General features: G+C 71.0%; 55 protein-coding genes, 2 tRNA genes and 4 pseudogenes (1 of these 61 running past the window's edge). 27 read left to right on the top strand and 34 right to left on the bottom strand.

Going from position 1 to position 53438, the window contains the following annotated elements; translation table 11 throughout:
* On the top strand, positions 1–1084 hold the 3' portion of the coding sequence (locus ACFVH0_RS09870; RefSeq protein WP_385819075.1) for a GNAT family N-acetyltransferase. The gene continues 323 nt to the left of window position 1, outside the view; only the last 1084 of its 1407 coding nucleotides appear in the window; its start codon lies off the left edge, out of view; its stop codon occupies positions 1082–1084.
* Here the strand turns inward: ACFVH0_RS09870 and ACFVH0_RS09865 are convergent.
* Positions 1052–2365, bottom strand: a complete 1314-nt coding sequence (locus tag ACFVH0_RS09865) for a trans-sulfuration enzyme family protein (RefSeq protein WP_385819074.1) — start codon at positions 2363–2365, stop codon at positions 1052–1054. The two genes, ACFVH0_RS09870 and ACFVH0_RS09865, sit on opposite strands and share 33 nt — an antisense overlap.
* 59 nt (positions 2366–2424) lie before the next feature.
* Between ACFVH0_RS09865 and ACFVH0_RS09860 the strand changes: the two genes are divergently transcribed.
* Positions 2425–2922, top strand: a complete 498-nt coding sequence (locus tag ACFVH0_RS09860; RefSeq protein ID WP_385819073.1) for an Lrp/AsnC family transcriptional regulator — start codon at positions 2425–2427, stop codon at positions 2920–2922.
* A gap of 47 nt (positions 2923–2969) precedes the next feature.
* The gene (locus ACFVH0_RS09855; protein ID WP_385819072.1) at positions 2970–4655 is read left to right on the top strand and encodes a DUF885 domain-containing protein; all 1686 of its coding nucleotides are present in this window, start codon (positions 2970–2972) and stop codon (positions 4653–4655) included.
* A gap of 99 nt (positions 4656–4754) precedes the next feature.
* On the opposite strand, the gene ACFVH0_RS09850 is transcribed toward ACFVH0_RS09855, so the two are convergent.
* Positions 4755–5243, bottom strand: a complete 489-nt coding sequence (locus ACFVH0_RS09850) for a rhodanese-like domain-containing protein (RefSeq protein WP_385819071.1) — start codon at positions 5241–5243, stop codon at positions 4755–4757.
* Positions 5244–5337: 94 nt separating this feature from the next.
* On the opposite strand from ACFVH0_RS09850, the gene ACFVH0_RS09845 reads away from it, so the two are divergent.
* Positions 5338–5784, top strand: coding sequence for an Lrp/AsnC family transcriptional regulator (locus tag ACFVH0_RS09845; RefSeq protein ID WP_385819070.1), 447 nt, complete (start codon positions 5338–5340; stop codon positions 5782–5784).
* Here the strand turns inward: ACFVH0_RS09845 and ACFVH0_RS09840 are convergent.
* The 3 genes from ACFVH0_RS09840 to ACFVH0_RS09830 all read right to left on the bottom strand — a co-directional run bounded on the left by ACFVH0_RS09840 (position 5774) and on the right by ACFVH0_RS09830 (position 10890).
* Positions 5774–8938, bottom strand: coding sequence for an AAA family ATPase (locus tag ACFVH0_RS09840; protein ID WP_385819069.1), 3165 nt, complete (start codon positions 8936–8938; stop codon positions 5774–5776). The genes ACFVH0_RS09845 and ACFVH0_RS09840 overlap by 11 nt on opposite strands.
* The gene (locus ACFVH0_RS09835; protein ID WP_385819068.1) at positions 8935–10101 is read right to left on the bottom strand and encodes an exonuclease SbcCD subunit D; all 1167 of its coding nucleotides are present in this window, start codon (positions 10099–10101) and stop codon (positions 8935–8937) included. The genes ACFVH0_RS09840 and ACFVH0_RS09835 overlap by 4 nt, the downstream gene beginning before the upstream one ends.
* Positions 10102–10263: 162 nt before the next feature.
* Complete coding sequence (locus ACFVH0_RS09830; protein WP_385819067.1) at positions 10264–10890, bottom strand: YigZ family protein; 627 nt, start codon at positions 10888–10890, stop codon at positions 10264–10266.
* Between the two features lie 58 nt (positions 10891–10948).
* Here ACFVH0_RS09830 and ACFVH0_RS09825 point away from each other — a divergent pair, with 58 nt between their 5' ends.
* Entirely contained in the window at positions 10949–11356 is a 408-nt protein-coding gene (locus tag ACFVH0_RS09825) for a CoA-binding protein (RefSeq protein WP_385819066.1), read from the top strand.
* Between the two features lie 224 nt (positions 11357–11580).
* Here ACFVH0_RS09825 and ACFVH0_RS09820 read toward each other — a convergent pair whose 3' ends face one another.
* The 3 genes from ACFVH0_RS09820 to ACFVH0_RS09810 all read right to left on the bottom strand — a co-directional run bounded on the left by ACFVH0_RS09820 (position 11581) and on the right by ACFVH0_RS09810 (position 13197).
* Entirely contained in the window at positions 11581–11718 is a 138-nt protein-coding gene (locus tag ACFVH0_RS09820) for a hypothetical protein (protein ID WP_385819065.1), read from the bottom strand.
* Position 11719: 1 nt separating this feature from the next.
* Positions 11720–11890: a hypothetical protein gene (locus ACFVH0_RS09815; RefSeq protein ID WP_385819064.1), complete on the bottom strand. Its 171-nt coding sequence runs from the start codon at positions 11888–11890 to the stop codon at positions 11720–11722.
* 530 nt (positions 11891–12420) lie between these two features.
* Complete coding sequence (locus ACFVH0_RS09810; RefSeq protein ID WP_385819199.1) at positions 12421–13197, bottom strand: DUF5753 domain-containing protein; 777 nt, start codon at positions 13195–13197, stop codon at positions 12421–12423.
* Positions 13198–13389: 192 nt separating this feature from the next.
* Between ACFVH0_RS09810 and ACFVH0_RS09805 the strand changes: the two genes are divergently transcribed.
* Positions 13390–13935 (top strand): hypothetical protein, encoded by a 546-nt coding sequence (locus ACFVH0_RS09805; protein WP_385819063.1) that lies wholly within the window; start codon positions 13390–13392, stop codon positions 13933–13935.
* 1664 nt (positions 13936–15599) lie between these two features.
* Entirely contained in the window at positions 15600–15893 is a 294-nt protein-coding gene (locus ACFVH0_RS09800; protein WP_385819062.1) for a hypothetical protein, read from the top strand.
* A gap of 194 nt (positions 15894–16087) precedes the next feature.
* Here ACFVH0_RS09800 and ACFVH0_RS09795 read toward each other — a convergent pair.
* Both ACFVH0_RS09795 and ACFVH0_RS09790 read right to left on the bottom strand, forming a co-directional pair.
* Positions 16088–16158, bottom strand: a tRNA-Arg gene (locus ACFVH0_RS09795).
* Between the two features lie 47 nt (positions 16159–16205).
* Positions 16206–16278, bottom strand: a tRNA-Asp gene (locus tag ACFVH0_RS09790).
* Positions 16279–16422: 144 nt separating this feature from the next.
* On the opposite strand from ACFVH0_RS09790, the pseudogene ACFVH0_RS09785 reads away from it, so the two are divergent.
* The 3 pseudogenes from ACFVH0_RS09785 to ACFVH0_RS09775 form a co-directional block, all read left to right on the top strand.
* Positions 16423–16950: pseudogene (locus ACFVH0_RS09785) on the top strand (winged helix-turn-helix domain-containing protein); the annotation flags it as partial.
* A pseudogene (locus ACFVH0_RS09780) lies at positions 16898–17242 on the top strand (transposase); the annotation flags it as partial. The pseudogenes ACFVH0_RS09785 and ACFVH0_RS09780, both read left to right, overlap by 53 nt.
* A pseudogene (locus ACFVH0_RS09775) lies at positions 17242–17748 on the top strand (PP2C family protein-serine/threonine phosphatase); the annotation flags it as partial. The pseudogenes ACFVH0_RS09780 and ACFVH0_RS09775, both read left to right, overlap by 1 nt.
* 68 nt (positions 17749–17816) lie before the next feature.
* Here ACFVH0_RS09775 and ACFVH0_RS09770 read toward each other — a convergent pair.
* Positions 17817–18623: a hypothetical protein gene (locus ACFVH0_RS09770; protein ID WP_385819061.1), complete on the bottom strand. Its 807-nt coding sequence runs from the start codon at positions 18621–18623 to the stop codon at positions 17817–17819.
* Positions 18624–18831: 208 nt separating this feature from the next.
* Between ACFVH0_RS09770 and ACFVH0_RS09765 the strand changes: the two genes are divergently transcribed.
* The 4 genes and pseudogenes from ACFVH0_RS09765 to ACFVH0_RS09750 all read left to right on the top strand — a co-directional run bounded on the left by ACFVH0_RS09765 (position 18832) and on the right by ACFVH0_RS09750 (position 21383).
* On the top strand, positions 18832–19161 hold the full coding sequence (locus ACFVH0_RS09765; RefSeq protein ID WP_385819060.1) for a helix-turn-helix domain-containing protein: 330 nt from the start codon (positions 18832–18834) through the stop codon (positions 19159–19161).
* A pseudogene (locus ACFVH0_RS09760) lies at positions 19140–19247 on the top strand (winged helix-turn-helix domain-containing protein); the annotation flags it as partial. The gene ACFVH0_RS09765 and the pseudogene ACFVH0_RS09760, both read left to right, overlap by 22 nt.
* A gap of 47 nt (positions 19248–19294) precedes the next feature.
* Positions 19295–19849 (top strand): transposase, encoded by a 555-nt coding sequence (locus tag ACFVH0_RS09755; RefSeq protein WP_385819059.1) that lies wholly within the window; start codon positions 19295–19297, stop codon positions 19847–19849.
* Positions 19850–20534: 685 nt separating this feature from the next.
* Positions 20535–21383: an aminoglycoside N(3)-acetyltransferase gene (locus ACFVH0_RS09750; RefSeq protein WP_385819058.1), complete on the top strand. Its 849-nt coding sequence runs from the start codon at positions 20535–20537 to the stop codon at positions 21381–21383.
* Between the two features lie 22 nt (positions 21384–21405).
* On the opposite strand, the gene ACFVH0_RS09745 is transcribed toward ACFVH0_RS09750, so the two are convergent.
* Together ACFVH0_RS09745 and ACFVH0_RS09740 are read right to left on the bottom strand one after the other, a co-directional pair.
* Positions 21406–21966, bottom strand: a complete 561-nt coding sequence (locus ACFVH0_RS09745) for a YbaK/EbsC family protein (protein WP_385819057.1) — start codon at positions 21964–21966, stop codon at positions 21406–21408.
* Positions 21967–22010: 44 nt separating this feature from the next.
* The gene (locus ACFVH0_RS09740; RefSeq protein ID WP_385819056.1) at positions 22011–22583 is read right to left on the bottom strand and encodes a helix-turn-helix domain-containing protein; all 573 of its coding nucleotides are present in this window, start codon (positions 22581–22583) and stop codon (positions 22011–22013) included.
* Positions 22584–22676: 93 nt separating this feature from the next.
* Here ACFVH0_RS09740 and ACFVH0_RS09735 point away from each other — a divergent pair, with 93 nt between their 5' ends.
* Positions 22677–23543, top strand: coding sequence for an EamA family transporter (locus ACFVH0_RS09735; protein ID WP_385819055.1), 867 nt, complete (start codon positions 22677–22679; stop codon positions 23541–23543).
* Positions 23544–23549: 6 nt separating this feature from the next.
* Here ACFVH0_RS09735 and ACFVH0_RS09730 read toward each other — a convergent pair whose 3' ends face one another.
* A complete protein-coding gene (locus tag ACFVH0_RS09730; RefSeq protein WP_385819054.1) occupies positions 23550–24305 on the bottom strand; it encodes an acyltransferase in 756 nt (251 codons plus the stop codon).
* Positions 24306–24487: 182 nt separating this feature from the next.
* Here ACFVH0_RS09730 and ACFVH0_RS09725 point away from each other — a divergent pair, with 182 nt between their 5' ends.
* Positions 24488–25018, top strand: a complete 531-nt coding sequence (locus ACFVH0_RS09725) for a gamma carbonic anhydrase family protein (RefSeq protein WP_385819053.1) — start codon at positions 24488–24490, stop codon at positions 25016–25018.
* A 55-nt stretch (positions 25019–25073) separates the two neighbouring features.
* On the opposite strand, the gene ACFVH0_RS09720 is transcribed toward ACFVH0_RS09725, so the two are convergent.
* Both ACFVH0_RS09720 and ACFVH0_RS09715 read right to left on the bottom strand, forming a co-directional pair.
* Positions 25074–25727: a DedA family protein gene (locus tag ACFVH0_RS09720; protein WP_385819052.1), complete on the bottom strand. Its 654-nt coding sequence runs from the start codon at positions 25725–25727 to the stop codon at positions 25074–25076.
* Between the two features lie 159 nt (positions 25728–25886).
* Positions 25887–26324: a DUF4442 domain-containing protein gene (locus tag ACFVH0_RS09715; RefSeq protein ID WP_385819198.1), complete on the bottom strand. Its 438-nt coding sequence runs from the start codon at positions 26322–26324 to the stop codon at positions 25887–25889.
* Between the two features lie 152 nt (positions 26325–26476).
* Between ACFVH0_RS09715 and ACFVH0_RS09710 the strand changes: the two genes are divergently transcribed.
* Positions 26477–27541 (top strand): hypothetical protein, encoded by a 1065-nt coding sequence (locus ACFVH0_RS09710; protein ID WP_385819051.1) that lies wholly within the window; start codon positions 26477–26479, stop codon positions 27539–27541.
* Between the two features lie 61 nt (positions 27542–27602).
* Positions 27603–28904, top strand: coding sequence for an MFS transporter (locus ACFVH0_RS09705; protein ID WP_385819050.1), 1302 nt, complete (start codon positions 27603–27605; stop codon positions 28902–28904).
* Here ACFVH0_RS09705 and ACFVH0_RS09700 read toward each other — a convergent pair.
* The 3 genes from ACFVH0_RS09700 to tuf all read right to left on the bottom strand — a co-directional run bounded on the left by ACFVH0_RS09700 (position 28866) and on the right by tuf (position 31841).
* Positions 28866–29711 carry a spermidine synthase gene (locus ACFVH0_RS09700; protein WP_385819049.1) on the bottom strand — a complete coding sequence of 282 codons (846 nt, stop codon included), beginning with the start codon at positions 29709–29711 and terminating at the stop codon, positions 28866–28868. The genes ACFVH0_RS09705 and ACFVH0_RS09700 overlap by 39 nt on opposite strands.
* A 22-nt stretch (positions 29712–29733) precedes the next feature.
* Positions 29734–30579 carry a patatin-like phospholipase family protein gene (locus tag ACFVH0_RS09695; protein ID WP_385819048.1) on the bottom strand — a complete coding sequence of 282 codons (846 nt, stop codon included), beginning with the start codon at positions 30577–30579 and terminating at the stop codon, positions 29734–29736.
* A gap of 74 nt (positions 30580–30653) precedes the next feature.
* The gene (gene tuf, locus ACFVH0_RS09690) at positions 30654–31841 is read right to left on the bottom strand and encodes an elongation factor Tu (protein ID WP_385819047.1); all 1188 of its coding nucleotides are present in this window, start codon (positions 31839–31841) and stop codon (positions 30654–30656) included.
* Positions 31842–32250: 409 nt separating this feature from the next.
* On the opposite strand from tuf, the gene ACFVH0_RS09685 reads away from it, so the two are divergent.
* On the top strand, positions 32251–32964 hold the full coding sequence (locus tag ACFVH0_RS09685) for a TVP38/TMEM64 family protein (protein WP_385819046.1): 714 nt from the start codon (positions 32251–32253) through the stop codon (positions 32962–32964).
* A gap of 218 nt (positions 32965–33182) precedes the next feature.
* Positions 33183–34055, top strand: a complete 873-nt coding sequence (locus ACFVH0_RS09680; RefSeq protein WP_259934572.1) for an undecaprenyl-diphosphate phosphatase — start codon at positions 33183–33185, stop codon at positions 34053–34055.
* Positions 34056–34085: 30 nt separating this feature from the next.
* On the opposite strand, the gene ACFVH0_RS09675 is transcribed toward ACFVH0_RS09680, so the two are convergent.
* Together ACFVH0_RS09675 and ACFVH0_RS09670 are read right to left on the bottom strand one after the other, a co-directional pair.
* On the bottom strand, positions 34086–34340 hold the full coding sequence (locus ACFVH0_RS09675) for a LapA family protein (RefSeq protein ID WP_385819045.1): 255 nt from the start codon (positions 34338–34340) through the stop codon (positions 34086–34088).
* 128 nt (positions 34341–34468) lie between these two features.
* A complete protein-coding gene (locus tag ACFVH0_RS09670; protein ID WP_385819044.1) occupies positions 34469–34738 on the bottom strand; it encodes a hypothetical protein in 270 nt (89 codons plus the stop codon).
* Between the two features lie 250 nt (positions 34739–34988).
* Here ACFVH0_RS09670 and ACFVH0_RS09665 point away from each other — a divergent pair, with 250 nt between their 5' ends.
* The 3 genes from ACFVH0_RS09665 (at position 34989) to lnt (ending at position 38125) form a co-directional block, all read left to right on the top strand.
* Entirely contained in the window at positions 34989–35849 is an 861-nt protein-coding gene (locus ACFVH0_RS09665; RefSeq protein ID WP_385819043.1) for a universal stress protein, read from the top strand.
* A 67-nt stretch (positions 35850–35916) separates the two neighbouring features.
* Positions 35917–36405, top strand: coding sequence for a nuclear transport factor 2 family protein (locus ACFVH0_RS09660; protein ID WP_385819042.1), 489 nt, complete (start codon positions 35917–35919; stop codon positions 36403–36405).
* 133 nt (positions 36406–36538) lie between these two features.
* Positions 36539–38125, top strand: coding sequence for an apolipoprotein N-acyltransferase (lnt, locus tag ACFVH0_RS09655; protein ID WP_385819197.1), 1587 nt, complete (start codon positions 36539–36541; stop codon positions 38123–38125).
* A 48-nt stretch (positions 38126–38173) separates the two neighbouring features.
* On the opposite strand, the gene ACFVH0_RS09650 is transcribed toward lnt, so the two are convergent.
* The 3 genes from ACFVH0_RS09650 to ACFVH0_RS09640 form a co-directional block, all read right to left on the bottom strand.
* Complete coding sequence (locus ACFVH0_RS09650) at positions 38174–38521, bottom strand: hypothetical protein (RefSeq protein ID WP_385819041.1); 348 nt, start codon at positions 38519–38521, stop codon at positions 38174–38176.
* An 85-nt stretch (positions 38522–38606) separates the two neighbouring features.
* Positions 38607–39506, bottom strand: coding sequence for a Gfo/Idh/MocA family protein (locus ACFVH0_RS09645; RefSeq protein ID WP_385819040.1), 900 nt, complete (start codon positions 39504–39506; stop codon positions 38607–38609).
* Positions 39507–39519: 13 nt separating this feature from the next.
* Positions 39520–40740, bottom strand: coding sequence for an FAD-dependent monooxygenase (locus ACFVH0_RS09640; protein ID WP_385819039.1), 1221 nt, complete (start codon positions 40738–40740; stop codon positions 39520–39522).
* A 140-nt stretch (positions 40741–40880) separates the two neighbouring features.
* Between ACFVH0_RS09640 and ACFVH0_RS09635 the strand changes: the two genes are divergently transcribed.
* Together ACFVH0_RS09635 and ACFVH0_RS09630 are read left to right on the top strand one after the other, a co-directional pair.
* Positions 40881–41486, top strand: coding sequence for a TetR/AcrR family transcriptional regulator (locus ACFVH0_RS09635; protein ID WP_385819038.1), 606 nt, complete (start codon positions 40881–40883; stop codon positions 41484–41486).
* A 211-nt stretch (positions 41487–41697) separates the two neighbouring features.
* Positions 41698–42150 carry a hypothetical protein gene (locus tag ACFVH0_RS09630; protein ID WP_385819037.1) on the top strand — a complete coding sequence of 151 codons (453 nt, stop codon included), beginning with the start codon at positions 41698–41700 and terminating at the stop codon, positions 42148–42150.
* A gap of 51 nt (positions 42151–42201) precedes the next feature.
* Here the strand turns inward: ACFVH0_RS09630 and ACFVH0_RS09625 are convergent, their stop codons facing one another.
* From ACFVH0_RS09625 to ACFVH0_RS09595, 7 genes are all read right to left on the bottom strand, one after another.
* Positions 42202–42687 carry a hypothetical protein gene (locus ACFVH0_RS09625; RefSeq protein WP_385819036.1) on the bottom strand — a complete coding sequence of 162 codons (486 nt, stop codon included), beginning with the start codon at positions 42685–42687 and terminating at the stop codon, positions 42202–42204.
* Between the two features lie 147 nt (positions 42688–42834).
* Positions 42835–43518: a uracil-DNA glycosylase gene (gene ung / locus ACFVH0_RS09620; protein ID WP_356935815.1), complete on the bottom strand. Its 684-nt coding sequence runs from the start codon at positions 43516–43518 to the stop codon at positions 42835–42837.
* A gap of 87 nt (positions 43519–43605) precedes the next feature.
* A complete protein-coding gene (locus tag ACFVH0_RS09615; RefSeq protein ID WP_385819035.1) occupies positions 43606–45186 on the bottom strand; it encodes an ABC transporter substrate-binding protein in 1581 nt (526 codons plus the stop codon).
* Between the two features lie 118 nt (positions 45187–45304).
* Positions 45305–46060, bottom strand: a complete 756-nt coding sequence (locus ACFVH0_RS09610) for an SDR family oxidoreductase (protein ID WP_385819034.1) — start codon at positions 46058–46060, stop codon at positions 45305–45307.
* A 20-nt stretch (positions 46061–46080) separates the two neighbouring features.
* Entirely contained in the window at positions 46081–46842 is a 762-nt protein-coding gene (gene fabG, locus ACFVH0_RS09605) for a 3-oxoacyl-ACP reductase FabG (RefSeq protein WP_385819033.1), read from the bottom strand.
* A 235-nt stretch (positions 46843–47077) separates the two neighbouring features.
* Positions 47078–47461, bottom strand: a complete 384-nt coding sequence (locus ACFVH0_RS09600; protein ID WP_385819032.1) for a DUF3037 domain-containing protein — start codon at positions 47459–47461, stop codon at positions 47078–47080.
* Positions 47458–48312: a HipA family kinase gene (locus ACFVH0_RS09595; protein WP_385819031.1), complete on the bottom strand. Its 855-nt coding sequence runs from the start codon at positions 48310–48312 to the stop codon at positions 47458–47460. Before ACFVH0_RS09595 ends, ACFVH0_RS09600 begins: the two co-directional genes overlap by 4 nt.
* A gap of 222 nt (positions 48313–48534) precedes the next feature.
* Here ACFVH0_RS09595 and ACFVH0_RS09590 point away from each other — a divergent pair, with 222 nt between their 5' ends.
* The gene (locus ACFVH0_RS09590) at positions 48535–49356 is read left to right on the top strand and encodes a DUF6796 family protein (protein ID WP_385819030.1); all 822 of its coding nucleotides are present in this window, start codon (positions 48535–48537) and stop codon (positions 49354–49356) included.
* A 173-nt stretch (positions 49357–49529) separates the two neighbouring features.
* On the opposite strand, the gene ACFVH0_RS09585 is transcribed toward ACFVH0_RS09590, so the two are convergent.
* Positions 49530–50243: a class I SAM-dependent methyltransferase gene (locus tag ACFVH0_RS09585; protein WP_385819029.1), complete on the bottom strand. Its 714-nt coding sequence runs from the start codon at positions 50241–50243 to the stop codon at positions 49530–49532.
* The gene (locus ACFVH0_RS09580; RefSeq protein ID WP_385819028.1) at positions 50240–51169 is read right to left on the bottom strand and encodes a LysR family transcriptional regulator; all 930 of its coding nucleotides are present in this window, start codon (positions 51167–51169) and stop codon (positions 50240–50242) included. Before ACFVH0_RS09580 ends, ACFVH0_RS09585 begins: the two co-directional genes overlap by 4 nt.
* 165 nt (positions 51170–51334) lie before the next feature.
* On the opposite strand from ACFVH0_RS09580, the gene ACFVH0_RS09575 reads away from it, so the two are divergent.
* Positions 51335–52162, top strand: a complete 828-nt coding sequence (locus ACFVH0_RS09575) for a DMT family transporter (protein ID WP_385819027.1) — start codon at positions 51335–51337, stop codon at positions 52160–52162.
* A gap of 159 nt (positions 52163–52321) precedes the next feature.
* Here ACFVH0_RS09575 and ACFVH0_RS09570 read toward each other — a convergent pair whose 3' ends face one another.
* Positions 52322–53149: a PhzF family phenazine biosynthesis protein gene (locus ACFVH0_RS09570; RefSeq protein WP_385819026.1), complete on the bottom strand. Its 828-nt coding sequence runs from the start codon at positions 53147–53149 to the stop codon at positions 52322–52324.
* Positions 53150–53438: the final 289 nt, after the last annotated feature.

The raw sequence follows: 53438 nt of genomic DNA, 5'->3' as shown, positions 1-53438 counted from the left end.
GCTGTGGCGGATGCGGACCACGGTGCGGGACACCCCCGGCAGCCTGGCGGCGCTGTGCGGTGCCCTCGCCCGGCACCGGGTCGACATCCTCACCCTGCAGACGCACCCGCTGGCCCGGGGCACGGTCGACGAGTTCCTGCTGCGCGCGCCCGCTCAGCTCCAGGCGCAGCAGCTGAGCCGGGCGATCTCCGCCGCCGGGGGAAGTTCGACCTGGATCGAGCGGGCCGACACTCATGATCTGGTCGACGCCCCGACCCGCGTCCTGGGCCTCGCCACCCGTACCGCACTGGACGCGGCCGAGCTGCCCCTCGCACTGCGGCAGCTGCTCGGCCGTTGCACCATCCATTCGCTGCCCGCCGTCTCGATCACGGGCCGGGCGACCGGTGCGAGCGCACCGGTCGAAGGAGTGCTGGAGGAGACGGTGATGCGGCTGCGCGACCCGTCCGGAGGTGCCATCACCATCGAACGGCCCTATCTTCCCTTCACCCCGACCGAGTTCGCCCGGGCCCGTGCCCTGGTCGAGCTCGATGCCCGGCTCGGCCCCCGCGTCCCGCGCAGCCGGCACGTGCTCACCCTGCCCGAGGGCAACGAGATCACCGTGCGCCGCGCGGACCGCGATGACCTCGAAGCAGCACGTGCGATGCACGACCGCTGCTCCGACCGGACGCTGCGACTGCGCTACCACGGGCCGGTCCACGACGCCGACCGCTACCTGGACCACCTGCTCAGCCCCCGCTTCGGCCGCACGCTCGCCGTGCGGACGGCCTCGGGCCGGCTGGTCGCGCTCGGGCACCTCCTCTGGGACGGCGACGAGACCGAAGTCGCCCTCCTCGTCGAGGACGACTGGCAGCGCCGCGGCATCGGCTCCGAGCTCCTGAGCCGCCTGGTGGCACTCGCCATCGAGGCGGGCTGCGAGAGCGTCTACGCCGTCACCCAGTCGTCCAACACCGGCATGGTCGCGGCGATGCGCGCCCTGTCCCTGCCGCTGGACTACCAGATCGAGGAGGGCACCCTGGTCATCACCGCCCGCCTGGACGCGACGCCGGTCCGGTCACTGCCCCCGTACGAGCAGGCCGGTCGCTGACCCCTCGGCCACGGCCGCCCTCCGGACAACGGACGCCTTCTCCGCCTCGAAGGGCTCCTCGGCCACGGCGGACCTCCCGGCCACGGCGGACCTCCCGGCCGGGGAGGACTTCCGTCCGGCCTCCTGGGAGCTCAGCGCCTGGCACAGATCGGCCCACAGGTCCTCGACGTCCTCCAGGCCGACCGACATCCGCAACAACCGGTCCCCGACGCCCGCGGCCTGCCGGTCCCCCTCATCCACGATGCGGTGGCTGATGGAGGCCGGATGCTGGATCAGGGTGTCCACACTGCCGAGACTCACCGCGGGCGTGATGAGCCGTACGGCCGAGATCACCCGGTGCGGATCCCCGTACACCTCGAACGAGACCATCGCGCCGCCCAGCTTCGGATAGTGGACCCTGGCGATACGCGGGTCGGCGGTCAGTCTGCGGGACAGTTCGGCGGCGCTCGCGGACGCCGCCCGTACCCGTACCGGAAGCGTGGCCAGGCCGCGCAGCAGCAGATAACCGGCCATCGGGTGCAACACCCCGCCGGTGGCGAAGCGCACCTGCCGCAGCCGGGCCGCGAACTCCTCGTCGCAGGCGACGACCCCGCCCATCACATCGCCGTGGCCGCCCAGGTACTTGGTGGCGCTGTGCAGCACGATCCGGGCACCGTGCTCGACGGGCCGTTGCAGTACCGGGGTGGCGAAGGTGCTGTCGACCAGCAGCGGCACCGAGCCGCAGGAGTGCGCGATCGCGCGGATATCGACCTCGGCGAGCGTCGGGTTGGCGGGGGTCTCCACCATCACCAGCCCGGTGTCCGGGCGGATCGCGTCGGCGATGCCCGCCGGATCGGTCCAGGTCACCTCCGTACCCAGCAGCCCGGCTCCGAGCAGATGGTCGCTGCAACCGTAGAGCGGCCGGACGGCGACGACATGGCGCAGTCCCATGCTCGCCCGGACCAGCAGCACGGCGGTGAGCGCCGCCATGCCGCTGGCGAACGCCACGGCGCTCTCGGTCCCTTCGAGCCGGGCGAGTGCGGTTTCGAAGCGGGCGGTCGTCGGGTTGTCCAGCCGGGCGTAGACCGGCGGCCCTTCGAGCCTCGCACCGGTCGCGGCGAAGGTGTCGATCCGCTCCGCCTCGCCCCGGGAGTCGTACGAGGGGTAGGTGGTGGACAGGTCGATCGGCGGGGCGTGCAGTCCGAGGGCCGCGAGGTCGTCGCGGCCGGCGTGCACGGCATCGGTGGCCAGCGCCCTGGACCGGGTTGTGGTCGGGGGCGCCATCGAGGATTCGGTGTCCATGCCACCACTCTGAACATCCACCGGAATTCGGTGACGATCCCCCGTGCTACGTTCGCCCAATGGCCGATTCTGTAGCTCTTGATCCGGTGGATCTGCACATTCTGCGACTTCTGCAGAACGATGCCCGGACCACTTACCGCGAGTTGGCCGCCGAGGTCGGCGTCGCACCGTCGACCTGCCTGGACCGGGTGACCAGGCTGCGCCGCTCCGGCGTGATTCTCGGCCACCAGCTGCGGCTGGACCCGGCAAGGCTCGGCCGGGGCCTGGAAGCGCTGCTCTCCGTGCAGGTCCGGCCGCACCGCAGGGAGCTCATCGGCCCGTTCGTGGAACGCATCAGGACATTGCCGGAGTCGCGTGCGCTCTTCCATCTCACCGGCCCGGACGACTATCTGGTCCATGTAGCGGTAACGGACACGGCCGATCTGCAACGCCTGGTGCTGGACGAATTCACCTCGCGCCGCGAAGTGGCCCGGGTCGAGACAAGGCTGATATTCCAGCAGTGGGAGTGCGGGCCGCTGTTGCCGCCCTCCGCAGAATCGACGGAGTCCGGCCCCTGAGACCGAATGATGATGACTCGGAGCCCCCGCCGTACGAGGATGTCCGCATGTCAGACACTTCCAGCAGCGCGCTCCCCCGTCAGGTCGCCGACGCCTACGTCGACGCTTTCATCGAACTCGACCCGATCTCCGGCACGTATCTCGGTGTCGCGGAGAGCTCGCGGCGCCTTCCCGACTTCTCCCCCGCAGGTCAGGAAGCGCTTGCCGAGCTGGCCCGCACCACTCTGGTGAAGCTCGACGCCGCCGAACGGCTGCCCGGCGCGGACAGCGACTCCGAGCGCCGCTGCGGCCGCCTGCTGCGCGAGCGCCTCATGGCGGAACTCGCCGTTCACGAGGCCGAAGAGGGATTGCGTACGGTCTCCAATCTCTCCTCCCCGGCGCACAGCGTCCGTGGGGTGTTCACCGTGACGCCGACCGAGACCGATGAGGACTGGGCGGCGGTCGTGGACCGGCTGCACGCGGTGCCCGCCGCGTTCGAGGGCTACCGCGAGTCACTGGCGCTCGGCCTGGAGCGCAAGCTCCACGGCGGTCCGCGCGCCACCGCCACCTTCATCGGCCAGCTCGACGAGTGGGCGGGGGAGGACGGTCCGGGCTTCTTCCAGGAGTTCGCGTCCGCCGGCCCCGCGTCGCTCCGTGCCGAGCTGGACGAAGGCGCCCGGGTGGCCACCGAGTCGGTCGTGGCGCTGCGCGACTGGATGCGCGATGTGTACGCCCCCGCGATCGAGGGCGCGCCGGACACTGTGGGCCGCGAGCGGTACGCGCGCTGGTCGCGCTACTTCAACGGCACCGATCTCGACCTGGACGAGGCGTACGCGTACGGCTGGTCCGAGTACCACCGGCTGATCGCCGAGATGCGGACCGAGGCGGACAAGGTGCTGCCCGGCGCCGGCCCGTGGGAGGCGCTGGCCCATCTCGATGTGCACGGCAAGCACATCGAGGGGGTCGACGAGGTCCAGGCCTGGCTGCAGAGTCTGATGGACGAGGCCATCGAGGCGCTCGACGGTACGCACTTCGAACTCGCCGAACGCGTACGGAAGGTGGAATCCTGCATCGCCCCGCCCGGCAGCGCCGCGGCCCCGTATTACACCGGCCCTTCCGAGGACTTCTCGCGCCCCGGCCGCACCTGGCTGCCCACGATGGGCGAGACCCGGTTCCCGGTGTACGACCTGGTGTCCACCTGGTACCACGAGGGTGTGCCGGGACACCACCTCCAGATCGCGCAGTGGACGCATGTCGCCGACAGCCTGTCCCGCTACCAGGCCTCGATCGGCGGGATCAGCGCCAACTGGGAGGGCTGGGCCCTGTACGCGGAACGCCTCATGGACGAGCTGGGCTTCCTGCCCGACGCCGAGCGCCGCCTCGGCTATCTGGACGCGCAGATGATGCGCGCCTGCCGGGTGATCGTGGACATCGGCATGCACGCGGAGATGGAGATCCCGGCGGACTCCCCGTTCCACCCGGGCGAGCGGTGGACCCCGGAGCTGGCTCAGGAGTTCTTCGGCAATCACAGCGGCCGTCCCGCGGACTTCGTGGAGAGCGAGCTGACCCGCTACCTCTCGATGCCGGGGCAGGCCATCGGGTACAAGCTGGGCGAGCGCGCCTGGCTGCTCGGCCGGGACAACGCCCGCAAGGCCCACGGCGACGCGTTCGACGCCAAGGCCTGGCACATGGCCGCCCTGTCGCAGGGGCCGCTCGGTCTCGACGATCTCGTCGACGAGCTGTCCAAGCTCTGACGCGACAGCCCGGCGGCCGGGCCCGGTGCGCCCTGTGGGCCCGGCCGCCGAGCACCCCCGCAGCCCGAGCACCCGGACCGTTCGGGACAGTCGGGCCGCTCAGCAGCCGCAGTCGTCGGAGCCGGCCGGTGCGGTGAGCGGGTCCGCGTCGCGCCGCTCCCGCCCCTGCCAGGTCTCGAACTCGAAGCCCTCGCGTACCCAGTACTCGAATCCGCCGAGCATTTCCTTGACCCGGTAGCCGAGTTCGGCGAGGGCGAGCGCGGCACGCGTGGCGCCGTTGCAGCCGGGGCCCCAGCAGTACGTGACCACGGGAACCGCCGGGTCCAGCAGTTGGTGGGCCTGCTCGGCGATGAGCGCGGTCGGCAGATGAACCGCGCCGGGAACGTGCCCCTGGTTCCAGGATTCGGTGGAGCGCGAGTCCAGGAGCACGAAGCCCGGATCGCCGTCGGCCGCGAGCGCGGCGGCGACATCGGAGACGTCCGCGTGGAAGGCGAGCGAGGCACCGAAGTAGGCGGCGGCCGTTGCCGGGGAGGCCGGTGGGACGCGCAGGACGGGATGGGCCGCGAGGGCGGTGAGCCGGGAGGTCATGCCCAGAAATCTACGGCCGGTGATCCGTCCCCGGAAGATGAGATCCCCGGCACAACGCTTGCTCTGCCGGGGATTTCCCTGTTGTCTCCGGTACATGACCGACTATTCCCCGGACGCCACCGACTGGCGCATCCTCGATGTCCTGCAGCGCGACGGGCGCGCGTCGTTCGCCGAGCTGGCGCGAGCGGTGGCGATGTCCCCGAGCGCCGTGACCGAGCGGGTGCGCAGGATGGAGGAGTCCGGGGTGATCAGCGGTTACGCCGCGGTGGTCGACCCGGAGCGGCTGGGGCTGCCGATTCTCGCCCTGGTGCGGCTGCGCTACCCGAACGGCCATTACAAGCCGTTCCACGAACTGCTCGACACCACTCCGGAGATCGTGGAGGCCCACCATGTCACCGGTGACGACTGTTTCGTACTGAAGGTCACCGCCCGCTCGATGAGTCATCTGGAGGAGGTCGCGGGCAGGATCGGCGCCCTCGGTTCGGTGACCACGAGCGTCGTCTACTCCTCGCCGCTCCCCCGCCGCGCCATCAGCCGCTGACCTCGCCGGTGGTGCGGTGCCGCACCTCCGAGCCGTGCCGTTCCTTCACCACTTCGAGCTGTGCGGGAATGCGGCGGCGCAGATCGGCGACATGGCTGACGATGCCCACGCTGCGGTCCCGCTCGCGCAGCGAGTCCAGCACGTCGAGCACTTCGTCGAGGGTCTGGTCGTCCAGGCTGCCGAAGCCCTCGTCGATGAAGAGGGTGTCCAGCCGTACCCCGCCCGCCTCGTCGGTGACGACATCGGCGAGGCCGAGCGCGAGGGCGAGCGAGGCGAAGAACGTCTCACCGCCCGAGAGTGTGGCCGTGTCGCGCTCGCGGCCGGTCCAGGCATCGACGACGTGCAGTCCGAGGCCCGATCTGCGGCCTCCGGTGCGGGCGTCGGAGTGGACGAGTGTGTAGCGGCCGGACGACATGCGCTGGAGCCGGGCGGTGGCCGCGGCGGCGACCTGTTCGAGCCGGGCGGCGAGCACGTAGGACTCCAGCCGCATCTTGCGCTCGTTGTCCGCGGAGGTGCCGGCGGTGAGTCCGGCGAGCCGCGCCACCCGGTCGTACTCCTCGCGCAGCGGGCCGAGTCCGCGCACCTCGTCCGCGGCGCGGCGGGAAAGCCTGCCGAGTTCGGCGCAGCGCTCGCGTGCGGCTGCCAGCGCGGCGGAGGCTTCGCGCAGGAGCCGTTCGGCCGTGTCGTACGCGGTCCGCGCGGCGTCCACCGCGGCCGGCGGGCGTTCGGCGGCGGCCCGGGTCTCCGTCTCGGCCAGGCGGTCGGCCACCGCCGCCGCCTCGGACTGCCAGGCGTCGACGAGCCGCTGGAGCTCGCGCTGCCCGGCATCGGGGAGCAGGTTCTCGGCCGCGGCCTGCGGGGTGTCGAACCCGGCCCGGAACGCGGCGTCCGCGAGCCGGTCGTCGGCCTCCTTGCGGCGCTGTGCGGCCGCCTCCTCCTCACGTACGGCCCCGGCTGCCGCGGCGAGCAGCCCGACCCGGCGCTCCAGCAGCGCGGCGTGCTCGGCCACACTGGCCAGCTCGCCGCGGGCGGTCGCCAACTCGGCCTCCAGCGCGGCCTGTTCGCGGTCCAGCCCTTCGCGCAGGGAGGTTCGGGCCGCGGCCCGGCGTTCGGCGAGCTGCCGGACTTCGAGGCGTTCGGCCTGTTCCCGCTCGGCGCGTGCGAGGGCCTCGCGTGCGGCGTGCATGCCCGTCGCGGTGCGGTACGCCTCGGCATGCATGCCGGTCAACCGGTCGACGAGCGCGCCGAGTTCGGCGACGGTGGGGTCGGCGTCGGGCCCGGTGCCGACCGGGCCCTCGGGGTTCGAACCGGTCCCGGACCGTGCCGCCGGTCGGGCCGAACCGGCGGCGGCGCTCCCGGTCACCCGTGCCGAGGCTGCCGGGTCGGTGGCATCGGCCCCGTCCCTCGGCTGCGGCACCGCCGACTGCGCGGCCGCGCGGGCGGCGGCGTGCTGTTCGCGTACGACGCCCAGCTCCCGGTCCGCGTGCGTACGTGCCTGATCGGCCCGGCGGTGGGCGTCGAGCGCCCGCTCCTCGGTGGCCCGGTCGACGTGCCCGTCGGCCGCGCGGGCGGGGTTGGGGTGGTCGGCCGAACCGCACACCTTGCACTCCTCGCCGTCCACCAGCCCGGCCGCCAGCTCCGCCGCGATGTCGCGCAGTCGCCGTTCGCGGAGCTCCAGCCACGACTCGTGGGCCGCGGCGGCGTGCTCGCGGGCGGCGGCCAGCCGCTCGGCCGCGGCCGTCACCCGTTCGGCCAGCGTGTCGCGGCGGCGGGCCGCGTCCAGCCGGGCACGGGCGGGCTCCAGCCGGCCGGCCAGCTGTTCTGCGTGGGTGGCGGCCTCCTGGGCCGCCTCGGTACGGGCCCGCAGTCCGTCGCGGGTGGCCTCCCAGCCGGCCAGCCAGACTTCCGCGTCCCGGATCAGCTCGTCGTCGGCCCTGGCCTGGCGTTCCAGTCCGGCCCGCTCGGTGTCGATCGCCGCGCTGCGCAGCTCGGCCCGCTTCGCCGCTTCGAGCCCGCCGAGCTCCTGCCGGAGCCGTCGTTCCAGCTCCGCGAGCTGTTCCGCGCCGGCGTCGGCGAGAGAGCCTGGCAGCACCGCGCGGGCCCGGTCCCGGGCCTGACAGGACACGCGGTAGGCGCGCTCGGCCTCGTCCCGCAGGTCCAGAGCGGGTGCGACGAGGTCCGCCTTGCGGGCCCGTGCGAGTCGTTCGTGGTGGCGGTCGTGGTCGGGGCGGCGTTCTTCGAGCACGGCGGCACGGCGGCGCGTCTCCTCGTAGCGCTGCTGAAGTGCGGCCAGTTCGCGTTCGCTGTCGAGGGCCCGGCGGGCGGCCGACTGCCGGCCTTCGGCCATCGCGAGGACGCAGGCGGCGATGTCGAGCCGTTCGCGGGCGCCGCTGCGGGCCGTGGCGGCCCACTCCAGCACGCCCTCGGCGAGGCCCGGTTCGCCGGGCTGGACGTCGGGGAGCGGCGCCTCGCGGCCTGCGGGGCCGGCGGCCTGGGCGATCCGCTGGGCGACCGCGAGGACCCGTTCGTCCCCGGCCCTGACCCTGGTCTCGGCGTTGCGGCGCAGTTCGCCCAGGCGCTCCTCGACGGCGGCGAAACGGCGGGTGTCGAAGAGCCTGCCGAGGAGTTTGCCGCGTGCCTCGGCGTCGGCGCGCAGGAAGCGCGCGAAGTCGCCCTGCGGCAGTAGCACGACCTGGCAGAACTGTTCCCGGCTCATCCCGATGAGCTGGGTGATCTCCTCACCGATCTCCTGGTGCGAGCGGCTGAGCGGCCGCCAGCCGTCGTCGGGGTCGTACTCCCGCAGCCGGCTCTGCGCCTTCTCGGTGGTGAAGCCGCTGCCCTTCTTCTTGGGACGGGGCTGTGCGGGGCTCCGGGTGATTTCGAGGCGGCGGCCGCCCACGGTCAGTTCCAGTTCGACCTCGGTGGCGAGTTCCGCCGGGGCGTGGTCGCTGCGCAGGGAGGTGCCGGGGCTCTGGCGGGCGCCGGGCACCGCGCCGTAGAGGGCGTAGCAGACCGCGTCGAGGACGGAGGTCTTCCCGGCGCCGGTCGGCCCGTGCAGCAGGAAGAGACCGGCCGACGAGAGCGCGTCGAAGTCGACGGTCTGGGTGGTGCCGAACGGCCCGAAGGCGGTGATGGTGAGCCGGTGGAGTCTCAACGGTTCACCTCGCGCACACCGTCGTCCACCCGGACGTGGTCGAAGGCGCCGCGCAGCACCGTTCGCTCCTGTTCGTCGGCCGCGAAGCCGCCCCGCACATGTGCCACGAAGTCCTCGGCGATCTGCTGGTCGTCGCGCCCCTTGAGGCGCCGGGCGTACGAGGCGTGCGGGTCGTCGGGGGCCCGGTCGGGTTCGAAGACCAGGCTGAGGGTGTGCGGGAACCGCTCGACGAGCCGGGCCATCGGCTCGGCCGGGCGCACGGGGTCGGTGAGGGTGGCCTCTGCCCAGGACTCCCGGTGCTGCTCCAGCGCGGGGTCGTCGATGAGGTCGTCGAGGCGGCCGCGGAGTCTGGCGAGGGGGCGGGGCACCGGGCAGTCGAGGCGCTCGGCGGTGATGGTGCCGGAGCCGCCGAGGTCGATCAGCCACATGGTCTTGCGGTGGTCGGCCTCGGAGAAGGAGTACGCGAGCGGCGAGCCCGAGTAGCGGACGCGTTCGGTGACGGTCTGGCAGCCGTGCAGATGGCCGAGCGCCACGTAGTCGACGCCGTCGAACACTCCCGCGGGCACGGCGGCCACCCCGCCGACGGTGATGTCACGCTCGCTGTCGCTGGGCTCTCCGCCCGCGACGAAGGCGTGGGCGAGCACGACGGAGCGGGTGCCGTCGGGGCGTTCCGCCAGATCCGTACGTACCCGTTCCATGGCCGCGGTCAGCACCGCTTCGTGCCCGGCGCGCTCCGCCTTGAGGACGTCCTTCACCAGCGCCGGTTCCAGGTAGGGCAGCCCGTAGAACGCCACGTCGCCGTGCGCGTCCGGCAGGACGACGGGGGTGGCGCAGCCCGCGGGGTCGGTCCGCAGGTGGATGCCGGCCCGCCCGATCAGTCCGGCGCCGACGCCGAGCCTGCGTGCCGAGTCGTGGTTGCCGGAGATCATCACGGTGGGCACTCCGGCGGCGGCGAGCCGGTGCAGCGCGTCGTCGAAGAGCTCGACGGCGGCCAGTGGCGGTACGGCCCTGTCGTACACATCACCCGCGACGAGGACCACGTCCACCTCGTGCTCGCGCACGGTGGCCACCAGGTGGTCCAGGTAGGCGGCCTGGGCTTCGAGCAGGGAGACCCGGTGGAACGAGCGCCCCAGGTGCCAGTCCGACGTGTGCAGAATTCTCAAGAGCCGGCTCCGACCTGCATCGTTCTCTTCCTCCGCCCCCGGGGCCGCTGAGTCCCTCTCGTCCCGCCCACCACAGTCTCGCATCACCGTCGGCCCCGTCCCGGCCATCGCCCCGGAGTGCCGGCCGGTGCGGGGAGGGTGCGGCGCGGACGCCGGTTCGGGTCAGGCGTCCCCGTACGCCTCGCCGCCGAGTTCCAGCCCGGCCTCGCCCGCGGTCGCGTCGGCCAGCCAGCCGCGGAAGGCCTCGACGTCGGCGTCCGGCAGCCCGATCTCGATGATGACGGCCTCCGCGTAGCGCACCTCGCGCACGGTGCGGCCGGTGGCGCGCAGGTCGTTCTCCAGCTTGCCCGCGCGCTGGTGGCCGACGGTGATCGTGGCGAGGCGGTACCGCCGGCGGGTGATGGTGCCCAGCTCGTCGAGGGCCTCGCCGACCACTCCCCCGTAGGCCCTGATCAGTCCGCCGGCGCCGAGCTTGACCCCGCCGTAGTAGCGGGTGACGACGGCGACGACGTAGCGCATCTCACGGCGCGTCAGCATCTGGAGCATGGGTACGCCGGCGGTGCCGCCGGGTTCCCCGTCGTCGCTCGCCTTCTGTACGGAGGCGTCGGCGCCGATCACATAGGCGAAGCAGTTGTGGCTGGCGGTCGGGTGTTCTCTGCGGATGCGTGCGACGAAGTCCTGTGCCTCCTGCTCGGTGGCGGCGGGGGCGAGCGCGCAGATGAAGCGCGACCGGTTGATCTCGGTCTCGTGCACGCCCGCTCGGGCGACTGTCCGGTACTGCTCCTGCATCCGGCCACCCTATGTCCCGTACGGGAATGGTCCGGGGCCCCGGCCCGTTGTGCGGATCATGTACGCAGACGAAGAGACGATCCGCAGGATTCTCCTGGACAGCGGCGACACCTGGGCCGTGGTGGGCCTGTCGAACAACCGGTCGCGCGCGGCCTACGGCGTCGCCGAGGTGCTCCAGCGCTTCGGCAAGCGGGTGGTCCCGGTGCATCCGAAGGCGGAGCGGGTGCACGGCGAGGACGGCTACGCCTCGCTGGCCGACATCCCGTTCCCGGTCGATGTGGTGGACGTCTTCGTCAACAGCGAGCAGGCGGGTGCGGTGGCCGACCAGGCGGTCGCGGCGGGCGCGGGGGCCGTCTGGTTCCAGCTCGGAGTGGTCGACCCGGAGGCGTACGCCCGCACGCGTGAGGCCGGGCTCGACATGGTCATGGACCGGTGCCCCGCGATAGAGCTTGACTCCCTGGGCTAGCGCACGGACGGAGCCAAGACGAAACCCCGCCTCTCACCTGGAGAGACGGGGCTCATGGACGAGCGGGAGCCGGCTGTCGACCTCACGAGGAGGACCGGCCCCCGCCGCCCACCGCACGTCAGGGGTGACGCCCCGCGTGCGGGTCTATGTGGATCCGCCCGACCGACTCCGACGGACCTTGACAGGGGCGAGTGTCCTCCCGAGCCTCGCCGGTCATGAGCCGGTCATGAGCCGGTCATGAGCCGGTCAAGAAGAGCCTGGTGCCGCTCCTCCGCTACGGCCGAGACGAAGTCGGCGGCCTTCTGATTCAGGAGCGCTTGCGCCTCGGCGAGCACGGGCGGCAGAGGTTCGGAAGCTGACACGTCAGCCCTCTTCCTGCTTGTGCTCGCCGCTCAGTCGCGCTTGGATCACCTCGGGTGTGTGCGCAGCCATGTCCCGCACGAACTGGGGTAAACCCTCGTTCTGCGAGGCTGCTTCCAATTTCCCCACGTTGGCAGCGTCGGTGAAAACCTCGCCGTCGTCGGACCGTGACATGGAACTCTCTTCCTCTGTAATCGAATTGCAGTTGCCCCACCGGTTCCCGGACCGTCGACGGCCACAGGACCGGACGGGGCACCACGGCCCGCGCACGGCTGGCCGGCGCGATCACAACTGTCCGGGGACGGCGGGGCGGTCCAGCTGCACGCCATGCACGCGGCCTTGAACGTCATCCCCAAGTCGGTGTGGTGGACGATGCGATGCATAACGCCGCGGATCACGGCGCGGGGGCTCACCGGGTCGCCTTCTTCGGGTGCGGGTGGCGGCTGATCTCAACGGCGATATCCGTTGCCCGGGACCGGCTGAACTCCGCCCGTCGCCGGTCAGTGGCGTCTACGTACTGCTGCCATAAGGCACGGCATACCGCACAGCCATTCGCGGGTTTGGGGGTCGTCGGCACGCTGGTTGCCAGGAACACGGGGCCGGACATCCCGGTGCGTTGCATCTCACGCCTCCGCCTTGTCGTCTGGGGGTGAGACGAAGGCATGTAGCGGAGGCTGGTCGGTTCCACGGAGGTCTACAGATTTCTACGCGGACTCGCCCAATGCGTCGATGGCCGACGTAACGAGCGCCCGCGCCTGCGCCCCGTGGACGGCCAGAGCTGCGTACTCACGGAAGGCGCTCAGGTACTGCGCCACTTCTCGCGGCTCCGTGACGCTCACTGCGGCCGTCAGCAGCTCCACATAGGCCCGGTCCTCGTCGAAGACGCTGAAGGTCTCGACCGTCCACATCTGACGCGGTGTACCTGCCGGCACGACGCCGATTGACACCGCGGGGTAGGCCATGGCGGCAAGGATGTGCCCCAGCTGGCCCGCCATCGTTGCAGCGTCACCGACAACGTGGCGGAGTACCGACTCCTCAATTACGAGAGCGAAGGTGCGCCCCGCTTCATGGAGGATCTGAGACCGGGCCGGCCGCGCCTTCACAGCCGCGTCAACATCGTTCGGCGTGCCGTGAAACTGCGTGATGGACGTCAGCAGCGCCGTAGCGTACTCCGCGGCCTGAAGAAGTCCGGGAACCACTGACGACGAGTACACACGCTGCGTCGTGGTCTGCCGGTGAACGGCCGTGCGGGACTCTTGAAGCTGCCGCAGCCCGGTCTCCTGGACGCGTCGCCATTGGACATTCATCTGTTCTGCGATCCGGGACGCTGCGATGAGATCCGGCGCTTGCTCCGGCGCCTGGCACGCGGCGCACCAGGCTTTGACGTCGTCATCGGACGGCGGAGTCTTGGCGTTCTCCAGCCGGCTGACCTTCGACGGTTGCCGGCCCGTCCGCGCGGCTACGTTCGTGTTGACGCCGATTGACGCCGAGCACGCCCTCCGGCAGCTCAGGGCCGCGGAGTTCGTCGTCAGGGACGATCACGGTCTCCGGCTCGGAGGCGTTGCGCCGACGGCGCTTGGATGGGTCTCTGGGGGCTGGACCTCGTCCGGCCATGCCGCCTCCCTTCGGGGTGATTGGGCCGGTTGCCTCAGATGTGCGCCACAATCTCCGCTATGGATGCAGGGTTGGCGGCAGTCGTAGCCGGTGGCGTTGGAGCAGCTGGGGCCACTGCGGCAGCGTGGGCAGGTGGTTGGTGGACTTCCAGGAGCGCTTCCCAGCAGCTGCAATCTCAAGAACGGCAGGCGCTGCGCCAGCAGAGCTTTGAGCACGCAAGGGAGCGTCGCGCCACCAGACAGGCCGCGTACACAGCATTGATCACGGCGTCGCAAACGCTTGTGGAGCAGATCAGGGCGCGAGACGAGGACGTACAGTCCTCATGCAACGAGATCGACAGCCTCGCGACTCGCGTCAGCCTGGAAGGTCCCGCCGGGTTGCTTGGCCCGCTTGAAGAGCTGCGCCGCAACATGCGCCTATACGAATTGGGAGGCGTCTCACGTGCTGCGCGGCGGTACCTGGAGACCGAAGACGCGGCTCAGGCCATAGAACAGCGCTCACAGGCCGCCCGGTCCTTCGAGAAAGCGCTGAAGGCCTTCACCGAGGCCGCACGCCAGGCGCTCGACGATTCAGGGGCTGAGGTACCCACAGAAGACGAGCAATGAGCCGCGTCAAGTCTGTGAGCACTGCTGGGGTGTCGCCATGTCGGCGCCCCGTCATCGCGGATGTGCCGGCCGGTCCCGTAGATCTCTACGGCCGTACCGTCGGGACGTCGGATGCGGCGTCCGTGTCGGACGTCAGCGCGGCCCCAGATGTGCAGTCCATCGCCGGACGGGGACACCTCTACGCAGGTGGCGCCCGCGTCGCGGAGAATGGCTGCGGCCCACGGGGCGAGTCGCCCGGTGAGCGGGTTCAAGCAGTGGTCCAGGTCGAGACAGACGATGTCGTCGACGTCCGAGAGGACGAAGCCCAGACCGGCGCCGACCGTCGAAGCGGCGGCGTCCTTGTAGCTGCTCCACGTCCGCGGGTCCGTCGATGAGGCCGCCATGCCGGCGACCGTGAGCGGGACCTTCGTCGCGGACCGTCGGACCCACCTGTCGCGGGTCGTCAGCTCCGTGGGGAGCGCGTTCTTCTTCGCTGCGCGATGGAGCGCCACACGGCAGCGAGTGGAGCACGTCCGTGCGTGCGACCTGGCAGCAAGAGGCATGCCGCCTCCACACCAGTCGCACACTCGGTTGGCTCTCATCATGACTCCAGTGCAGCAGCGACATGTAACACTTTCAGATGTTTGACCTGCGGGAATCGTCGGACTAACAGGAATCGGCGCGTAACGCTTTCCGCCTCCTGCGCCTCTCAGATGCCCCTAGGAAGCCCTGTACGGGCGCCTGACGGCCTCCCGGGACGGGTCGGCTCCCGCAAGTCCGATTTCCAAAGCCCCAGACCCGTACAGGGCGCGAGACCCAGCACTCCTACGGTCTCCAAGGTGGCCGGCAGGGGATCCCCCCGGGGTCAGGGCTAGTCGATCTTCGCCGTGAAGCCGGCGCGAGGCGCTCGACGCTCGCCGTCGGCCAGCTCCCCGCGTACCTCCGAGCGAGCCGGCACAAGCGTCAGGGTGATCGTGGTCAGCGTTCGTCCCGACGCTGATCTTCGGAGCCTTCGCAAGTCGTCCAACATCGACACCGTTGACGCTCACGCGAGTCACCATGAGTCCATCCTCGCCCGTGCCGTCGGCCTCCTCCAGCACCACATGGGCACCGCTCATGGGTCAGTCCTCCAGTGCCGGATGGATGCGAGGCGGACGATGCACACTCACGCGCGTCTGCGCGGCTGCCGTCCCACCTTCCGTGGATGACTTGCGCTGATGATGCCACGTGCACAGCAGTTGCAAGTTCTCGCCCCTGTGGTCGTCACCGGGCCGTACGTGGTCAACGTCGGTACCAGGCAGCTCACACCGTCGCCCAGTGCTGTACCGAGCCGTGCAGACACCTCCGTCACGCCGGATGATGCGGCGCCTGATAGCGGGCCAGTTGCGCGGTAGGCGGCTCCTGCGGGTACTTCCGTCCCACGCCCTTCCGGACCGTGAGGCCCGGGTGTCGCCGTGGCGTCCCCGCCAACCCACGGTCAGCCAGGGCACCATTCACGGCCCTGGCGAATCCCGACGCCGCGCCACGGTGAAAGCACCGAGGCCACGCCGCCTCTGTCCGTCAAGCAGACACGCAGGCCCACACGTCAGGGTGACCTTCCTGACACTCGCTGCCACCCGTGGCGATCATGGGTGGCGAGGGGTCACAGATGGTGACCCCGTACGCACAGGAAGGCACCCCCCCACATGCGCCGTACCCTGATCACCGTCGGCAGTCTTGCCGCCGCCGGGATGCTCGCCCTTGGCCTTTCTCAGTCGGCATACGCAGCAGAAGGCGTGCTGATCGTCAACGGACAGGCATTCGAAAACCCCGCTGCTGGCTGCTACGCCACAGACGAAGCGGACGCCCAGGTCGACAACCAGACCAACACGGATCTGGAGGTCTACGCGGATTCGGAATGCAGCGCAGGTCCTGTGGGAGACATCCCCGCAGGCAGCTCCGGAGAAGTAGCCCCTGGCGGAAGTGTCAGGATCCGCTAGCTCCTCGTTCAGCGGGTCAGCTTGTTCGGCACCACATAGGTGACGACGTGGCTCGTGGAGAGTGAGCGGTCTGCTGTTGCGACTGCCAGGGTTCCGGCAGTCGCAACAGCGTCGGGGAGTCTTGATGTCCTCACGCCCGGTCAGATCTGCTCTAAGGCCACGCGCCAGCTGGTCCAGCGCGGGGCGGCCCTCTGCACAGGTGGAGGGAATCGAACCCCCGTAGGCGGCCTCGGAGACCGCTGCTCTACCTCTGAGCTACACCCGTTCGACGCCGTCCCGACGCAAACGGGGACTCACACAGGACAACGCCAGCGCTCCCGACCGGACTCGAACCGGCGCCCCTCCGCTCGACAGGCGGACGCTCTAACCACTGAGCTACGGAAGCAGCGCGGTTCACCTGAGCACCGCAAGGTTCCTCCGGATGTCTCTACTGACTTCGGCACGTCAGGGTGAACTTTGCTGGTCTGCCTGATGGGCTTGCCGTGATGGTTGTATCCGGTGGTGTGTGAGGTACCCAGATGGGGGCGGGCTGACCGAAGCCGGACGGCTGCGCCGGGAGGCGGTACGGATGCAAGTGGCCGGTCTGTTCGAGCAGGGGGTGAGACCGTCGGAGGTGGCTCGGCGTCTGCGGGTGAGCCCCAAGTCGTCTTACTTGTGGCACCGGTTCTGGCGCGAGGGGGGATCCGAGGCCTTGGTCTCACGGGGTCCGGGTGGTTCGCGGTGCCGTCTGTCGCCGTGGTGCCTGGAGAAGCTCGCCGCGTTCCTGGAGCAGGGCCCGGCCGCGCACGGGTGGGTGGAGGACCAGGTGTGGACCGCGGCGAGGGTGGCCATGCTGATCGGGCGGAAGTTTCACGTCCCGTACAGCGTCTCGGGTGCCACGAGGCTGATGCACTGGCTCGGCTTCAGCCCGCAGGTCCCCGCGCGGCGTGTGGCCGAGCGCGACGAGCAGGCCGTGACCGCGTGGTAGGAGGCGACCTGGGCGGAGGTAAAAGAGCGCGGGCGGCCTGCGGGGGCTACATCTGCTTCGAGGACGAGGCAGGCTTCACCCGCCGACCGCACATGGCATCGCACTGATCGACGGCGTCCACCAGCTCGTCAAGGCACCGATCGTGCTGGTCTGGGACCGTCTCATCACCCACGTCTCCCACGCCATGCGCGAGTTGATCGCCGAGCGGGCCTGGCTGACGGTGTTCTCGCTCCCCGCCTACTCGCCCGACCTCAACCCCGTGGAATGGGTCTGGGCACACGTCAGGCGCAGTCTCGCCAACCTCGCCGTGGTCGCCCTCGACCGCCTGGAGACCCTGGTCCGCAACCGGCTCAAACGCCTGCAGTACCGGCCCGACACCCTCTCATGGGGCAGCTGCGCAGCGCGCTCAGTGCCGCCTCCCGCTCCTGCGGCGGCGGCCCGGCCCGCGCTCTGGAGATCCTGGAGCTGTACGCCGACTCCGTCGTGGGGGCCGAGAACACGACGGTGGCCAGCGCGGTCGTCGACTGGGACGCTCACCACATCACGTACAGCGTCGCCGGTCACCTGCCGCCGGCCCTGCTGCGGGGCGACGGCACCGTGGAGTTCCTGGACCGGGCCACCGATCCGCCGCTCGGCGCCCGCTGCGACCCGGGGCCCTGGCCGCAGGCGGCGGTGCCCTTCACCGAGGGCGCGTTCCTCGTGCTGTACACCGACGGCCTGATCGATCGCCGGAACGAGGACATCGACACCGGGCTCGACCGGCTCGCCGCCGCCCTCACCCGCCACCACGGGGCCGGGGCCGAAGTGCTCGCCGACGCGCTGCTGGCGGATCTGCTGCCGCCGACGGGCGCCGACGACGACACGGCCCTCGTCATCGTCCCGCTGTAGGCACCCGGCCGTGCGCGCCCCGCGCCCCGGAGCCGTCCGCCGGCCCCGGAACGCGGAGCGCGAGAGGTCTACTCGGGCGCCTCGATCGTCACCGGCTTGCCCAGGTCGTAGAAGTGCTGCGTGGTCGTGCTCATCACGCCGGCCGTCCGGGACTCGGCCTGCCCGCCGTAGGGCGTGAAGTCGTCCCCGAACCAGAGGATGTGCTCGCGCACGGCCGCGCCCATGAACGTGTACGGATTCTTGTTCACGATCCGCCACGCCGTGACGTCCTCCCCGTTCTCCAGGGAGAGCACGGGCCGCTCCTGCTCGACGGTCCACTCCGGCGCCGACGCGATCATCTGGGCCGTCATCTCCGGATCGGCGAGCGCGCGGTAGAGCTTCCCCGTGGCGGCCACGATCTGCTCCTGCGGGTCACTGCTGTTCTTGTCCCCCTTGACCCACTTGCCGAGCCCCGGCGTCTTGATCCACTCGTCCTCGCCCTTGAAGACGTACGCCTTCTCCCCCTCCGGCCCCGTCATCGACCCGGCCAGCGCGGGCTCGTCCCCGAAGAGGAACCGCGAGGTCCCCGACTCGTCCCCCGACTGCACGGCCTCCGTCCCCGATCCGTACGCCTTCAGGGCGGCCACCAGGCACTTCGACAGGGCCGAACCGGCGAGGGTCGTACCGCCCTTGAGCTGGAGGCCGTCGCACTCGGACGGGGTGGCGAAGGCCGGGGACGACGCCTTAGGGCTCTCGTCCCCGGGCGCGGGCCGGTCGGACGACGATTCCGAACGCGTCGGCTCGGCCGACCCGTCCGACGAGGAGCAGCCGGCCAGGAGGCCGACGGCGAGGAGGGTTCCTATGCACGCGTAGGGGCGCGGACGTACAGGTCTCATGTTGTTCGAACTCCACTGGTCACGGACAGCCCGCGACCGCGGACCGTCTTATGGGCTCTCGCAAGCGAATCCATAGCCCCGCACCACCGGTCGTGAAGGTGTTCGCTTCACGGGCCGCGGATGCGGGCCTTTGGATCCTACTGACCTCGGCTCGTTGGGGTGAAACTGCGCGAAGTTCCTGAAGGGCCTGGAGTGGTGGCTGTATCCCGTGGTGTGTGAGGTATGCGGATGGGGGCGGGCTGACCGCCGCGGGACGTCGGCGCCGGGAGACGGTGCGTATGCAGGCAGCCGAGCTGTTCGAGCAGAGGATCAAGCCGCGGAGGCCGCGCGGCGGCTGCGGGTGAGCCTGAAATCGGCCTACCAGTGGCACCAACGATGGCGGGAGGGCGGTGTTCAGGCTCTGGCCTCCCGTGGTCCGAGCGGGTCGCGGTGCCGCCTGTCCCCGCGCTGCTTGGAGAAGCCGGCCGTGTATCTCCAGCAGGGGCCGGCCGCGCACGGCTGGGTGGAGGACCAGGTGTGTGGACGGCCGCTCGGGTGACCACGCTGATCGGCAGGAAGTTCCATGTCTCCTACAGCGTCTCGGGTGCCACCCGGCTGATGCACCGGCTCGGGTTCTCCCCGCAGGTCCCCGCCCGGCGGGTCGCCGAGCGCGGCGAGCAGGCCGTCACCGTGTGGAAGGAGGCGACCTGGGCGGAGGTAAAAGAGCGCGGGCGGCCTGCGGGGGCTACGTCTGCTTCGAGGACGAGGCAGGCTTCACCCGCAGACCGCCGCGAGGCCGGACCTGGGGCCGACGCGGCCGCACCCCGGTCGTGACGGTGAGCGGACGGCGCTCGGGACGCCTGTCGGTGGCCGGGCTGATTGCGATGCGGCCCGGCTCCCGCACCCGGCTCTGCCAGCGCCTGCGCACCCACCCCTCGGGCAAGGGCAAGCGCCGCAGCATGAGCGAGCGCGACTTCATCGCCCCGGTCGACGGCACCCACCAGCTCATCAAGGCACCGATCGTGCTGGTGAGGGACCGGCTCAACACCCATGTCTCCCGCACGATACGAGAGTTGATCGACGCACGGGAATGGCTGACGGTGTTCCTGCTGCCCGCTTACTCGCCCGACCTGAACCCGGTCGAGGGGGTGCGGGCGCACGTCAGACGCAGCCTGGCAAACCTCGCCGTCGTCACCCTGGACAGGCTTGAAGTCCTCGTACGCAACCGGCTCAAACGCCTTCAATAACGGCCAGACACCCTCGACGGCTTCATAGCCGGCACCGGCCTGGCCCTCGACCACCCAGCCTCACCCTGACGGGCTGAAGTCAGTAACCACATCTCCCCCACCGTCCAGTCAACCCGCGCGGCTGACGTGCGCGCCCCGTAGCACGCTGCGGGACCACCCTCCATACGCATGCGGCAGCGGTACGACTCTCCGCCGGAGACCATGCCCACCTTGCAGTGCGGACAGCGGAGAATTCCGGTGAGGATCCTGCTCGCACTTCGTACGCCGTGCCGCCCCACGGAACCCGCCACCGTACGGAAGGCGAAGTATGTGCGGATGGCATACCACTCGGTGACGGACACGACTCCAGTACCGCAACTCACTGGGTGCCCGGCAGCGTCGAGTAGCGGCTCAGCCTTCCACCCTCATTTGTCGATCGGATTGCCGAACTCGTCGATGTACCGCTCGCGGTAGGGGACGAGGCCGGCCCACAAAGCCAAGGGCAAGAAGTTCGTCGGCGTCTTCTCCGCGTTCCGTTGCCACCCCTATCGGAGTAGTGCCTCCCCTGGCGCGAGGCTACACAGGAGATACACCTCCGGTGCCCCGCCATCGAGATTCCCGCCCTGGACCGCTGAACCGCACCCGGGTCCGTCGCGCGCGTGTGCGTGGTGTCGTACCGGGCGTGCGGCTGGGAGAATGGCGCGCTGTGACCACTACCACCGCACCGACCGACGTTCACAGCCGCAGCCGGCTGGCCGGGCAGCTCACCGAGTTGGGCGTGGAGCGCAACGGCGTCCTTCTGGTGCACGCGTCGATGAGCGCGGTGGGCCCGGTGAGCGGTGGTGTCGGTGCGATGGTCGGTGCGCTGCGGGACGCCCTCGGGTACGGCACGCTGGTCGTCCCCGCCTTCACACCGGAGAACTCCGACACCTCTCCGCACTACCTGAACCGGGTGCGCGGGCTCGGTGACCGGGCCCGGGAAGCCGTGCGGGCGGGCATGCCGCCCTTCGACCCGGCGACTACGCCCGCGCCGTCCATGGGCCGTCTCGCGGAGGCCGTACGGCTCTCCGAAGGGGCGGCGCGCAGCTGCCACCCGCAGACGTCCTTCGCCGGGCTCGGCCCGCTGGCCCGAACGCTGTTGGCGCGGCACCGCCCCGACTGCCACCTCGGCGAGGAATCGCCCCTGGCCCGCCTCTACGATCTGCGGGCCCAGGTGCTCCTGCTGGGCACCGGTTTCGACACCTGCACCGCGTTCCACCTCGGCGAGTACCGGGTTCCCGCCCCGCCCCGCCGGTGCTACCGCTGCGTGGTGACGGCCGGGGGGCGCCGCCAGTGGTGGGAGTACGAGGACGTCGCGCTCGACGACAGCGACTTCGCGGCCCTGGGCGCGGACTTCGCCCGGTCGGAGACGGGAGCGCCGGTCCGTACGGGCCCGGTGGGATCGTCGACGAGCCGGCTCTTCCGTATCGACGATGCCGTCGACTTCTCGTCCGGCTGGCTGCCGGCCCACCGGGCGGGTGCACCGGATCAGGCCCTGTGCCACTCGCCCGGCTGAGGACCCGGCCTCCTGCGGGGGCTCAGCTCCTGATGCCGAGTCCCTCGACAACCGTCGCGCCCGGCAGCGCCGCCAGCGCCTTGCCCGGGACGATGAGCTTGCCCCGGCGGGTGCCGCTGCCGATCAGTACCCACTCCTCGTCGACGACGGCCGGGTCGATCAGTAGCGGCCACGACACGGGCAGGCCGATGGGGGTGATGCCGCCGTACTCCATGCCGGTCTCGCCGACCGCCGTGTCCATCGGGGCGAAGGACGCCTTGCGGGCGCCGAGTCGCCTGCGGACCGCGCCGTTCACATCGACGCGGTAGTTGGACAGGACGAGGCAGGCCGCGAGGGTCACCTCGCCGCCGCGTTTGCCCGCCACCACGACGCAGTTGGCCGACCGGTCGAGCAGGTCCGCTCCGTGGTGCTCGGCGAAGACCGCCGTGTCGGCGATGGCCGGGTCCGTGTCGACATGGATGATCTGCTCGGCGGGGAAACCGCCCCAGCCCGCGGTCACGGCCGCGGCGACGGGAGCGGTGAGCAGATCGAGGCGGCCGGCCGCCGGAGCGGCGTTCTCGAAGGAGCCGATGGGAGCGCGCATGCGCCTCACGCTAACAGCGGTCCCGGAGCCTTCGGCCGGTCGTCTCACCGTACGGGCGGGATGGAGACCGCCATGGTCACCTCGGCCGGTTCGGGGCCGTCGTTGCGGTACGCGTGCGGGTGGTGCGCCTCGAACGAGGCGGAGCCACCGGCCGGTAGGACGTACGAGGTGCCGTCGACGACGAGGGTGAGTTCGCCCGCGATGACGTGGAGCAGTTCGACGGTGCCCTCGGGGTGCGGATCGGAGGCGCTGCTGTCACCGGGCATCAGGCGCCAGGACCAGAGTTCGAGCGGTCCCCTGGCCTCCGTGCCGACGAGCAGGGTGGTGGAGCTGCCCGCGTCGGTGGACCACATGCGTACCGCCTGGCTCTCGGGCACCAGGCGGACCGGCGAGCCCTGCTCGTAGTCGAGCAGGGTGGTGATGCTGACGCCCAGCGCGTCGGCGAGCTTGACCGTGGTGCCGACGCTCGGGTTGGTGCGGGCCTGTTCGATCTGGATGATCATGCCGCGGCTGACTCCGGCGCGGGCGGCGAGAGCGTCCAGAGTGAAGCCGCGTTCCCCTCTCCAGCGCTTGAGGTTGCGCGCGAGCGACTGAGTGAGCTGATCGAGGTCAGACACATTCCGTCCAATATTCTGGATGACAGGGTAAAAAATACTGCACTACGGTGTGGTGCACCCCACCGTTCACCGCACTGTACTGCGAGGCATGCCATGACAGCACTGTTCGCTCTGGCCACCAGCCTGCTCTGGGGGCTGGCCGACTTCGGCGGCGGACTGCTCACCCGGCGCGTGCCCGCGCTCACCGTGGTCGTCGTCTCGCAGGCCGTCGCGGCCGTGGTGCTGGGCGTCGTCGTGGTCGCGACCGGCGGCTGGAGCGAGGCGGGCCCTCAGTTGTGGTTCGCGGTCGCGGCGGGTGTCGTCGGGCCGGTCGCGATGCTGAGCTTCTACCAGGCGCTGGCGCTCGGCCCGATGGGGGTCGTCTCCCCGCTCGGATCGCTGGGCGTCGCCGTGCCGGTGAGCGTCGGGCTCCTGGCCGGGGAGCGACCGGGGCTGCCGCAGTTCGCGGGGGTCGGCATCGCCGTGGTGGGCGTCGTGCTGGCGGGCGGTCCGCAGCTGCGCGGGGCTCCGGTACAGCGCCGGGCGGTGCTGCTGACCCTGGTCGCGGCGTTCGGCTTCGGGTCGGTGATGTCGCTGATCGCCGAGGCGTCCACGACGGTGACCGGGCTGTTCCTGGCGCTCTTCGTCCAGCGCCTCACCAATGTCGCGGTGGGCGGTGCGGCCCTGTACGCATCGGTGCGGCGCGGGACACCGGCGCTGCCCGAGGAGGGCGGGGCCGCCGTGGTGCTCGCCGCGCTGCCCGCCCTGGCGTTCGTCGGGCTCGCGGATGTCGCGGCCAACGGCACGTACTCGATCGCGGCACAGCACGGGCCGGTCACGGTGGCCGCCGTGCTCGCCTCGCTCTATCCGGTGGTCACCGCCCTGGCCGCGCGCGGCGTGCTGAAGGAGCAGCTGCGCGGGGTGCAGGCCGCCGGGGCCGGTCTCGCCCTGGTGGGCACGGTGCTGCTCGCGACGGGATGAGGCCCGTCAGCCGTCGGACGGTCCCGGGTTCTCGCCCGGCTCCGACAGGGCAAGCAGCTGCTCGGGCGTGACGCCCGTCGGGATCGGCACCGGAGCGGGGGTCCGCAGCGGCGGCTGCCAGCCCTTCTCGGGATCCCAGCTGCGTACGACACGGGCGGGGGCGCCGGCCACCACCGCGTGGTCGGGCACCTCGCCCCGTACCACCGCGCCCGCGGCGACCACCGCGTTGCGGCCGAGCGTGGCCCCCGGGAGGATCACCGCTCCGGTGCCGATCCAGCAGCCCGGCCCGATGGCGACCGGTTCCATGCGGGGCCACTGCCGGCCGACCGGCTCGTGCGGGTCGTCGTAGCTGTGGTTGGTCGATGTGATGTAGACGTACGGCCCGCAGTACGTGTCCGGGCCGATGGTCACCGTGGTGTCGGCGACCACATGGCTGCCGCGGCCGAGCACCACCCCGTCGCCCAGGGTCAGGATCGGATCGGGGCCGAGGTCCAGGTCGGGCATGAGTCCGGCCGTCAGCGTGACCTGTTCACCGATCACGCAGTGCGAGCCGAGCTCGATCCACCGCTCCCCGAAGACCGTGCCCTGCGGAAAGGCCAGCCGGGTGCCCTCGCCGATCCGTCCGAAGCGCAGCGCACCGGGGCGGTCCGCGGTGACGGCGCCCGACTCCTGCACCCAACGCCAGCCGCGGTGGACGGCCCGGGACAGGGCGCGTCGCCGCCAGGCGGCGAGGGAAGAGAACGTGTTCCTGTTCTTCGGCACTCGCACACGGTAGTCGGCGGCGCCCGGAGGGATCACCGCGGCGACCTGTGATGTTCACCCCACCCGGTCCCGGCCGGGCGGCCGTCGCTTACCGTTCCTGTGGCGCGACGGAACAGCCGCGGCCGAATCGCCGGGACCGGACGACCACGGCCGCACCACCCCTGAGCACGGAGGAACGGGCGATGGCAGAGCAGGCGTTGATCACGGGAATGGGCGGCAAGGAGCCGGACATCGACGTGGATGCCTTCACGGCACCGACCTCGGTCGTCATCGGCGAGATCACCATGGCCGCGGGCTCCAGTGTCTGGTACCACGCCGTACTGCGCGCCGACTGCGGCCCGATCGTCATCGGCACCGACAGCAACATCCAGGACAACTGCAGCGTCCACGTCGATCCCGGGTTCGCCGTCACGGTCGGCGAGCGCGTCTCGGTGGGGCACAACGCCGTGCTCCACGGCTGCACCATCGAGGACGACGTCCTGGTCGGCATGGGCGCCACCGTCCTCAACGGCGCGCACATCGGGGCCGGTTCGCTGATCGCGGCGCAGGCGCTGGTCCCGCAGGGAATGCGGGTGCCGCCGGGTTCGCTGGTCGCCGGGATTCCCGCCAAGGTCAAGCGGCAGCTGACCGAGGAGGAGCTCGAAGGCATCAAATTCAACGCGGTCGGCTATGTGGAGCTGGCCAAGGCGCACCGCCAGGTCCACGAGGGCTGAGAGCGCGGCGGGCGGTGCGGGGTCGCACCGCCCGGTCCGCGCCGTTCCCGTACGGTCAGTCGGCGGCCGCGACCGCCGCCGACTCGGGCGCCGGGCCGGCCGACGCCGCCGCCTTCTTGGCCCGGTTCTTCACGATCAGCATCGAGGCGATGCCGATCAGCACCGCTGCGACGAGGCCGAGGTACGAGAATCGCTTGAGCCAGGCCTCGGCGACGACTCCCACCGAGTAGATGACGGCCGTGGTGCCGCCCGCCCAGACGATGCCGCCGAGCACATTGGCGATCAGGAACTTCCAGTACGGCATGTGCAGTACGCCCGCCAACGGGCCCGCGAAGATCCTCAGCAGCGCCACGAAGCGGCCGAAGAACACCGCCCACATGCCCCACTTCTCGAACGACCGCTCCGCCATCGCGATCTGGTTCTTGCCGAAGTGCTTGGGGAACTTCCCGCCCAGCCGGGCCAGGAGCGGCCGTCCGCCCTTGCGGCCGATGGCGTATCCGATCGAGTCACCGATGATCGCCCCGGCCGAGGCGCAGGCGCCGACGATCCACGGGTTGATTCCGTCGTGTCCGGCTGACAGGAGAGCCGCGCTGATCAGCACGATCTCGCCGGGCAGCGGAATGCCGAGGCTCTCCAGCCCGATGACCCCGGCCACCAGGGCGTAGACGCTGACCGCGGGGATGGTCTCCAGCCATTCCTGGATGTGCAACGCCGGTTCCTCCCGTAGCTGATGCCTGTTGCCCGCCGGGCAACTCCTCGGCGCACGGCGGGAAGCCTACCTGTCCCGCCGACGGCCCGAACAGCTCAAAAAGCCGCCACACGCCCTCTGGTTCGGGCACGTGGCGGCTCTTCGGGGAACCGGCCGGAATCAGGCGTTGGGGCGCAGGGTCCAGACGACGGTCATCTCGCCGGTCACCGCGCCGTCCGCGCGCCGGATCTCGATGGCCACGGGGAACTCCGGCCGCTTGCCCCCGTCGAGTTCGGCGATGACCTCGGCCACCGGGCGGCCCAGGGTCGCCGTCGCGGTGACAACTCCCTTGGCCAGCTTCTTGTAGCCGATCTCCGCCCTCACCGCGAGCGGCACGGCGCGCGACATCTGGTCGCCGAAGGCGGCGATGACGATGGCTCCGCTCGCGGATTCCGCCAGTGTGAACATCGCTCCGGCGTGCGGTCCGCCGATGTGGTTGTGGTACTCGGCCTGGTCCGGGAGGCGGACCACCGCACGCTCGGCGGTCGTCTCCAGGAACTCCAGGTTGAGGGTCCGGGCCATCGGAACCGTCGCGACGAGCATCTCGCCGACGGTCATCTGTTCAGCGCTCATGACCAAATGTTACTCACGGGTAGGACTTTTTGGCCATCCCCGGAACTCCCGGCAGACCTCCCCAGTCACTTCCTTCACCGTCCGCACACGGGGGCGGGCGTAGCAGACCGGCCACCGCCCCTCTATCGTTACTCGCCATGTGGCCAGGACAGCAGCCGCCCGGGGGCGAGCAAAACCCGCAGGACCAGAATCAGAACCCGTATCAGCAGCCGGGGTACCAGCAGCCGAATCCCTATCAGCAGCCGGGATATCAGCAGCAGGGCCAGCCCGGACAGCAGCCGGGGTATCAGCAGCAGGGCCAGCAGCCCGGCTATGCGCAGCCGAATGCGTACCAGCAGCCGACGGTGCCGCAGTACGCGGTGCCCGGACCGCCCGGTGCTCCGCAGCCCGGCGACAACAACAAGAAGAAGACCACCGCCGTCGCGATCGTCGCGGCCACCGCTGTGGTCGTGGCCGCCGTGGTGACCGGTGTCGTCGTGATGAACAAGGACGACAAGGGCAAGGACGTCGCCGACGGCAAGCAGTCGTCCGCGCCCGTCAAGCCGTCCGAATCCTCCTCCGGCGAGGCGAACCCGCGCGGCGACGGAGGGGATCCCAAGCCCCTCATCCCCGGGTGGAAGGTCGTCACCAATCCCAAGTGGGGCACGCAGTTCGACGTGCCCGGGGACTGGGAGGTCGGGACGCCCGGGACGTTCTCGTACTTCGAGGACGAGAAGAAGGGGGACGGTTCGCCCCTCATCGGATTCTCCGCGCCGACCTACTTCCAGAAGAAGTGGTGCGTGGAGGACAGCGACAAGGACGGCACCGAGGAGGACATGAGCCTCGCGAGTGCCGGCACCAGGGGCGCCCAGGGCGCCACCGACGCCGCCAAGAACGCGCACAGCGAGGCCGGCACCTGGGTGTGGGGCGCCTACGCGCAGCACATGCCGCAGAGCACCATCAAGTTCACCGACGCCAAGCAGTACACCACCAAGTCGGGTCTCACCGGCCAGGTCGTCACCGCCACCGCTCCGAACGTCACGAAGAAGGAGAAGTGCGACAGCGACGGCAAGGCCATCGCCTTCACCTTCAAGAACAAGAAGGGTGAGTTCGCTTCCTGGGTCCTGTACGGAGCCGACTCCGTCAAGGACGAACTCCCGGACACGACGATCCAGAAGATCCTCAGCACCGTGCGGCTGGTGGACGTCACCCCGGCCTCCTGATCCGTTCCCTCCCCCGGGAAAGCAGTTGGCACGGCGGGGGCGCGGCGGCGATAGTCCCCTGGTGACCACCGCCGCCACCGCTTCCCGCCCGCCGCACCCCGGCCGCAACTACCGTCTGCTGACCGCCGCCGCGATCATCACGGGCCTGGGTACCCATGGCGCGCTGATCGCGGCGGCGTTCGCCGTTCTGAACGCGGGCGGTGACGGCGGCGACGTCGGTCTGGTGGCCGCCGCCAGGACCGCGCCCCTGGTGCTCTTCCTGCTGATCGGCGGGGCGATCGCGGACCGCCTGCCGCGCCACCGGGTGATGGTCGCGGCGAACGCCCTCAACTGCCTCTCGCAGGCCGCGTTCGCCTGGCTGGTCCTGGCCGGTGATCCGAAGCTGTGGCAGATGATGCTGCTCACCGCGTTGTGCGGCACCGGGCAGGCGTTCTTCAACCCGGCGGCCGAGGGCATGCTGATGTCCAGCGTCAGCCGGGAACAGGCGAGCCGCGCCTTCGCGCTGTTCCGGATGGCCATGCAGGGCGCGACGATCGGCGGGGCGGCGCTCGGCGGCGCCATGATCGCGGCGATGGACCCGGGCTGGGTACTGGCCATCGACGCCGGGGCGTTCGCGGTGGCGGGTGGGCTGCGCGCGTTCCTGGACGTCGGCCACATTCCCCCGCGCGCGCCGGGCGGCGGTCTGCTCGCCGATATGCGGGACGGCTGGCAGGAGTTCATCGGCCGCCCCTGGCTGTGGAGCATCGTGGCGCAGTTCTCGGTGGTGGTCGCCGCGGTGGGTGCCGCCGAGTCGGTGTATGGTCCGCTGGTCGCCCGGGACGAGCTCGGGGGCGCCCGCCCCTGGGGCTTCGCGCTCGCCGCGTTCGGGGCCGGCACCCTGGGCGGGGCGCTGCTGATGACGCGCTGGAAGCCCCGGCGGCTGCTGTTGGCCGGAACGCTCTGCGTCTTCCCGCTGGCGCTGCCCTCGGCGGGCCTGGCGGTGCCGTTGCCGTTGGGCGGGCTCTGCGTGGTGATGTTCGTCAGCGGCGTCGCCATCGAGGTGTTCGGGGTGTCGTGGATGACGGCCATGCACCAGGAGATCCCGGAGGAGAAGCTCTCGCGCGTCTCGGCGTACGACTGGTTCGGCTCGGTGGCGATGATGCCGGTGGCCACCGCGCTCGCCGGTCCGGTGGAGTCGCTGGTCGGGCGGAGCGAGGCCCTGTGGGGCTGTGCGGCGCTGATCGTGCTGGTCACCGGCGCCGTGCTGTTCGTACCGGAGGTACGGAGACTGACCCGGGCCCCCGAGACCGCCGGGGCCGCGACGGGGAAGGACCGGGGACCGGCCTCAGCCGATGCTGAAGGCTCCGTCGGGCGGCTCGGGTGAGGCGACCGCCTCAGCGTCGCCGACCGGCTCGGCACCACCGGCCAGCCGGTCCAGCGCGTCACCGTACTCGACCCGGGCGGGGAAGGCGTCGGCGGCGCAGCGGCGGGTCAGCGTAGCGGTGTCGATGGGGCTCGGGGAGGCGACCAGCACGACGTTGCCGAAGCGCCGGCCGCGCAGCACCGCGGGTTCGGCGATCAGCGCGAGTTCCTCGAAGACGGCCGCGAAGGTGGCCAGTTGGGAGCGGAGGAAGCCGAAGGGCGCGCCGTCCGCGAGGTTCGCCGCGTAGATCCCGTGGTCCCGCAGCGAACGGCGGGCGGCCCGTGCGTACTCGACGGAGGTGAGGTGGGCGGGCACCCGCGAGCCGCCGAAGACGTCCGCGACCAGGAGGTCGAGGGAACCGGGCGCGGTCCGCTCCAGCAGGCCCCGGGCGTCCGTGCCGTGCACGGTGATGCCGCTGCCGGTGGGGACCGGCAGCTGTTCGGCGACCAGTTCGAGGAGCCCGAGATCGGCCTCGGCGACGTCCTGGCGGGAGCCCGGCCTGGTCGCGGCGGTGTAGCGGGGCAGGGTGAGCGCACCGCCGCCGAGGTGGAGTACGTCCAGCGGTGCGCCGGGGGCCGCCGCGCAGTCGACGACATGGGCGAGCCGTCGCGCGTACTCGAACTCGATGTGGTCCGGCGCGTCGAGGTCGACGTAGGACTGGGGCGCGCCGTCGACCGTGAGCAGCCAGGCCCGGTCCCGGTCCACGTCGGGGAGGAGTCTGGCGGTGCCCTGGTCCACGTCCCGGATGACGGGTATCGAGTCGTTCACTCCCCCATTGTGGGGTGCCGGATCAGCTGCCCAGGACCGTGGCGACGGCTTCGGTGTGTGCCGCCGACTGATCGAGTCCGGCGCGGGCCGCCGCTGCCCGGCTGCTCGGGTCCATGGGGTTGCGGCCGAATGCCTTCTTCGCGGCCGCGTCCGGGGTGATGAGCTCGACCCGGGCGCCTTTCGCGGCGAGATCGACCACCTGTGAGTGCGGTGAGGCGATGGCCTTGTTACCGCCTGCGGAGGGCGCGATGACGACGACGCGTCCGTATCCGGCGGCGAGCTGGGCGTTGGCCGTGGAGTGCACCCCGCCGTCGATCCAGGTCCGCCCCTGGATGCGGGAGACGGGCCACACGCCGGGAACCGCGCAGCTCGCGGTGACGGCGTCGACGAGAGGTACTCCGCTGTCCTTGTCGAACGTGCGGAGTTCACCGGTCGTGGCGTCGACGGCGGTGACGAGCAGCGGGCGCTGCGGCCACTCGGGCGACAGGAGCCGGCTCGCGATCGCCGCGCGCCGTTGCTCCTCGGTGACGCCGGGCCGGGCGTCCTGCGCGATCCTGCCCAGCTTCCGGCCGTACGCCTCGGGGGTCCGGGCGGACAGTACGGCCCCCGCGTAACGCAGCAGGGTGAGCGGGCCGAGTCTGCCGCCCGTCGTGTTCTGCGGATCGGCGAGTTCGAGTTCGTAGAGTCCGGGAAGGCCGAGCAGTCCCGAGGCCAGCTGTGCGCCGACCACCGCTCCCGCCGAACTGCCGATGATCAGATCCGCCGCACCGAGGTCCACGCCCGCCTTCGCGAGCCCGTGCAGGATCCCGGTCTCCCAGGCACTGCCGGTGATACCGCCGGAACCCAGTACGAGTGCTGTGTCCGTCATGCCGTCAGTCTCGCGCACGGGGCCGGGCCCGCCTCCCGCGGGGTTCGGGAGGCGGGCCCTTGGTGCGTCGCCGTTCAGAGGACACCGGTGACGGTGCCGGCGCCGACCGTCCGGCCGCCCTCGCGGATCGCGAAGCCGAGTCCGGTCTCCAGCGGGACGTCACGGCCCAGCTCGACGGTCAGGTCGACCGTGTCGCCGGGGCGCGCCACCGCCACCGCGCCGAGGTCGACGTCACCGACGACGTCCGCGGTGCGGATGTAGAACTGCGGCCGGTACCCGGTGGTGACCGGGGTGGTCCGGCCGCCCTCCCGCGCCGACAGGACGTACACCTGCGCGGTGAAGCGGCGGCTGGGCGTCACGCTGCCCGGCGCCGCGACCACATGGCCACGGCGGACCCGGTCGCGCTCCACACCTCGGAGCAGCAGGGCCACGTTGTCGCCGGCCTCCGCGGACTCCATCGGCTTCCCGAAGGTCTCCAGACCGGTGACGACCGTCTCGATGTCCTGGTCCGGCCCGAGCACCGACACCCGGTCGCCGGTCCGCACGGTGCCGCGCTCGACGGCTCCGGTGACGACGGTGCCCCGGCCGGTGATGGTCAGGACGTTCTCCACCGACAGCAGGAACGGCGCGTCGGTGTACCTGACCGGCATCGGCACATAGGTGTCGACGGCGTCGAGCAGCGCCTCGACGGCCGCGGTCCAGCGCGGGTCGCCCTCCAGGGCCTTCAGACCCGACACCCTCACGACGGGAACGGAGTCCCCGCCGTAGCCGTGCGCGGAGAGCAGCTCGCGGACCTCCAGCTCGACCAGGTCGGCCAGCACCGTGTCCTCGCCGTCGTCGACGGCGTCCGCCTTGTTGAGGGCGACGACGATGTGATCGACACCTACCTGACGGGCGAGCAGCACGTGCTCGGCGGTCTGCGGCATGATCCCGTCGAGCGCGGACACGACCAGGATCGCCCCGTCGAGCTGGGCGGCACCGGTGACCATGTTCTTGATGTAGTCGGCGTGCCCGGGCATGTCGACGTGGGCGTAGTGGCGGGTGTCGGTCTCGTACTCGACGTGCGCGATGTTGATGGTGATGCCGCGCTGCGTCTCCTCCGGCGCCCGGTCGATCCGGTCGAACGGGACGAACGTGCCGGTCCCCCGGTCGCTGAGGACCTTGGTGATGGCGGCGGTCAGTGTGGTCTTGCCGTGGTCGACGTGGCCCATGGTGCCGATGTTGAGGTGGGGCTTGGTGCGCACGTATGCCGTCTTGGGCATGGTTCATTCCTTGGTGTTCGAAGCTGGGAGAAGACCCCGGGGCCCGGCCGACCCTCCCCTTGCGGGGTCCGCCGGACTGTCGGGGGAGGGTCAGCTTCGGGCGCCGCCGATGAACGCTGCGGCTGCGGTGGACGCGGCTGCGACAACTGCTGCGGTGACGGGGTTCACGGCAGCCTTCGGCGCGTCCGCGACTGCGGACGGCGCTGTGGGGAAGGCGTACCGGAACATGGGTCCGATCATGTCCGACGGGCCCGGCCGCGTCGAATGGTTTTCCGGCGCACACAGCGGTCCCGGCAAGGGAGTTCGACCCGAGTCGGAGGCCCGGGAGGCGGTGGGCACGGGGTCGGCCGACCGGCTCCTGCCACGCGCGCCACGGCGATCACACACCGGTGTCGGTTACTCTCCCGGCATGCTCGACCCCGTCCCCGCAGCCCGGCCCGCCACCGGCCTCGCCGTGCGCTGCACAAGGGCCCTGCTCTCACCCTGGTCCCGGTTCTCGCTGCTCGTGGCCGTGCTCCTGGGCGCCGCGGCGACGATGCTCCTGCTCGAACCCCAACGGCTGCTGGCCACCGGCTGGCCCGCCCAGCTCAGTGGTGGCGCCGTGGCGGTGATCCTTTTCGGAGTCGCGTACGGCGTGTGCACCGTGGCCTTCGTTCCGCGCCCGCTGCTCAATCTCGCCGCCGGCGCGCTCTTCGGTACGCAGGCCGGCCTGGCCGCCGCGCTGGCGGGAACGGTGCTCGGCGCGGGCATCTCGTTCGGGCTGGGCAGGGTGCTCGGCCAGGACGCGCTCCGTACGCTGCTGCGCGGGCGCTGGCTCAAGGCGGCGGACGGCCAGTTGAGCAGGCACGGGTTCCGCTCGATGCTGGCGCTGCGGCTGTTCCCGGGAGTGCCGTTCGCGGCGGCCAACTACTGCGCGGCGGTGTCGCGCATGGGGTATCCGCCGTTCCTGGTCGCCACCGGGCTCGGTTCGATCCCGAACACCGCAGCGTACGTCGTCGCGGGCAGCGAGGCCTCGTCACCGACGTCGCCCGCGTTCCTGGCCGCGATGGGCTTCATCGTGCTGACGGGGATCGGCGCGGCCGTCGTCGCCTGGCGCAAGCGCCACCGGCTGGCCGCCGAGTGAGCCGGTGCGCCCGGCGGCCGGCGACCGGCCCGCAGGCGATGGCGGGCCCGGGGGTACGCGTAACGCTGTTCATCTGAGGGCGATACCCTGCCCGCGACCGACCGAAGATCTCCGGGCCCATCACGGCCCTGCCCTCAATTGACCGCTATGCGCACCCTGCCGACGGCCCTCACTGCCGTCTGCCGATGCACGATCACCTCCGGGATGGCCAAAGCCCCATGAGCTGGTTCGAATCGTTCGTCCTGGGCCTCGTTCAGGGACTGACCGAGTTCCTGCCGATCTCCTCCAGCGCACATCTGCGGCTCACCGCAGCTTTCGCCGGCTGGCACGACCCGGGTGCGGCGTTCACCGCCATCACCCAGATCGGCACGGAGGCGGCAGTCCTCATCTACTTCCGCAAGGACATCGTCCGGATCGTCTCGGCCTGGTTCCGGTCGCTGACCGACCGGTCGATGCGCAGCGATCACGACGCCCAGATGGGCTGGCTGGTCATCGTGGGTTCCATCCCCATCGGTGTGCTCGGGGTGACGTTCAAGGACCAGATCGAGGGCCCGTTCCGCGATCTGCGGCTGATCGCCACCACGCTGATCGTGATGGGCATCGTCCTCGGCATCGCCGACCGTCTCGCCGCCCGTGACGAGGTGGGCGGAAAGCACCGGGCGGGCAAGGAGCGCAAGACGCTGAAGGAACTCGGGGTGAAGGACGGCCTGATCTTCGGTTTCTGCCAGGCGATGGCGCTGATCCCGGGCGTCTCCCGTTCCGGAGCGACCATCAGCGGCGGTCTGCTGATGGGCTACACCCGTGAGGCTGCGGCCCGGTACTCCTTCCTGCTCGCGATCCCGGCGGTCCTCGCCTCGGGCGTCTTCGAACTGAAGGACGCGGGCGAGGGGCATGTGTCGTGGGGGCCGACCATCTTCGCGACCGTCATCGCGTTCGGAGTGGGGTACGCGGTCATCGCCTGGTTCATGAAGTTCATCACGACCAAGAGCTTCATGCCGTTCGTCATCTACCGCGTGCTGCTCGGTGTGCTGCTGTTCGTGCTGGTGGCCGCCGGTGTGCTGAGCCCGCACGCGGGTGAGTCGGCGGGCTGAGCCGTCCCCGGGTCGGCCGGCCGACCCGGGTCAGCGCCTGGTGCGGCGTCGGGCGAGGTATCCGCCGAGGACCAGCCCGGCGATCAGGGTCACGGCCAGCACCGCCCAGAGCGGCAGGGTGACGATGGGAATCCACAGCCGGATGGCGACCGACCCGGTGTTCACGGCGATGAACCAGATCGCAAGCCCCGTCAGCACCACGATTCCGATGGTGCGTATGCGCACGTTCCGGCCCTTGACGGTCAGGGTCGACGGGGCATGCGGCCCGGACGCCTTCTGTGCCATGCGTCCAGTATCGAGCGGTTCGGCCGAATAGTCCTGCCGGGCCGCATTCGCCGTGCGTCCGGGCGGGGAGTGGCCGACAATGCCCGGCCGCACCCCGTACGCCCCGGGGTGCGGCCCGCCCCGGCGGGTCAGGGTGTGTCGCCCTGCCAGTCCCAGCGGTCGGGATCACCGTCCCGCGGCCCGTACTCCGCTCTGCCGCCCGGCCCGAATCGCCCGATCTCCGTGTTCAGCGCCGCTCCCTCGCGCAGCGCCCGGTCCGTCCAGCCCGTCACGTCGAGCAGCAGGCCGTCGAGCGGGCCGCCCACCAATTCCCGGTAGGCATGTCCCGGCCGGGGGCCCGGGTCCGGATCGTCATGGTCGGCGCCGTACACGCGCCGCTGCCGCATCAGCTCGTCCATGGGGGCAGGATCGCACCCGCCACTGACAATCGCCGGGGCCGGGAAGCCTCGGCCGAACCCTCCGTGTCGGGCCCGGCGCCCATGCCGAGGGCTGCCCGTCGGGGAAGGTCAAGGCCGAGGTACGCGCCACAACGTGACACGGGTGGCTGTGCGTCCCGGATCTTCCGGGCAGATAGGGTCGAAAGTCCCTGCCGTTCGCAGTTCGCGCGTACCAGCCTGGGACATCCACCGCCGGAACCTGGAGGCAATCATGACCAGCACCGACCGTCCCGTGATCGCCGCGGTCGACGGCTCGTCGCACAGCCGCGAGGCACTCGACTGGGCCGCCCACGAAGCCGTACGACGCGGACTCGGGCTGACGATCGTGCACGCCCGCACGCCCGACCGGCGCGTCGAGCAGGAGACGCTGCGGCGCGAGGCGCAGGAGCTGCTCGACCGGTCCGTCCGACGGGTCGCCCAGCTCGCTCCGGAGCTGCAGCCGTCCACGCTGACACCGCTGGACTTCCCTTCGGCGGCGCTCACTTCGCTCAGCCGGAACGCCTCGCTGGTGGTGGTCGGTTCACGCGGCCTGGGCGGCTTCCGGTCCCTGTTGCTCGGCTCCAACAGCCTGGCCGTCGCATCGATGGCCGCGTGCCCGGTGGTCGTGGTCCACAGCGGGCCGTCGGACGAGGACGCGGTGACGGAGGAAGCACATTCCGACATCGTCGCCGGAGTGGCCGCCGACGAGAGCAGCGAAGGGGTTCTGGAGTTCGCCTTCGAGACCGCCGCCTCCCGGCCCGGTGCGCGGCTGCGGATCGTGCACGGCTGGACGATGTTCTCCTCGATGCTCTCCGGCGGCCCCGTCTTCGACCGGGACGCGGTGGCGGACTCCGCCGAACGCACCCTCGCGGAACTCACCGCCGGCTGGCTGGAGAAGTACCCGCAGGTCGAGGTCGTCAGGGAGCCGGTCGGCGGCTCCGCCTCACGCACCCTCGTCACGGCCTCCGCGACCGCGGCGCTGACCGTGGTCGGGCGGCGCCGGGGCGGCGAGTCCCTCGGGCTGGGGCTCTCCCCGGTCGGGCAGACCACGCTCACCCACGCGCTCGGCCCGGTTGCCGTGGTGCCCTGCTGACCGCCGCGCCGCCCGCCGTGCGTGCACGCCTCTTGGCCTCGCACGCCGGTGGGCGGACACTGACCCGATGACACAGCGCGTGGACCTCGCGACCGTGATGGACCGGCTGGCCATCGATGCAGTGATCACCGGCTACGCGGTGGCGGTGGACGACGGTGAATGGGCGGACTACCGGGCCCTGTTCACTGCGGACGGCCGTGCCGACTACCGGGGTGCCGGTGGTGTCGAGGGGCCGGTGGACGAGGTCGCCGAGTGGCTGTCGCGGACCATGCGGCTCTTCCCCGTACGCCAGCATCTGGTCGTCAACCGCCGGATCGAGTTCCAGGACCTCGGCGGCTACCCGGGCGATGTCGCCGAGGTGTGGGCCGACTACCTGAACCCGATGCGGCTGGAGACGGCCCCGGACGGTACGAGCGGTTCGGAGGTACGGGCCACCGCGCCGAACTTCGTCTCCGGCGGGCGGTACGCGTTCTCGCTGTCTCGTACGGACGGCGGCTGGCGGATCCGTACCGTGACCGTCCACGAGAAGTGGCGCGACCCCTCCCCGGCGGGCTGAGCCGGAACGCCGGTGCTTCCGCTTTCCCGCGCCGGGTAGGAACCGCGGGGCGGGAAACCAGGGGGCAGACTGCTCATCGGGCAGGACGAGGAGGCGCGGCATGCGGGCCGGTCGGAGCGGGCAGTGGTCGCGGATGCTGCGGTCCGGCCGGTGGCACGGCTGCCTGGCGCTGCTCGCGGGCGCGCTGCCCGCGCTCGCGTTTCCCGCCCCTTCCCTGTGGTGGCTCGCCGGGGTCGGCCTGGTTCCGTGGCTGCTCCTGATCCGGTCCGCCGGGACGGGTCGCCGGGCGGCGCTGGACGGCTGGCTCGGCGGCACCGGCTACATGCTCGCGGTGCATCACTGGCTGATGCCGAGCCTCCATGTCTTCATCCTGATACTGGCGGCCCTGCTCGGTCTGCTGTGGGCTCCGTGGGGGCTGCTGGTCTTCCGGGTGCTGGGCGGGCCGGTGTCCGCCGCGGCCGTCGTCCGAGCGGTCGTCGTGGTGCCCTGCGGCTGGCTGATGATCGAGCTGGCCCGTTCCTGGGAGGCGCTCGGCGGCCCCTGGGGGCTGCTCGGCGCGAGCCAGTGGCAGGTGGCCCCCGCGCTCAGGGTGGCTTCCGTGGGCGGGGTGTGGCTGGTGAGCCTTGTGCTGGTGGCGGTGAACACCGCTGTCGCCCTGCTGTTCGTGGCCTCTGCCGCCCGTGCGGTGGCCGTGGCGGGCATCGTGGTGTGCGGTCTGGCCGTGGGGGCGATGGCGAAGTGGGCGCCGCAGCCCGAGGAGTCGGGAGTGGCCAGGATCGCCGTCGTACAGCCGGGTGTGGTCACCGGGGTGGACAGCGCCGAGCGCCGGCTCGCCATCAGTGAGCGGCTGACCGGCTCGCTCGCCGGGCGCGATCTCGATCTGGTGGTGTGGGGCGAGAGCAGTGTGGGGGTGGATCTCGCCCTGCGTCCGGACATCACGGCCCGGATCGCCGCGCTCTCGCGCCGGGCGGGCGCGGATGTGCTGGTCAATGTGGATGCCCGGCAGACCGACCGATCGGGCCGGACGGGGATCTTCAAGTCGGCGGTGCTGGTGGGTCCGGACGGGCTGACCGGGGACCGCTACGACAAGATGCGGCTGGTGCCGTTCGGCGAGTACATCCCGGCGCGCTCGGCGCTCGGCTGGGTCGTCTCGATGGGCCGGGCGGCCGGCGAGGACCGGTTGCGGGGCACCCGGCAGGTGACGATGTCGCTGCCCGGGGCCGACGGCGGGAACGGCCTGCGTATCGGGCCGCTGGTCTGCTTCGAGTCCGCGTTCCCCGACATGAGCCGCCGGCTCACCCGGGACGGCGCGCAACTGCTGATCGCCCAGTCGTCGACCTCCTCGTTCCAGCACGGCTGGGCGCCCGCGCAGCATGCCTCGCTCGGGGCGCTGCGGGCCGCCGAGAACGGCCGCCCGGTGGTGCATGCCACGCTCACCGGCGTCAGCACGGTGTACGGACCTCGGGGAGCACGGATCGGGGCTCCGCTCGGTACGGACACGTCCGGGGCCGCCGTGTTCGACGTACCGCTGGCGACGGGCACCACGCTCTATGTGCGGCTGGGCGACTGGCCGGTGCGGCTGGCGGCGGCTGTGCTTGCCCTGTACTTCGTGTTCGGTGCGGGCCGGTCCCTCATGCGGCGTGACGGGGTCGGGCCGGCCGGGGTGACGGGCGAGGCGGCCGCCGGGGTCGCGGGGCCGGTCGTCCGTCCGGGCCCTTGAGCCGGTGCGAGCAGCGTCACCGGATGGTCCGGGGCGGACTGTCGGGGGCTATCCGGGGCCGTTCACCGAGACGATGTTTCCCTGGGCGTCCACGGTGAGGGAGACCCGCTCGACCTTGTTGGTGACCGCCAGCACCAGCCACACGGCGCTCCAGAGGAAGCAGGTGAAGACCATCAGGATGGCGTGCAGCACATGGTTCAGCGGGTGTCCCCGGACCATGACGGCCTGTGTCCCGGAGCGCGATTCCACCCGCCAGCCACAGGCGATCCGCTGGTTGACCGCCCAGTCGAGGATCAGACCGCGCTGCATCGCGTCGGGCGGCCGCCCGTCGGCCGAGTAGTAACCCGGCGGCGGCTGGAGCGCTCCCCAGCCCTTTGGCTCGTCGTGAGGTCTCACGAGGTCACCTCCACGGGCCGGTGGTCCATCACCCCAGCCTGCATCTCGGCGGGGCCCGACGCATCCGGAAACCGCAGGGCAGCCCTCAGACGCAGTCCAGGTCGAGCAGAACGCGCTCGCACAGTTCGTGTGTCCGCAGGGCGTCCTCGGCGCTCAGCACCTTGCCGGCGCGGACCGCGTCCAGGAACGACAGCACGCTCTGCTCGATGCCGCGCTGACGGGCCACCGGCACCCAGTCGCCGCGCCGCCGCACGCTCGGCTGCCCCTTGTGTTCGATCACCTCGGCGAGGTTGACGACCTCGCGCTTGGTGTCCTGGCCGGAGACCTCCAGCCGTTCCTCCGTCGAGCCGCTGAGCCGGTTCATCGTGCCGATTGCGGTGAATCCGTCACCGGACAGCTGCAGCACGACATGGTGCATCAGGCCCTCACGGATCCTGGCCTGCACGGCGGTGTGCTCGACCGGCCCCGGCGCCAGGAAACGGAGAGTGTCCACGACATGGATGAAGTCGTCGAGCACCATGGTGCGCGGGTCCTCCGGCATGCCGACCCGGTTCTTCTGCATGAGGATCAACTCCCGCGGGTGCTCGGCGCACTGCGCGTAGCCGGGCGCGACCCTGCGGTTGAAGCCGACTGCGAGGCTCGTTCCGCGCTCCTCGGCCAGGCTCACCAGCCGCTGGGAATCGGCGAGTTCATAGGCAAGTGGCTTGTCGACGTAGGTGGCGACGCCGGCCTCCAGCAGCCGGGCCACGATCTCCGGGTGCACGGTCGTCGGGGCATGGACGAACGCGGCGTCCAGCCCCTGGGCGATCAGCGATTCGAGGTCGGTGTGACGCTGCCCGGCCGGGATGCGGTGGGCCTCGGCAACCGTGGCCAGGGTGGCGGGCGTCCGGGTCTGCAGATGCAGTTCGACCCCGGGCAGGGTGGTCAGAACCGGCAGATATGCCTTCTGCGCGATGTCGCCGAGCCCGATGCAGCCGACCTTCACAGGGGTCTCCCTCTCACTGTTCGGCGTCCACCGGCTCGGTGTCCGCCTCGCGAAGGGCAGCATACGTGTGCTGCGGCGGCCGCCAGTCGGCGATCCCGTCGAAGGTGCGCAGGACGAGGGTGGGGCCGAAACGCGAGACGGTGGAGAGCAGTGCGTCACGCGTCGCGACGGCGGGAGCGCTGGTCAGCCGCATCAGACGCGCGGTGCGCGCGGACTTGCGGACGATGGCCGAGGTACGGGGCAACCGGTCGGCGGTGTACGCCGCCGCCCCGGCGCCGAGGTCACCGCCCGGCCTCAGACGGTGGGCGAGGACGACCGCGTCCTCGATGGCCAGGTTGCCTCCCTGGCCGAGGCTCGGCGCCATCGCGTGCGCGGAGTCGCCGACGAGAACGGTGCGGCCCCGGTGGAAGGACGGCAGGGGATCGAGCAGGTGGAGGACGTCGTTGCGGAGCACCTGGCCGGGGTCGGCGGCGGCGATGATCGTCGGGATCGGATCGTGCCAGCTTCCGAACCGGCGCATCAGCTCCGCCTTCTCGTCGTCGGCGGCGTGGCCCCCGGCCGGGGCGACTGCGGCCCCGTAGGCGTAGATCCGGCCGTCCTTGAGCGGCTGGGTGCCCCAGAGGGCGCCGCGCCCCCAGGTCTCGTGCGGTGCGAAGGGCCGCTCGGGCGCGGGGACGACGATGCGCCAGGTGGTGAATCCGGCGTACGAGGGGCCGGGGTGGTCCGGGAAGAGCGCGCGCCGCACGGCCGAATTGACGCCGTCGGCGCCGATGACCAGATCGGCCTCGATGGTCCCGGCCGCCGTGCCGACGACGGCGGGCGCGCCGGCTGCCGTCCCCGGGTCCAGCAGTTTTGCCGCGGTACCGGTGCGGACGGTGCCGTCGGGCAGCCTGGCCAGGAGGAGGCCGACGAGGGTGGCCCGGTGCAGCAGGACGATCGCGCCGCCGAACCGCTCGGTCGCGGCGGCACTGTCCGTACGGGAGAGCCAGCGGCCGCCCGGGGCACGCATGCCTCCCTCGCCCTGCCAGGCGGCGAGGGCCCTGATCTCGTCCCCCAGGCCGACGATGTCCAGGGCACGCTGGGAGTTGGGGGCGAGGGAGATGCCGGCCCCGACGGGTTCCAGGGAGGCCGCGCGCTCCAGGACCGTGACCCGCCAGCCGCAGCCGTGCAGGGCCACCGCCGCGGTGAGGCCGCCGATTCCGCTGCCGATGACGACGGCGTGGGGCTTGTCCATGACTCCTCCAGCAATCCGCGAATCCCCGGTGCTCCGGGAATCCGGAGATCCGGGACTCCGGAATCCCGAGCATCGGAACTACACCCGTAGTGACAGCTTCACCGTACTACGGGTGTAGTTGCGAAGGTAGGTTTGGGCCCATGGCCACACGCACAACCGGCACCTCCCGGGCCGATCTCATCGCCGATGCCGCCCTCGCGCTCCTCGCCGAACGCGGGATGCGCGGGCTGACCCACCGCGCGGTCGACGAGCGCGCCGGACTCCCCCAGGGCTCGACGTCCAACTACGCGCGGACCCGGCAGGCCCTGCTGGAGGCGGCGGTGCGACGGCTCGCGGAACGCGAGGCACGGGTGCTCGCCCCCACCGAACTCCCGGTTCCGGTCGCCGGACCGGAGGGACTGGTGGCCGGTCTCGCACTGGCGCTGCACCGCTATCTCACCCGCCACCCCGAACTGCTCGTCTGCCGTTACGAATTGGCCCTGGAGGCCACCCGCCGCCCGGAGCTGCGGGAGTTCTTCGACGCGACGGGACGGCAGTTCCGCGAACCGCTGATGGCGCTGATGACGGCCGCCGGATCGACCGAGCCCGAACGGCACACGCTGTCCCTGGTGGCCTGGTGCGAGGGGCTGATGTTCTCCTGCGCCGTGGGATCGTTCAGCCGCTCCGTACCGAGCGAGGAGGAACTGCGCACCGGCTTCACCGAACTGATCGCCGGGATGCTGGGACCACGATGGGCGCTCCACTGACCGCATCACCACACGCACGGCACCGACCCGTATCACCTCGGACACGGCACCACGGATGCGACTTCGGCCCGGTTCACCGCCGGCACGGCACCCACCGACGTCTGCATGACCGCCACGCTCACCGGCCGGCGCCGGGCCGGTGTCACTCTTGCGGGCCAATCCCGCTCTCCCGGCTCCCCCGGGGGCGGCTCCGCACAGCAGAGTTGATCAGGTGCAACGAACCAGAATCACCGTGAGCCTCCTGATGGGCGTCGCCGTCACGGCGCTGTCGGGCTGCGTGTCCGTGCAGCCGCAACCCGACGTTCCGCCCCGGCCCCGGGCCAGTGGGCCCGCCCAGGACCTGACACCGCAGATCGTGCTGCCTCCGGTCCACGACTCCCTGGGGGCCGTTCCGACCCCCGCGCCGTCCGCATCCGCGTCCCACCGCGCCCACGCCGCACCGCCGGACACCCGGCGGCCCGTGCCCCGCACACCCCGGCAGCAGTGGCGCCCTGCCGCCCCTCGGCCCCGGCCGCACGGCGCCCCGCCCGCCGCGACCGTCCCGGCCCCGGCCCTGCCCGCCCCGGTCGCCGGGACCGACGTCTGCGCGCTGGGGCGGGGGTACGGGCGCTGGCCCGCGGGCAGCCCGCAGTCCCGGATCTGCGACGACGCCTACGGCCACTGAGCCCGGACGGGAAGAACGAGCAGTGGCCCGTCCATCTCGGACGGGCCACCCTCACAGCTCGCGCAGCCGCAGCTCCAGCCGCTCGATCGCCGCGCGCACCCCTCCCCCGTACCCGTCGTCCGACCCGTCGTCGGCGAGCACCCAGGACGCGGCACGCGCCCGGTCCAGGTGGATCCGGGCGGCATCGGGGCGCCGCAGCTTCACATAGTCCGCCGCGAGATTGAGATGGAGCGAGGGGTAGAAGGCCCGCACCGCCGGCGCGTCGGGGTGCTGCTCCGCACGCTCGTCACTCAGCCCGCCTGCCGCGGTCAACGCCCGCAGGTCCCAGGCCAGTTCATCACCGGGGTCGTCCTGGGCGTCGGCCATGTAGTGGGCGAGGGTGCACCGGTGCAGGGCGTCACCGTCCTCGCCGATCTCCGACCAGAGCTCGCCGAAACGATTGCGGGCCTCCTCGCGGTCACCCGCGTGCAGCAGCATGATCGCCTGGCCGATCCTGGTCATGACGGCGTCCTTGGACGCCTCCCGCTGCTCCGTCACTGCGACCTCCGTGCGCGCTCGTCCCCCCGTTCCCCTTCGACGCTAGCCGCAGCCGCCCCCGATCCCGCTGAGGCTCGGGCGGGCACCCCGAGGCTTGTCCGCGATCCCCCGGACGCCCGCCACCGCCCGGGGCCGGGAGCCGCGGCCTCAGCCCAGGTCGGGGATGCGCCAGTCGATGGCGTCGTGGCCCTGTGCCGCCACGGCCTCGTCGATCTGGGTGAACGGACGGGAGCCGAAGAACTTCTTGGCCGAGAGCGGCGAGGGGTGCGCCCCCTTCACCACCACATGGCGTTCCTCGTCGATCAGCGGGAGCTTCTTCTGGGCGTAGTTGCCCCAGAGCACGAAGACCGCCGGGTCGGGGCGCGACGCGACCGCGCGGATCACCGCGTCGGTGAACTTCTCCCAGCCCTTGCCCTTGTGCGAGTTGGCCTCGCCCGCGCGGACCGTCAGCACGGCGTTGAGCAGGAGCACGCCCTGCTCGGCCCACGGCATCAGGTATCCGTTGTCCGGGACCGGCAGGCCGAGCTCCTCCTTCATCTCCTTGTAGATGTTCCGCAGGGACGGGGGCGTCTTCACACCCGGCCGCACGGAGAAGCACAGCCCGTGCCCCTGCCCCTCGCCGTGGTACGGGTCCTGGCCGAGGACGAGGACCTTCACCTTGTCGTAGGGAGTGGCCTCCAGTGCGGCGAACACCTGGTCGCGCGGCGGGTAGACCGGCCCCTTGGCCCGCTCCTCCTCGACGAACTCGGTGAGCTCCTTGAAGTACGGCTTCTGCAGCTCTTCGCCGAGGACGCCGCGCCAGGACTCGGGCAGCAGGTCGGTGTCGGTCACTTCAACAACCTCCGGTAAGCAATCAGCTTTTCAACCGAGAACCTACCGGGGGCCACTGACAACGCGCCCTGCCGGTCCGGATCCCGCCTACCAGCTGGCCTTGCGGTAGAACTCCCACATCTGCATGACGACCTGCGGGTCCAGGGCGCGCTCGCCGCCGCCGATGTCCTCGCCGGAGGCGACGTACAGCTTTCCCTGCCACAGCGGCAGCATCCGCACGTCGTCGACCAGGATCTTCTGGGCCCGCTCGAACTGCTTGCTCACCGCACCCCGGTCGCTCTCCTTGCGGGTCTGAGGCAGCAGCTCCTGGGAGATCTCGTTCTTGATGTACGGCATGCCCGTGACGCTGTTCTTGCCGACGAACGGGGCGATGAAGTTGTCCGGGTCCGGGAAGTCCGGGAACCAGCCGCGGCCGAAGACAGGGTACTGGCCCTTGTTGAAGCCTTCCTGGAACTCCTTCCAGGGCTTGCTCTTCAGCGTGATGCGGAACAGCCCGGAGCTCTCCAGCTGCCGCTTGAGCTCGTCGAACTCAAGGGCCGTGGAGGAGCCGTACCTGTCGGTCGTGAACCAGAAGGTCATGTTGACGGGCTTGTTGATGCCGGCCCGGGTCAGGATCTGCTTGGCCTTGGCCTTGTCCGGCTCGCCGTAGCTGTCGAAGAAGCTCGTGGTGTGTCCCGCGATGCCCTTGGGGACCATGGAGTACAGCGGCTCGGCCGTGCCCTGGTAGACCTTCGCCACCAGTGCGTCACGGTCGACGAGCTGGGCGATGGCCCGCCGTACGGCCACGTTCCCGGCTGCCGGGTCCTCGGGGTTGAAGACCAGGAAGCGGATGTCCGCGCCGACCGACTCGACGATCTGGAGGTGGCTGTCCTTGTCCCGGTTGTTCTCCAGGTCGACGACGTCCTCGGCGGTGAGGCCGCGGTAGATCGCGTCGATCCGGTTCTTCTTCAGGGCCCCGACCACGGTGACGGAATCCTTGAAGTAGCGGATCGTCACCGCTTCGTTCTTGCGGTTGGCGAATCCCTTGTAGTCGGGGTTCTTCACCAGTTCTGCCCGGTTTCCCGGCTTGTACGAATCAAGGAGGTACGGACCGGATCCGGTGATCTTTCCGTCGCCGCGTATCTTGTGCTTCGAATAGTCGCTGGGGGCCACCAGTGACATGGCGGGCGTGGCGAGGATGAAGGGGAACGTCGCGTCCGGCTTGGTGAGGTGGAAGACGACTATGTCGTCCCCCTTGGTCTCGATCCGGTCGAGCGAGCCGAGCATGCCGACCGGGCCACCCTTGACATTGATCTCCGAGATCCGGTCGATGGAGTACTTCACCGCCTCGGCGTCGAGCTTGTCCCCGTTGGAGAATTTCAGGCCCTCGCGGAGCTTGCACCGGTAGGAGGTGCTGGTGGTGTCGGTGAATTTGCACCATTCCGCGGCATCGGGCTCGGGGCTCGTACTGCCGGTGGGGAAACTCACCAGGGTCTGGAAGACATTCCGCATCAGCTCCCAGGAGTTGTCCCACGCCGCCGCCGGATCGAGGGTGGAGGGCTCGCTGGTCGTACCGACGACTATCTTCTGCTCGACTTCGGAGCCGCTGTCGGAAAGAAGTCCGCAGCCTGCCAGCAGAGAAAGGGAAGCAAGGGCTGCAGCGGCCTGCAGACTGGCCCGGTAGAACACGTGAACGCTCCTCGATCAGCCATGGGTCGGCAGACCATACCGCAGTGCCCCGTCGGGTCAATCCACAGGCCCGACAGGGCACTTGAGTCAATCAGGGCCAAATCCGCTCAGGCCGTTCTCAGCCCACGCCCGCATTCAGGAAAATTCCGCCGTCGACCACCAGGGTCTGTCCCGTGATCCAGTCGGACTGGCTGGACGTGAGGAACGCGGCGGCACCGCCGATGTCCTCCGGCATCCCCAGCCGGCCGAGCGGGTAGCCGGCCGCCGCCTCCTCCTCGCGGCCCTCGTAGAGCGCCTGGGCGAACTTGGTCTTCACGACCGCCGGTGCGATCGTGTTGACCCGGACGACCGGCGCGAACTCGTGCGCCAGCTGAAGGGTCAGGTTGATCATGGCCGCCTTGCTGATGCCGTACGCGCCGATGAAGGGCGAGGCGGAGACACCGGCGACCGAGGCGATGTTGACGATCGCCCCGCCGTTCTCCTTCTGCCAGGCCTTCCAGGTCAGCTGCGCGAAGCCGAGCGCCGAGAGCACGTTGGTCTCGAACACCTTGCGGGCGACATCGAGGTCGAGCTCCGCGATCGGGCCGAACACCGGGTTCGTACCGGCGTTGTTGATCAGGAAGTCGACCCGGCCGAACGCCTCCATGGTGCGCTCGACGGCGACCACCCGGTGCGCCTCGTCGTGTGCCTTGCCGGCCACGGCGATCGCCCGGTCGGCGCCCAGCCGCTCGACGGCCGCCTTGAGGGCGTCCTCGCCGCGTCCGGTGATGCACACCCGGTCGCCGCGGGCCACCAGCGCCTCGGCGATGCCGTAGCCGATGCCCCGGCTCCCGCCCGTGATGAGCGCGACCTTCCCGCTGTCCTGCACAGTCATGATGTCCGTAGCCCTTCGGGTCAGTTGAGCGGTCCGCCGGCGACGTACATGACCTGACCGGAGACGAAGCCCGCCTCGTCACCGGTGAAGAAGGCGATGGCGTTGGCGATGTCCTCGGGGCGGCCGACCCGCTGCACCGGGATCTGGGTGGCGGCGGCGGCCTGGAACTCCTCGAAGCCCATGCCGACCCGGGCCGCCGTCTGCGCGGTCATCTCGGTGACGATGAAGCCGGGGGCGACGGCGTTGGCCGTGATGCCGAACTTGCCGAGCTCCTTGGCGAGGGTCTTGGTGAAGCCCTGGAGACCGGCCTTGACCGCGGAGTAGTTGGCCTGGCCGCGGTTGCCGAGCGCCGAGGAGGAGGAGAGCGAGACGATCCGGCCGAACCTGGCGTCCACCATGTGCTTCTGAACGGCCTTGGCCATCAGGAACGCGCCCTTGAGGTGCACGTTCATCACGGTGTCCCAGTCGGACTCGGTCATCTTGAAGAGCAGGTTGTCGCGGAGCACGCCCGCGTTGTTGACGAGGATCGTCGGAGCGCCGAGCTCGGCGGCGACGCGCGCGACCGCGGCTTCCACCTGGGCGCTGTCCGACACATCGCAGCCGACCGCGAGGGCGGTGCCCCCGGCGGCGGTGATCTTCTCGACGGTGTCCTTGCAGGCCGCCTCGTCGAGGTCGAGTACGGCGACGGCGCGGCCCTCGGCCGCCAGGCGTACCGCGGTGGCGGCGCCAATGCCCCGCGCCGCTCCGGTCACGATGGCGACGCGCTGCTCGGTGGTGGACATGCTTGGTTCTCCTCGCCCTTGGATCGCCGCTCAGCGGACGTCGGGGCGGCCTCGGCACGGAACCTCGTGCGCGCGGAACCTTCCCGATAGCTGAGCAACCGCTTAGTACCTTCAGCAGACGAGACGCTAGAAGCCCTGGCACCCGGTGTCAACGGCGCACGGCCGCCAAGGCGCATGTCACACACCCGGCGGCGCCGCCCACACCGTGGTCACGGGCGGCGCCGCAGGGCGCGGGTCAGCGCACCAGCAGTTCGAGCAGCCGCTCGACCTCGGCCGCCGGGTCGGTCGTGAGGCCGCTGTGCACGGGGCTCGGCTGGACGACGGTGGAGCGCGGCGCGATCAGCCACCGGAAGCGGCGGCCGGCGTCGTCACGGGCCGCCTGGCCCGCGTCCGTGCCGCCGAGGCACACTCCCTCGACGGCACGCAGGGCGGCCCGTACGCCGATCACGTCGGCGCTGGGGTCCAGGGCCATCAGCTTGGACTCGTCGAGATGGGTGCGGGCGGCCACGAAGCCCCTCGCACGGCAGTAGACGACGACGCCCGCGTTGAAGAACTCGCCGCGCTGCACCCGCGGCACCACGCGCAGCAGCGCGTACTCGAATACATCGCGCTCGCTCACCGCTGGCCGTCCTTGTCGTTCTTCTTGGTGGGGTGCGGCCAGGGGGTGAGGTGTTCGGTGAGCCAGCCGGGGGCCTGGGACGGCCTGGGCTCGGTGGGGCCCTCCATCGTGATCCGCTCGTGGATGGTCGCGGCGCGCGGCAGCAGCGCCTCCACATAGGCGCGGCGCAGCTCGTCGGTGGTGTCGAAGCCCGGCTCGTCCACCAGCCACTCGTCGGGGACGTCGGCGGCGACCTCGGTGAGCAGTTCCTCGGTGACCAGCGGGGCCAGCTCGGCGGCGGCCGCGGCGATATCGGGCGCGAACGGGGCGAGCGCGTGGTCGGAGGCGTTGTACGGCTTGGCGGCGGAGGCCCGGACGCCGGGCCAGTTGTGGTGCCAGATCATGGTGGCGCCGTGGTCGATGAGCCACAGGTCGCCGTGCCAGACCAGCATGTTCGGATTGCGCCAGGACCGGTCGACGTTGTTGATCAGCGCGTCGAACCAGACGACACGTCCGGCCTCCCGCGGGTCCACCTGGTAGGCGAGCGAGTCGAAGCCGATCGAGCCGGGCAGGAAGTCCATCCCGAGGTTGAGTCCACCGCTGGCCTTCAGGAGCTCCTGCACCTCCTGGTCGGGCTCGGCGAGCCCGATGACCGGGTCGAGCTGGATCTGTACGAGGTCAGGGATCCGGAGCCCGAGCCGGCGGCCGAGCTGTCCGCAGATGACCTCCGCGACCAGCGTCTTGCGTCCCTGTCCGGCGCCGGTGAATTTCATGACATACGTGCCGAGGTCGTCGGCCTCGACGATCCCGGGAAGCGATCCACCCTCCCGCAGGGGCGTGACGTAGCGGGTCGCTGTGACTTCGGTGAGCATTGGCCCAGGCTATCCGGCGAGGTCACCTCGCGATCCGCGGATGACGGTGCAGCCGAGGCCGAGGCACTCGGAGCCGACCGACGGCGGCCGCGCGCTCCCGTGCGGTGGACAGGTCCGGGGCGCGAGCCGCTTTCGGCCCGTGTCCACGGGGTGCGCATGGACCGGCACCACACCGAATACACCAACACCCCCACGTGCAACTTAGGTTAGGCTTACCTGACTATGATCGCTGCATTAGGGGCTGCCGACGTGTGGACGGATACAAACAGAATGAAACAGGTACGGCTCGCCGGGATCGCGGGCGTCCTGGCGTCGATCGCCTGGCTTGTCGGGGACATTCTGCTCCTGGGCGAGCCCGTGGCATCGCCCGGCGATCACCCTCTTCTGAATGACTACGACGGAATGGCCGGTGTCTCACTGGCGGCCATGCTGTCGGCCTCCACGACTCGGCTGGCGTGGGGAGCGCTGCTCGGCGTGCTGACCGGTCCGCTCTATCTGGTCGCGTGCTGGCATCTGTACCAGGGGCTCCGCCCGGCGCGCCGATTGCTCTCGCTCCCACCGTTCTTGCTGCTGATCACAGGTTTCGCCCTCGCCCCCTTCGCTCATGGCTCCTTCTTCTACTGGGGCCAGGCGGCCAAGGTGATCGACGCCTCCGGCACACGGTCCGCTGAACTGACGGCGTTGCCGGGCGACTTGGCGGGCGTGCTGTTCCTGCCTTACGCGGTGCTGCTGGCCTGCTGGGTGCTGGGTTCCGTCTGGATGGCCGTGTGTGTACTCCGGTGCACCACGGCCTTCCCCCGGTGGATGTGTGCCGTGAACCCACTGATCTGCATCCCTGTCGGGGCCCTCTTCACCACATTGGTGCCCGGTTCCGTGGGGACCGCGATCCAGGGGGCGCAGCTGAGCATCGGCAATCTGCTGTTCTTCTCACTGTCGACCATCACGCTGTGGAACATCCGCCCGAGCGCCGAGGCGCAGCAGCCGGTGCCGCTACCCGCACCGGGCGCGGCCGGGCTGACGGCACGAGAGCTCCCGACAGTGTGACCACCGGGGCGTGTCCTGCATTCCACGGTCGACCACCCGGCCCGGTGGGCATGGTGGTGGACTGCTGCCGACGGTCCGGGCAACGTCCTGCGGGGTGAGCCACTCCATCGTCTCCTTGACCAACTGGGGCGTAAACGCGTCGATCCGAGCCCGTACCGGTGCCCGCCCGCGCCCTATCGGCGGCTGAGATTCGGGGGCTGCGGTGGGCGGACAGCAGACACCAGCAGCGTTTCGGCCGTGTGCGGCCCGTGCCCGGCGGCGGCCGGCGTATCGATGGTGATCTCCGTGAACCCGGCCTCTTCGAGGGCCTTCGTCCACACGTGTTCCTTGAGTACCCAGCGGCGCATCGTGGTCGCTCCTCCTTCCGGGGTCCTTGCCGGGATGTCTGCGGGCACGACATCGGCCTGGGCGTGCTCGCCGCTCAGGTAGTGGGCAAGAGTGGAGAACACCAGCCGCCCGCCGGGCCGCAGCGCGGCGGCCGCTGCCGGCAGCAGTTCCCGCGGCTCGGTGAAGTCGACCGCGCCGAAGACGCTGTAGAGCACGTCGTACGTGTCGGTCATCGCGTGCAGGTGGGCCACGACGTCGGACCGCACGATGCGCAGGCGGGGCGCGAGGTGGCCGTACAGGTCGGTGGCCATGGCGTACTGCGCCGGTGAGGCGTCGACCGCGGCTACCCGGGCGGGTCGGTGATGGACGGCCAGGTGGGCGGCGTGCCGGGCCGTGCCGGCGCCGAGGTCACCGACGCACCGGCCGGTGAGGTGGCCGAGCGCTTCCGGGCCGGGTCCACCGTCCTGGTTCCAGGTCCAGCGAAAGGTCTCGGGGACGGTCCGGTCGGCGGCAGCGCGGACCCGGCCGTAGTGATGCCAGAGGTCTCCGGTGGTGGTCACCGGTCCCGTCCTGGCGGGCGCGGGCGCGACCGCGCACCGTGCCCGCGGTAGAGATGGGCGGCGAGGGCGATGGCGGTGTGAGTGGCGGGGTGGGCGTCGTGGGGGCGCCAGATGAGGTGGACGGGGATGGGGTCGGCGTCGCGCAGCGGGCGGTAGGTGATGTCGTCGCGGCGGTATTGGGCGGCTGTGGCCTCGGCGGTGAGGCCGATGCAGCGGCCGGTGGCGATGGCGGCGAGCCAGTCGTCGATGTCGTGGGTGTACTCGACATCGGGCCGTGCCCCTTCGGGCCACAGGCCGAGGGTGGTGGTGCCGGTGCGACGGTCGATGGCCAGAGTGCGGGCGGGGATCTCGGCCAGGCGGATGCTACGACGGCGGGCCCAGGGGTCGTCGGAGGCCAGGGCGACGTAGCGGGTCTCGTGGCCGATCAGGGCATGCGCCCAGGGTTTGAGGTCGAGCGGGGCGCGGATGACGGCGAGGTCGCACAGCCCTTCCGCGAGGCCGCCGGTGGGGGTGTTGTGGCGGATCAGGCGCAGGTCGGTCTCAGGGTGCTGCTCGTGCCAGCGGCGCTGGAACTCGGTGGTGCGGCTGCCGAAGGCGGACCAGGCGTGGCCGACGTGCAGGCGGGTACGGCCGGTGGCGGCCTCATGGATGAGTTCGTCGGCGCCGGCGAGCAGGACGCGGGCGCGGGCGAGCACCTGCACGCCCGCGGGGGTGGGTGCGACGCTGCGGCTGGTGCGGTGCAGCAGCCGCACCCCGAGCAGGTTCTCCAGGGCGGCGAGGGAGCGGGAGACAGCAGCCTGGGAGGTGCCGAGCTCGTGGGCGGCGTCGGTGAAAGTGCCGGTGTCGATGATGGCGACCAGGCACCGCAGGTGTTTCAGTTCCAGTGCCTGCGCGCCGCGCCGTTCGGCATCCGTACCGTCATCCATACTCCCAGCGTATCGATGGTCGCGTGAATGCATTTTGCGTATGCCAGTGGTGTGCCCATCGTCGTGGGTATGCAAATCGACTCCGGCGCCTCTTCCACCGTGGCGTCTGCTCCCGTCGCACACGACGGCGCCCCTGGCGGAGGGCGTTGGGGCGGGGTGGCTTTGATGCTGGGAAGCGGCCTGTCCAACCAGACCGGGGCCGCCGTCGCGGCGCAGGCATTCCCGGTCATCGGCCCGGTGGGTGTCGTGGCGGTCCGCCAGTGGGTGGCCGCTGCCGTGCTCGGCGCGGTCGGCAGGCCCCGGCTGAGCCGGTTCACCGCTGCGCAGTGGCGGCCGGTGCTGGGGCTCGGGCTGGTTTTCGCCGCGATGAACCTGTCCTTGTACGTGGCGATCGAGCGGATCGGGCTCGGCCTGGCCGTCACCCTTGAGTTCCTGGGCCCGCTGACCGTGGCCCTGAGCGGCTCCCGCCGCCGCACCGACCTCGCCGCCGGAGCGGCGGCCGCGGGCGCGGTGGTGGTCCTCACCCGCCCCACCCCGTCCACCGACTACTTGGGCATCTGCCTGGCCTCGCTGGCCGCAGTGTGCTGGGGCTGCTACATCCTGCTCAACCGGACGATCGGAGCCCGGCTGCCCGGCCTGGAAGGCTCAGCCGCCGCGGCGATCATCTCCGCGGCCCTCTACCTGCCCATCGGCGCCTGGGTGCTCTGGCACCACCGGCCCAGCCCCGCGGCCCTGGGGTGCGCCCTGGCGGCCGGAGTGCTCTCCTCCGCGGTGCCGTTCCTCGCCGACCTGCTGGCCCTGCGCCGCGTCCCGGCGCACTTCTTCGGGGTATTCATGAGCGTCAACCCCGTCTTCGCGGCCCTGGTCGGCCTCGTCGTCCTGGGGCAGCGCCTCGATCACCTCGCCTGGCTCGCGATCGCCGTGATCGTCGCTGCGAACACCGCCGTGGTCTCCACCGCCCACCGTCCTGCCATCCGACGAAACACGACGTGAAGGCGCCGGCCACCGCCGAGAGCGCTCTGCTCCGCGACCACTCGCCGCCAGGGCACGGGACACGGCAGGCGATTCGCACTGTCCGCGTGTCCGGGGCGGGCTCAAACGATGCCGGACTCCCGCGTCCCATGTGCGTGGCCGATCCCCTGGACCGGTCGGTCAGACGTGCAGGGTTCCATCGAGGATGGTGACCGCGTACCCGGTGAGATGGACGCGGTCACCGTGCACGGCGGTCCTGACGAGCCCGGTGCGCGCGGATACCTGCAGGCCGGTGAGCCCGTTGCGGGCCATCCGTGCCGACCAGTAGGGGGCCAGGGCGGTATGGGCGCTGCCTGTGACCGGATCTTCGAGGATGCCTTCGGCAGGTGAGAAGAAACGGGAGACGAAATCGTACTCCAGGCCGGGTCCGGGCGCCGGGGCCGTGGTGATGACGCCGCGCAGACCTTCACGACGGGTCAGGTCGGCTACCGCGTCGAGGTCGGGTGTCACGGCCCGGACGGTGGCCTCGTCGGGCAGGACGGTCAACAGGTCGCCGAGCGCACCGGTACGGAAGGTGGCTTCCGGCATGACCCCCAGGGCCTCCGACAGGCCCGCCGGCACCGGGACTTCGGTACCGGGCGCGGCCGGGAAGTCCAGGGTGATGCTGCCGTCATGGTGCGCATGCGCGGTGAGGATGCCGCTGAACCGGCTACGGAACCGCACCGCGCCGACAACCCCCCGCTCCCGCCGCAGGGTGTGCGCGGCGGCCAATGTGGCATGGCCGCACAGATTGGTCTCGACGAGTGGGGCGAACCAACGAATCTCCCAGTCGGCGTCCTCGTCGGCGGGGAGCTGCCGCACGAAGGCGGTCTCGGAGTGACCCATCTCGGCGGCAACCTGCTGCATCCACGCAGCTTCAGGCCAGTCTCCGGCATCGAGCAGGCACACACCCGCAGGGTTTCCGGCAAAGGGACGGTCGATGAAGGCGTCTACGACGTGGATACGCATACCGCGACGATATCGACGCCAATCGCAGCCGAACCAAGTCCAATCCGAGAAAAGTGGACTGAAATCTCGTTCCGGGTCTCCACTCGCCCGTGCCGTAGCGTGCCCGCGCGGCCACCACGCTCCTTTGTACGGGCGTCCTGGCGCTCTGTGGACTCCTCCCTCCGCTCCTGGCGCGGCTGTCCGTCCCCGGATGCCGCCGACCGGTCGCGCGTCCCGCGTCCGATCCGGCGCGGCGCACCTGCCCCGTATCCGGCCCCCGGCGCGCGAAGGCGCCCGCGGGGACCGGGCG

This window comes from Streptomyces sp. NPDC127117, from assembly GCF_042677325.1.
Lineage (GTDB): Bacteria > Actinomycetota > Actinomycetes > Streptomycetales > Streptomycetaceae > Streptomyces.
This window is presented reverse-complemented; position numbering and strand designations above follow the sequence as displayed.

What these genes read in the sequence shown, in the direction of transcription:
- ACFVH0_RS09805 (WP_385819063.1), top strand. Translation starts at nt 13,390, where the DNA reads ATGGATGCAGGGTTGGCGGCAGTCGTAGCCGGTGGCGTTGGAGCAGCT.
- tuf (WP_385819047.1), bottom strand. Translation starts at nt 31,841, where the DNA reads ATGCCCAAGACGGCATACGTGCGCACCAAGCCCCACCTCAACATCGGC.
- ACFVH0_RS09575 (WP_385819027.1), top strand. Translation starts at nt 51,335, where the DNA reads ATGCTGGGAAGCGGCCTGTCCAACCAGACCGGGGCCGCCGTCGCGGCG.
- ACFVH0_RS09590 (WP_385819030.1), top strand. Translation starts at nt 48,535, where the DNA reads ATGATCGCTGCATTAGGGGCTGCCGACGTGTGGACGGATACAAACAGA.
- ACFVH0_RS09640 (WP_385819039.1), bottom strand. Translation starts at nt 40,740, where the DNA reads ATGGACAAGCCCCACGCCGTCGTCATCGGCAGCGGAATCGGCGGCCTC.
- ACFVH0_RS09675 (WP_385819045.1), bottom strand. Translation starts at nt 34,340, where the DNA reads ATGGCACAGAAGGCGTCCGGGCCGCATGCCCCGTCGACCCTGACCGTC.
- ACFVH0_RS09855 (WP_385819072.1), top strand. Translation starts at nt 2,970, where the DNA reads ATGTCAGACACTTCCAGCAGCGCGCTCCCCCGTCAGGTCGCCGACGCC.
- ACFVH0_RS09710 (WP_385819051.1), top strand. Translation starts at nt 26,477, where the DNA reads ATGTGGCCAGGACAGCAGCCGCCCGGGGGCGAGCAAAACCCGCAGGAC.
- ACFVH0_RS09745 (WP_385819057.1), bottom strand. Translation starts at nt 21,966, where the DNA reads ATGCGCGCTCCCATCGGCTCCTTCGAGAACGCCGCTCCGGCGGCCGGC.
- ACFVH0_RS09860 (WP_385819073.1), top strand. Translation starts at nt 2,425, where the DNA reads ATGGCCGATTCTGTAGCTCTTGATCCGGTGGATCTGCACATTCTGCGA.
- ACFVH0_RS09570 (WP_385819026.1), bottom strand. Translation starts at nt 53,149, where the DNA reads ATGCGTATCCACGTCGTAGACGCCTTCATCGACCGTCCCTTTGCCGGA.
- ACFVH0_RS09670 (WP_385819044.1), bottom strand. Translation starts at nt 34,738, where the DNA reads ATGGACGAGCTGATGCGGCAGCGGCGCGTGTACGGCGCCGACCATGAC.
- ACFVH0_RS09635 (WP_385819038.1), top strand. Translation starts at nt 40,881, where the DNA reads ATGGCCACACGCACAACCGGCACCTCCCGGGCCGATCTCATCGCCGAT.
- lnt (WP_385819197.1), top strand. Translation starts at nt 36,539, where the DNA reads ATGCTGCGGTCCGGCCGGTGGCACGGCTGCCTGGCGCTGCTCGCGGGC.
- fabG (WP_385819033.1), bottom strand. Translation starts at nt 46,842, where the DNA reads ATGTCCACCACCGAGCAGCGCGTCGCCATCGTGACCGGAGCGGCGCGG.
- ACFVH0_RS09770 (WP_385819061.1), bottom strand. Translation starts at nt 18,623, where the DNA reads ATGAGACCTGTACGTCCGCGCCCCTACGCGTGCATAGGAACCCTCCTC.
- ACFVH0_RS09580 (WP_385819028.1), bottom strand. Translation starts at nt 51,169, where the DNA reads ATGGATGACGGTACGGATGCCGAACGGCGCGGCGCGCAGGCACTGGAA.
- ACFVH0_RS09845 (WP_385819070.1), top strand. Translation starts at nt 5,338, where the DNA reads ATGACCGACTATTCCCCGGACGCCACCGACTGGCGCATCCTCGATGTC.
- ACFVH0_RS09595 (WP_385819031.1), bottom strand. Translation starts at nt 48,312, where the DNA reads ATGCTCACCGAAGTCACAGCGACCCGCTACGTCACGCCCCTGCGGGAG.
- ACFVH0_RS09825 (WP_385819066.1), top strand. Translation starts at nt 10,949, where the DNA reads ATGTACGCAGACGAAGAGACGATCCGCAGGATTCTCCTGGACAGCGGC.
- ACFVH0_RS09610 (WP_385819034.1), bottom strand. Translation starts at nt 46,060, where the DNA reads ATGACTGTGCAGGACAGCGGGAAGGTCGCGCTCATCACGGGCGGGAGC.
- ACFVH0_RS09665 (WP_385819043.1), top strand. Translation starts at nt 34,989, where the DNA reads ATGACCAGCACCGACCGTCCCGTGATCGCCGCGGTCGACGGCTCGTCG.
- ACFVH0_RS09680 (WP_259934572.1), top strand. Translation starts at nt 33,183, where the DNA reads ATGAGCTGGTTCGAATCGTTCGTCCTGGGCCTCGTTCAGGGACTGACC.
- ACFVH0_RS09830 (WP_385819067.1), bottom strand. Translation starts at nt 10,890, where the DNA reads ATGCAGGAGCAGTACCGGACAGTCGCCCGAGCGGGCGTGCACGAGACC.
- ACFVH0_RS09865 (WP_385819074.1), bottom strand. Translation starts at nt 2,365, where the DNA reads ATGGACACCGAATCCTCGATGGCGCCCCCGACCACAACCCGGTCCAGG.
- ACFVH0_RS09735 (WP_385819055.1), top strand. Translation starts at nt 22,677, where the DNA reads ATGACAGCACTGTTCGCTCTGGCCACCAGCCTGCTCTGGGGGCTGGCC.
- ACFVH0_RS09695 (WP_385819048.1), bottom strand. Translation starts at nt 30,579, where the DNA reads ATGACGGACACAGCACTCGTACTGGGTTCCGGCGGTATCACCGGCAGT.
- ACFVH0_RS09850 (WP_385819071.1), bottom strand. Translation starts at nt 5,243, where the DNA reads ATGACCTCCCGGCTCACCGCCCTCGCGGCCCATCCCGTCCTGCGCGTC.
- ACFVH0_RS09800 (WP_385819062.1), top strand. Translation starts at nt 15,600, where the DNA reads ATGCGCCGTACCCTGATCACCGTCGGCAGTCTTGCCGCCGCCGGGATG.
- ACFVH0_RS09660 (WP_385819042.1), top strand. Translation starts at nt 35,917, where the DNA reads ATGACACAGCGCGTGGACCTCGCGACCGTGATGGACCGGCTGGCCATC.
- ACFVH0_RS09815 (WP_385819064.1), bottom strand. Translation starts at nt 11,890, where the DNA reads ATGTCACGGTCCGACGACGGCGAGGTTTTCACCGACGCTGCCAACGTG.
- ACFVH0_RS09685 (WP_385819046.1), top strand. Translation starts at nt 32,251, where the DNA reads ATGCTCGACCCCGTCCCCGCAGCCCGGCCCGCCACCGGCCTCGCCGTG.
- ACFVH0_RS09725 (WP_385819053.1), top strand. Translation starts at nt 24,488, where the DNA reads ATGGCAGAGCAGGCGTTGATCACGGGAATGGGCGGCAAGGAGCCGGAC.
- ACFVH0_RS09715 (WP_385819198.1), bottom strand. Translation starts at nt 26,324, where the DNA reads ATGACCGTCGGCGAGATGCTCGTCGCGACGGTTCCGATGGCCCGGACC.